The sequence below is a fragment of the Kitasatospora sp. NPDC002965 genome (assembly GCF_040611255.1).
Classification (GTDB): domain Bacteria; phylum Actinomycetota; class Actinomycetes; order Streptomycetales; family Streptomycetaceae; genus Kitasatospora.
Window position 1 is genome coordinate 11,167 of record NZ_JBEXNT010000003.1, and the last position, 55,493, is coordinate 66,659.

Consider the following 55,493-nt stretch of genomic DNA (forward strand, 5'->3'; position numbering starts at 1 on the left):
GGCCCCCCTCACGGGGAGCCCGGCCTCTCGGGCGTTCAAGGGGTGGGTCAGGCGCCGACCAGCTGCTCGCTCGGGAGTCCGTTGGGCAGCTCGACGTGGGCGCCGAGGTCGCGCAGCTTGTCCATGAAGTTCTCGTAGCCGCGGTTGATCAGGTCGATGCCGTGCACGGTCGAGGTGCCCTCGGCCGCCAGCGCCGCGATCAGGTACGAGAAGCCGCCGCGCAGGTCCGGGATGACCAGCTCGGAGCCCATCAGCTTGGACGGCCCGGAGACCACCGCGGAGTGCAGGAAGTTGCGGGCGCCGAAGCGGCACGGGGTGGCGCCCAGGCACTCGCGGTAGAGCTGGATGTGGGCACCCATCTGGTTCAACGCGCCGGTGAATCCGAGCCGCGACTCGTACACCGTCTCGTGGACGATGGACAGGCCGGCCGCCTGGGTCAGCGCGACCACCAGCGGCTGCTGCCAGTCGGTCTGGAAGCCCGGGTGCACGTCGGTCTCCAGGGCGATCGCCTTGAGCTCGCCGCCCGGGTGCCAGAACCGGATGCCCTCGTCGTCCACCTCGAAGGCGCCGCCGACCTTCCGGAAGGTGTTGAGGAAGGTCATCATCTCCAGCTGGCGGGCGCCGCGGACGTAGATGTCGCCCTTGGTGGCCAGGGCCGCGCAGGCCCAGGAGGCGGACTCCAGGCGGTCCGGCAGCGCGCGGTGGTTGTAGCCGTTCAGCTCGTCGACGCCGGTGATCAGGATGGTGCGGTCGGTGCCCATCGAGATGATCGAGCCCATCTTCTGCAGCACGCAGATCAGGTCGACGATCTCCGGCTCGATGGCGGCGTTGCGCAGCTCGGTGACGCCCTCGGCGAGGACGGCGGTGAGCAGCACCTGCTCGGTGGCGCCGACCGACGGGTAGGGCAGCTCGATCCGGGTGCCGCGCAGCCGCTGCTGGGCCACCAGGTAGGTGCCCTGCGGGTGCTTCTCGATGGTCGCGCCGAACTGGCGGAGCACCTCGAAGTGGAAGTCGACCGGCCGGCCGCCGATGTCGCAGCCGCCGAGGCCCGGGATGAAGGCGTGGCCCAGCCGGTGCAGCAGCGGGCCGCAGAAGAGGATCGGGATCCGCGAGGAGCCCGCGTGCGCGTCGATGTCGGCGACGTTGGCGCTCTCCACGTGGGACGGGTCGAGGATCAGCTCACCCTCTTCGTCGCCGGTGCGCACGGTGACCCCGTGCAGCTGGAGCAGACCGCGGACCACCTTGACGTCGCGGATGTCCGGGACGTTGCGCAGTCTGCTGGGTCCCTGGCCGAGCAGGGCGGCGACCATGGCCTTGGGGACCAGGTTCTTCGCACCGCGGACGCGGATCTCGCCTTCGAGCGGGTTTCCGCCGTGGACCAGCAGGACGTCGTCGGTCATCGTTCTCGCAATCCGGGGTGCCAGAGGAGTGGGTGGGGCTCTGCGAGGAGCCGTGCGGTGGACCGTTTCACGGACGAGTCGGGCCCCCGGCGTGACCGAGTCGGCACCGTGGAGGGGCGTCCACCATCAGTAGATGGTAGTGGTCGCGCCGACGGTTCCCGTGAGCCTCTCCCGTGATGGTGCTCTCCCCGGGCCGCGGGCCGCGCGCCGGTACGCCCGTACGGGTGTTCGCCGCGTGTTCGCCGGGTGTCGACCGGGTGTCGGCCCGGCGGACCGCCGCGTGCCCTGCGGGTCCTCGGCCGGTCCCCGGTTTCGGGTGTCCGCCCCCGGGGGTCTGCGGGATCATGTGAGGCATGACGGCGGCCCATTCGCACGGAGGCCGGTCCCACACCGGCCGCTTGCTCGTCGCGACGCCCGTGCTCACCGATCCGAACTTCGCCCGGGCAGTGGTGCTCCTCCTCGACCACGACGTCGAGGGGGCGCTCGGTGTGGTCCTCAACCGGCCGACGCCGATCGAGGTGGGCAGCGTGCTGGACGGCTGGGGCGTGCTGGTGGGGCAGCCGGCCGTGGTGTTCCAGGGCGGACCGGTGGCGCTGGACTCGGCGCTCGGGCTGGCCGTGGCGCCGGGGGAGCCGGGCACCGGCGAACCGCTCGGCTGGCGGAGGGTGCACGGCGCGATCGGCCTGGTCGACCTGGAGGCGCCGCCCGAGGTGCTGGCCGGCGAGCTCGGGGCGCTGCGGATCTTCGCCGGGTACGCGGGCTGGGCGCCCGGGCAGCTGGAGTCCGAGGTCACCAGCGGCGCCTGGTACCTGGTGGACTGCGAGCCGGGGGACATCTCCAGCCCGGAGCCGGAACGGCTCTGGCGCGCGGTGCTGCGCCGCCAGCGCGGCCCGATGGCGCTGCTCGCGACGTACCCCGACGACCCCACTCTGAACTGACCGGAGCGGCTCCCGTCGCGACACTGGCCCGGTTTTGCGGGGCGCCCATAGACTTGGCACCTATGAGCACTCTTGAGCCCGAGCGCGGCCTCGGCACCGGCACCCTGGTCGAGCCCGTCCCGCAGGTGTCCAACGGGGACGGCGACCACGAGCGCTTCGCCCACTACGTCCAGAAGGACAAGATCATGGAGAGCGCGCTCTCCGGGTCCCCCGTGGTGGCGCTGTGCGGCAAGGTGTGGGTGCCCGGGCGCGACCCGAAGAAGTACCCGGTGTGTCCGATGTGCAAGGAGATCTACGACGGCATCGGCAAGCCGCAGGGCGGCGACGACAAGTAGCGGCCCGCCCCGCATGTGAGGTCTGGACCATTTTGCAAACTGGTCTATGCCCGTGGCCGGGCCGGGGGCAGGATGGCGGAATGGACCTCATTCCCGCCCCCTTGAGCTCCGTCCGCCTCCCGGACCAGGACTTCTCCCTCGACCAGACCACCACCCTGACCGCGCCGCCGGCGCTGGCCGGGGCCGAACGGTGGCTGCGCTCCTCACTGGCCGCCGCCACCGGCCTTCCGCTGGCCCCGGGCCGGCCCGGGGAGGGAGTCGAACTGGTCCTCGACGAGACGCTGGCCGGCGAGGCGTACCGGCTCTCGGTGCGCCCCGGCCACGCCGTGATCACCGCCGGCGGGCCGGCCGGCGCGCTCTGGGGCGCCCAGACGCTGCGCCGGCTGCTCGGCCCGGACGCCTACCGGCGCGCTCCGCTGCGCTCCGCCGGCTGGGTGCTGCCCGGCACCGACATCGAGGACGCGCCGCGGTTCGGCTGGCGCGGCGTCCTGCTGGACGTCGCCCGGCACTTCCTGCCCAAGTCCGACGTGCTCCGCTTCGTGGACCAGCTCTCCGCGCACAAGCTCAACGTGCTGCACCTGCACCTGACCGACGACCAGGGCTGGCGGGTGGAGATCAAGCGCTACCCGCGGCTCACCGAGCTGGCCTCCTGGCGCGAGCGCTCGATGGTCGGCTTCCGGGCCGGCGAGCGCCGTGACGACCGCCCGCACGGCGGCTTCTACACCCAGGACGACCTCCGCGAGATCGTCGCCTACGCCGCCGAACGGGGCGTCACCGTCGTCCCGGAGATCGACCTGCCGGGCCACACCCAGGCCGTCGTGGTCGCCTACCCCGAGCTGGGCAACACCGACGTGGTGGACACCGCGGCGCTCGGGGTCTGGACCGACTGGGGCGTCAGCCAGAACGTGCTCAACCCCTCCGAGGCCACCCTCCGGTTCTTCGAGGGGGTGCTGGAGGAGGTCCTGGAGCTCTTCCCGTCCGAGTTCGTCCACCTCGGCGGCGACGAGTGCCCCAAGGAGCAGTGGAAGGAGAGCGCCGCCGCGCAGGCGCGGATCCGCGAACTCGGCCTGGCCAACGAGGACGAGCTGCAGAGCCACATCATCCGGCACTTCGACGGCTGGCTCGCCGAGCGGGGCCGCCGGCTGATCGGCTGGGACGAGATCCTGGAGGGCGGACTGGCGCCCGGCGCCGCGGTCTCCTCCTGGCGCGGCTACGGCGGCGGGATCGCCGCCGCCGAGGCCGGGCACGACGTGGTGATGTGTCCCGAGCAGCACGTCTACCTGGACCACCGGCAGGCTTCGGGGGAGGACGAGCCGATCCCGGTCGGCTTCGTCCGGACCCTGGAGGACGTCTACCGCTTCGAGCCGGTGCCGGCGCAGCTCGACGAGGTGGCGGCCCGGCGGGTGATCGGCACCCAGGCCAACCTGTGGAGCGAGTTCATGGACAGCGCCCGGGACATCGACTACCGGGCCTTCCCCCGGCTCGCGGCCTTCGCCGAGGTCGCCTGGTCCGCGCTGCCGGCCGATCCCGCGGAGCGCGACTTCGCCGGCTTCGAGCAGCGGATGGAGGCCCACCGGGAGGTGCTGGACGCGCTCGGCGTCGAGTACCGGCCGGCCGGCGGTCCGCACCCCTGGCAGAAGTGGCCCGGAGTGCTGGGACGGCCGATCGAGGGCCTTCCGCCGCTGGTCTGACGGGGCGGCCCGGACGTGGGGTCCCGCAGCCGGCGGGACCCCGCGGGCGGGCGCGGCGCGCGGGGCTTGCCGGGCGGGTGTGGCGGGCGGGAACTTCTGAGCGGTCGTCGGACGTCAAGAAGAGATGAACATCCACTCCGGTTCGTATCGAACCGGAGCAGATACCGCCCGGTATCGGTCCCAATCGGGCAGTACCGTTCGCCCGACCCGAAATGATCATCGAGCATTGTGTGCCAGAGTTGCCCAACCCGGCCCGATCGCCCGTACCCTACGGGCCAGGCCGGACTGCCGCAGCGGACACCCCGGCCGAGGGCCGCGGGCGGCAGGCGATCGATGAGCAAGTGGAGCACGGTGGGACCCAGGTGAACCGGACGATCATGCTGCCGGCCTCCCTCGACGAGGCCGTAGAAGCGCTGGCCTCCCACCCGGCCGCGGTGCCGGTGGCCGGCGCCACCGACCTGATGGAGGCCGTCAACGCCGGGCGGCTGCGCCCCGCCGCCCTGGTCGGCCTGGGCCGGATCACCGAACTCCGCGGCTGGCGCTACGAGGACGGCGGTACCGCCGTCCTGGGGGCCGGGCTCACCCACGCACGGATGGACCGCCCCGACTTCGCGGCGCTGATCCCCGCGCTCGCCGACGCCGCCCGCACCGCCGGACCACCGCAGGTCCGCAACGTCGGCACCCTCGGCGGCAACATCGCCACCGCCGCCCCGGCCGGCGACACCCTCCCGGTGCTCGCCGCGCTGGAGGCCAGCGTCACCCTCGCCCGGGCCGGCGCCACCCGCGAGGTCCCGGTCAGCCACCTGCTCACCGGCCTCGACCCGGTGCGCCCCGGCGAACTGCTCACCTGGGTGCGCGTCCCGCTGCTGCACGCCCCGCAGGTCTTCCTCAAGGCCACCGGCCGCAGCGGCCCGGCCCGCGCCACCGCCTCGGTCGCCCTCGTCCTCGACCCCGCCCGGCGCGCCGTCCGCTGCGCCGTCGGCGCCGTCGCCCCGGTGCCGCTGCGACCGCTGGAGGCCGAGGCCTGGGTCGCCGGCTGCATCGACTGGGACGGTTCGCGGGAGATCGACCCCGCCGCGACGGCCGCCTTCGGCGAGTACGTGGCCGCCGCCTGCGTGCCCGACAGCTACGGCGCCGAGGGCTCCTGGGAGGCCGTCACCGAGGGGCCGAGCGCGGCCGCGGTGCGGCTGCGGCGTACCGTATCGGTGCTGGCCCGCCGGGCACTGGGAAGGGCGCTCAAGTGACCACAGACCACCCCATCGAGACCCTCGACGCGAGCCCCCTGGACCACGCGCCGCAGGTCAGCCGCGAGCTGCGCCCCTGCACCTCGTACACCCTGCGGGTCAACGGCTTCGAACGGCCCGTCACCGACGCCTGGATCGGCGAGAGCCTGCTCTACGTGCTGCGCGAGCGGCTCGGCCTGGCCGGTGCCAAGGACGGCTGCGAGCAGGGCGAGTGCGGAGCCTGCTCGGTCCAGGTGGACGGGCAGCTGGTGGCCGGCTGCCTGGTGCCCGCCGCGCTGGCCCAGGACAGCGAGATCAACACCGTCGAGGGGCTGTCCGCCGCCGGCGGCGCCAGCGACGTCCAGCAGGCCCTGGCCGAGTCCGGCGCGGTGCAGTGCGGCTACTGCACGCCCGGCCTGGCGATGGCCGTGCACGACCTGCTCCAGCGCAACCACCGGCCCACCGAGGTCGAGGCGCGTCAGGCGCTCTGCGGAAACCTCTGCCGCTGCACCGGGTACCGGGGCGTGCTGGCCGCCGTGCAGACCGTCGCCGACGCGCGCGCCTCGGACGGCGAACCGGCGGAGGGGACGGCGCCCGCCGCGGAGGCCGCACCCGCCGCCGCGCCCGCCCCGACGGCCGCGGAGCCGGCCCCCGGACCGCCCGCAGCCGCGCCCGTCGCCGCGACGGCCGCCGGCGACCTGCCCGTGTACACCGACGACGTCTGGATCGAGCACGTCCCGCAGCCGCCGGCCGAGGAGACCCCGACCACCGCCGGGACCGGCGTCGGCGTCGGCATGCAGTACGGCGTCCCCGACGGCCAGGGCGGCTACGACACCGGCGTGTACGACACCACCGTGCTCGCCCCGATCCGCGACGTCCCCGCCCCGCCCGCCGGCGACGGCACCGGCTACTACCCGGCCCCGGGCTACCCCGAGCAGCCCTACCCGGGCACCACCCCCGCCCACGGCACCTACCTGCCCGGACCCGGCGGCTACCCCGAGGCGGGCGGCTACCCGCAGCAGCCCGGCTACGACAACGCCTCGCCGTACGACGGCCCGGTGTACGAGACCGCTCCGGTGCACGGCACCCCGGCCCACGGCACCCCGCTCCCGGGCTACGACGGCCAGGGCTTCCCGAACCCGGGCTACGACGGCACCCCCGCGCACGGCACGCCGTACGTCCCCGCGCCCCCGCACGGTGCCCCGGCCGAGGGCGCCGCCCCCGCCGGCGTCCCGTACGGCGCCACCCCCGCCCACGGCATCCGGCTCCCCGAGGACGACCACGCATCATGACGTCGCCTACCGACATCGGCGCAGCACCCCAGCAGGACGGCGACCAGGGCGGTGCGGCGGAGCCGTTCGGCCTGGGCAGTTCCCCGCTGCGCAGCGACGCCCTGCCGAAGGCGCTCGGCATCTACCCGTACGCCGCGGACCTCTGGGCCGAGGGCCTGCTCTGGGGTGCGGTCCTGCGCTCGCCGCATCCGCACGCCCGGATCCGCGGCATCGACACCTCGGCCGCGCTCGCGCTGCCCGGCGTGCACGCCGTGGTCACCGCCGCCGACCTGCCCGCCGGGCCGGACGGCAGCCCCGACGGCGCCCCGGCCGGGCCGATCGTCGCCGACCGCCCGGTGCTGGCCGCCGGGGTGGTCCGCCACCACGGCGAGCCGGTCGCCGCCGTCGCGGCCGACCACCCCGACACCGCTCGGCTCGCGGTCGGCCTGATCGCCGTCGACTACGAGCCGATGGACGCCGTCACCGACCCCGAGCAGTCCTTCACCGCCCCGCCGCTGCACCCGGACGGCAACCTCTTCCGCCACCTGCCGCTGCGCACCGGCGACCCGGAGGCGGTCGGCGAGGTCGTGGTCGAGGGCCTGTACCAGGTCGGCCGGCAGGACCCGGCGCCGCTCGGCGCGGAGGCCGGCCTGGCCGTGCCGCGTCCGGACGGCGGCGTCGAGCTGCACCTGTCCTCCACCGATCCGCACGGCGACCGCGACCGGACCGCCGCCTGCCTCGGCCTGGAGCCGGACCGGGTCCGGCTGGTGGTGACGGGCGTGCCCGGCGCCACCTCCGACCGCGAGGACCTCTCCTTCCAGGTCACCATGGCGCTGCTGGCGCTGCGCACCGGCCGCCCGGTGAAGATGACGCTCACCCGCGAGGAGTCCTTCCACACCCACACCTCGCGCCACCCGGCCCTGCTGCGCTACCGCCACCACGCCGACGCCGAGGGCCGGCTGGTCAAGGTCGAGGCGCAGATCCTGCTGGACGGCGGCGCCTACGCGGACGTCTCCGCCGAGGCGCTGGCCGCCGCCGCCGCCTTCTCGGTGGGCCCGTACAACTGCCCCAACGTCTTCGTGGACGCCTGGGCGGTGCGCACCAACAACCCGCCGGCCGGCCGGATGCGCGGCGAGGGCGCGCTCCAGACCTGCTTCGCCTACGAGTCGCAGCTGGACCAGCTGGCCGCCCGGATCGGCGTCGACCTGGTGGAGATCCGCCGCCGCAACGTGATGGCCACCGGTGATCCGCTGCCCACCGGACAGGCCGTCACCTGCCCGGCCCCGGTGAGCGCGCTGCTGGAGGCGGTCGCCGAGGAGCCGCTGCCGGCCCTGCCGGTGGACGACCCGGACGCCGAGTGGCTGCTGCCGGGCGGGCCCGGCGGCGCCGGCGACCCGGCGGCGGTGCGGCGCGGGATCGGCTACGCGCTGGGCATGGTGCACATGCTGGGCGCCGAGGGCGAGGACGAGGTCTCCACCGCGACCGTCCGGGTCAGCGGCGACCACGCGACGGTGATCTGCGCGGCGGTCGACGCGGGCCACGGCTTCGCGACGCTGGCCCGGCAGATCGTCCAGACGGTGCTCGGCGTGAGCGAGGTCTACATCGCGCCGGCCGACAGCGACCAGTCGGTGGCCGGGCCGTCCGCCCGTGGCCGGCACACCTGGGTCTCCGGCGGCGCGGTCGAGCGGGCCGCGCTGATGGTCCGCCACCAGCTGCTCCAGCCGATCGCCGCCAACTTCGGCATGTCGGTGGAGCTGCTGCAGATCGCCGACGGCAAGATCACCTCGTACGACGGGGTGCTCGGCATGCCGGTCGCGGAGGCGCTGGAGGGCAAGGAGCTCTGGGCCACGGCGCAGTGCCGCCCGCACCCGACCGAGCCCCTGAACGAGGCCGGCCAGGGCGACGCCTTCGTGTCGATCGCGTTCTGCGCGATGCGCGCGGTGGTGGACGTGGACATCGAGCTCGGCGCCGTCCGGGTGGTCGAGATGACCGTCGCCCAGGACGTCGGCCGGGCGCTGAACCCGCGCCAGATCGAGGACCGGATCGAGGCGGGCGTCGCCCAGGGCGTCGGCCTGGCGCTGCTGGAGGAGCTGCGGACCGAGGGGGGCCTGCTGCTCAACCCCTCGCTGACCGGCTACCGGCTGCCGACCGCGCTGGACACCCCGGAGATCCGGATCGCCGCACTGCTGGAGGAGCGTGACGTGGTCGCCTCGTTCGGTGCCAAGGCGGTCAGTGCCGTCCCCGCCGTGACGGCCCCGGCGGCGGTGGCCGCCGCCGTCCGCGCGGCCACCGGGCTGCCGGTCGGCCGGCTGCCGATCCGGCCCGAGGACGCCGTCACCGGCTGAGCCCCGGGGGCGGCGGAACCGGCTTCCGGGTCCGCCGCCCGGGCTCCCGGAGCCCGGGACGGCCAACGGGACCGCGAACGGGGAATGCTCGGGGCACGGTCGGGGCGCGGTCGGGGCACGACGGGAAATTCGTCGGAAAATCGGCCCGGGAAAGCCGTGAAAAAGCACGAAGAATTGCCGGTCGGCCTATCGGGCGCCGACCGGCAATTCTTTTCGCGGAGGCCATGACGGGAATCGAACCCGTGTAAACCGCTTTGCAGGCGGTTCCCTAAACCACTCGGGCACACGGCCGTGGGGTGAGACTGGACTGCGGCGGCGATCAGGCGCGGCGGCAGCAGCGACAGGCGCGACAACACCGGGGAGCGGCGGCGCAGGTGCGGGGCGCGGAGGCCACCGTCTTCCTGTCCATGTCCGACTCCTTGTCGTCGTTCGCCGTGTTGGTGAATTCAGTTTGGCGGAATGAGCAGTGGAACGTCAATATCCATTTGTAAATTCTGTGTGGCGGGGTGTGCTACGGTCGAAGACAGGTGGCCCCTTCCGGCCGCCCCGGACGAGCGCGTCGTACCCGGTGACGACAAGACGGCGCAGCACAGCGGCAACCCGGCCGCTGCTGACTGCGGAGGTACGACCGTCATGGCTTGGCTCGTTCTGATCGTTTCCGGCGTCCTGGAGACCGTGTGGGCGGTCGCCCTGGAGTCGTCGAAGGGCTTCTCCCGGCTGGTTCCGACCGTCGTCTTCGGGGTGGCGCTGGCGCTGTCCATGGGCGGACTGGCGTACGCGATGCGCTCGATCCCGATCGGTACCGGCTACGCGGTCTGGGTCGGTATCGGCGCGGTGGGGACGGCCGTGTACGGGATGGCCGTGCTGGGCGACGCGGTGACCGCGGCGCGGATCGGCTGCCTGCTCCTGATCGTCTCCGGCGTGGTGGGCCTCAAGGTGCTGCACTGAGTCGCCGGCCCGCGCATCGACAAGGGCCTCGGTCAGGACGTCGGTCCTAGGACCGACGGCGGAGGCGGGTGGCGACCACGGTCAGGTATCAACGGGGCGTACGGGGCTTACGGTAGTACGTATGACCACAGCCTCCCCCACCTCGGTCGACCCTGACCACGTCCCGATACCGACCGACCCCGGTGGAGGGGTCCTCGGCAGCCGCTACCGTGCGCTCACCCTCGGCATCGTGTCGGTGGTGCTGCTGCTGGCCTTCGAGGCGACGGCGGTCAACACCGCGATGCCGGTGGCCGCCCGTGAGCTGGACGGGATCGGGCTGTACGCCTTCGCGTTCTCCGGTTACTTCACCACGACGCTGTTCGCGCTGGTCGTCTCCGGCCAGTGGTGCGACCGGCGGGGACCGCTCCAGCCGCTCTTCACCGGCATCGCGGTGTTCGGCGCGGGCCTGGTGGTGGCCGGTGCGGCGCCCGGGATGTGGATCTTCGTGGGGGGCCGGGCGGTCCAGGGCCTGGGCGGCGGGCTGGTGATCGTCGCGCTGTACGTGGTGGTCGGCCGGGCCTACCCGGAGCGGCTGCGGCCGGCGGTGTTCGCGGCCTTCTCGTCGGCCTGGGTGCTGCCCTCGATCATCGGTCCGGTGGTCTCCGGGGCCGTCACCCAGCACCTCGGCTGGCGCTGGGTCTTCCTGGCCGTGCCGGCGCTGATCCTGCTGCCGCTGGCGGTGATGGGTCCGGCGCTGCGCCGGTCGGAGCGGGAACAGCCGCTGCCGAAGGGCGCCGCGTTCGACCGGCGCCGGACGGTGCTGGCCGCGATGGCCGCGCTCGGCGCGGCCCTGCTGCAGTACGCGGGCCAGCGGCTGGACCTGCTCGGCCTGCTGCCGGCGGCGGCCGGAGCGGCGCTGCTGCTCCCGGCCGTGCTGGGGCTGCTGCCGACCGGGACGCTGCGGGCCGGGCGCGGGCTGCCGACGGTGATCCTGCTGCGCGGGGTGGCCGCCGGGGCGTTCTTCGCGGCCGAGGCGTTCATCCCGCTGATGATGGTGACCGAGCGGGACCTCTCGCCGACCCTGGCCGGGCTCACCCTGACCAGCGGCGGGCTCTCCTGGGCGCTGGGCTCCTGGCTCCAGGGCCGGCCCCGGGCCGAGCGGTACCGCGAGGCGATGATCCGGGGCGGGTTCGTGCTGACCGCGGTGGCGATCGCGGGGGCCGCGCTGGTGCTGGTCCCGGAGGTGCCGGTCTGGGTGGCGGCGGTCGCCTGGGGCGTCGGCGGGATCGGCATGGGGCTGACGGTGGCGAGTGTCAGCGTGCTGATGATGAAGCTGTCGGCGCCGCAGGACGCCGGGGCCAACTCGGCCTCGCTGCAGATGAGCGACGCCCTCGGCAACGTGCTGCTGGTGGGGCTGTCCGGGGTGCTGTTCTCGGCGCTGGGCGGCGGCTCGGTGACCGCCGCCCACGACGGGGCCGGGGGGACCGGGACGACCACCGCGTTCGCGGTGATCTTCCTGGTCATGACCGGGGTGGCGCTGCTCGGCGCGCTCGTCTCCGGCCGGGTCCGGAAGGCCGACCCGGTCCGGATCTGACGTGCCGCCCGGCCCGGTCCGGAGGGGCCGGTTCAGCCGACGGCGGCCGGTGCCGGGGCGGGGGCCGGGGCGGGGGAGCCGAGGAAGGTCTCCCAGCCGCCGGCCGGGGCCTGGCCGACGGCGAGGCTCTGCAGCTTGCGCAGCACCGCCGGGTCCTGCGCGTCCAGCCAGTCGACCAGCTGCCGGAACGAGACCAGCCGGACCTCCGGGCGGCCGGCGATCGCCTTGAGCACGTCCTCGACGGCGTTCATGTAGATGCCGCCGTTCCACTCCTCGAAGTGGTTGCCGATGACGAACGGCGCCCGGTTGGTGGTGTACGCCCGCTCGAACCCCATCAGGTAGGCGTCCCGGGCCTGGGTCTGGTACCCGGGGTGGAGCGCCGGGTCGGCCTTGGTGTTGCTGCCGCACTGGTTGAACATGATGTTGTAGTCCATCGAGAGCACCTGGAAGGTGTGCCCGGGGAAGGGGATGGACTGCAGGGGGAGGTCCCAGAGCGCGCCGCCCTGGATCTTCTGGGGCCAGATCTGCGTCCCGTTGCCGCTGCTGTCGTAGCGCCATCCGCGCTTGACGGCGGTGGGCAGCAGGTTGCGCTGGCCCTCCAGGCAGGGGGTGCGGCTGCCGATCAGCTCCTTGCGGTAGTCGAAGGGCAGCGCCGGCAGGTCGGTGAAGCCGGTGGTGGTCCGCCAGTTGGTGACGAAGTCCATCGCCTGCTGGATCTCGTGGTCCCACTCCTCCGGCGACCACTGGCCGACGCCGGTGGCGCCGCAGAAGTGGCCGTTGAAGTGGGTGCCGATCTCGTGGCCCTCCAGCCAGGCGCCGTGCAGGTTCTCCAGCGTGTCGTGGATGTGCTGGTCGCTCAGGTAGCCGATGTCGGAGGCGCCGACCTTGTGCTGCGGGGGGCGGTAGAGGTCCTTCTTGGACTCGGGCAGCAGGTACAGGCCGCTGAGGAAGAAGGTCATCGAGGCGTTGTGCTCCGTGGCGAGCCGGCGGAACCGGGCGAACAGCCCGTTGTCGAGCTCGCCGGCGCCGTCCCAGGAGAAGACCACGAACTGGGGCGGGCGCCCGCCGAGCCCGAGCGGTTCGGCGGTGGGCTGGTTCGGCTGCGGGCCGGTGTCGGAGGTGGAGCCGTCGCCGATCACGGTGACCGGTGGCTTCGCGGCCTCGGTCGGGGGCCCGGCCTGGTCGACCCCCGGGGTGGCCGGCAGCGGCTCCGGGGTGCCCGTCAACCCGCCGGCGTCGGTCCGGCCGCAGCCGGCCGCGAGGGCGGCTGCGCCGGCGGCACCCGCGGCCAGCAGGGTGCGGCGGGAGAGAGCGTCCATGGTCACTCCGTTCGTGGGGCGTGCGCGGGGAGGCGGGGCACACCAGGCGGGGCACGGCCGGCGGCACGGCTGTCCGGAGGCGGACAGCGGGCCGGTCAGACAAGTGCGGTGATAGGCCTGTGAACGGGGTCAGCATGGCATGTGATCAAGTTCGGTCGATGGTTCACCACGAACGGTCGGAACTGATCGCCCGAACGATGCAACCAGGACGGTGTTCCTGAGTGTCCGATGAAGAGGTCGTCGCGGTAACCGGCGTCCGCCAGGTGGCGGGCCGGTGTCCTTGTGGTGACATTTCACCCGCTCGGACCAGCTAGGGCCCGCCGGACCCTGCCGAACGGGGGGAGCAAGTACGACCGTCGTATGGATGTGGCATAAGGTCCGATCCGGTTGCATTGCTCTCAGAAAACTTCCAGGAACCGGCAACCGGTTCCTCGTCAGCAGAGGGGAGCGCCGGTGGGCGCCCAGCAGAGCAGGAGCCCGTGGCCAGGCACTCTGGCCGTCGGGGCCGCGCTCGTGCTGGGTGCGTGGCTGCTGAACGACGGCGGTCACGGCGACCTCCCCCCGGCGCCCGGAGCCGGGCAGGCCCTCTCGGGCTTCGCCCCGGTCTCCGTGGTGCCGCCGCTCGGACCCTCGACCCCGACCCGGATCCGGATCCCCTCCGTCCGGCTCGACGCCCCGGTCACCGGCCTCGGCCTCGACCGGGACGGACACCTCCAGACCCCGCCGGAGTCCGACCGCAACCTCGCCGGCTGGTACCGCGGCGGGGCCTCCCCCGGACAGCGGGGCACCGCCATCCTCGCCGGACACGTCGACAACGACAGCGGGCCCGCCGTCTTCTACGACCTGGGCGCGCTCCACCGCGGCGACCGGATCGAGATCCTCCGCGAGGACGGCCGCACCGCCGTCTACCAGCTCTACGCCATCGAAGTGCACGACCGAAAGGACTTCCCGGACGACCGGGTGTACCGCCAGGCCGCCGACGCACAGCTGCGGGTGATCACCTGCGGCGGTGGGTACAGCGAGGACCGCGGCTACCAGGGAAACGTGGTCGCCTACGGTTTCCTGGCCGACACCACGCAGCCGGGAAAGAACGTATGACCTCCGTCTCCCTCGCCCTGACCTGGAACCCGATCGACTGGCCGCTGACCCGCGGCCCGATCCCGTACGCCATCCTGGCGGCCGGCTGGGGTTCCCTGCTCGTCCTCGCCCTGCTGGCGCGCAGCCGTACCTGGTGGCGCCGCCGGCTCCCGGTCGCGCTGCTCACCGCCGCCGCGGCGAGCCTGCTGCTGGACATCGTGGTCGACGGCTGGTGGCACCCCTTCCCCGAGGGGCTGCCCCGGTACATCACCTGGTGGATCGCCGTCGCCCTGCTCGGGTTGAGCCTGGCCGCCTTCCGGATGCCCGGTACGGCGCTGCGGCGCAAGCTCCTGGCGATCGGCGCCGGGTCGCTGGTGCTGCTGATGGCCTCGTCCCAGGTGAACCGGGGCTTCGACCAGTTCCCGACCGGCCGCGTCATGCTCGCGCCCTGGCTCTCCAAGACCCAGGAGCTGACCACGGCCAAGGCCGCCACGACCGTGAGCCCCCCGCCCGGCAAGGTGATGGAGGAGGTCTGGACGGCCCCGCCGGGGCTGCCGGCGAAGGGCACGGTCTCCACCGTCCCGATCCCGGGGACCAAGTCCGGCTTCAAGGCCCGCGACGCGTACGTCTACCTGCCGCCGGCCTACCAGGCCAGCCCCCGACCGCTGCTCCCGGTCGTGGTGCTCGTCTCCGGCCAGCCCGGGACCCCGGGCGACTGGGTGCTGGCCGGCCAGGTCAACGAGGCGCTCGACGCCTTCGCCGCCCAGCACCAGGGCCTGGCACCGATCGTGGTGATGCCCGACCAGCTGGGGTCGACCTGGACCAACACGCTCTGCTTCGACTCCAAGATCGCCAACACGCAGACCTACCTGGCCCAGGACGTGCCCGACTGGGTGCGCGCCAACCTCCAGGCGGCCGAGGGACGGAAGTCCTGGGTGATCGGCGGCGCCTCGATGGGCGGCACCTGCGCGCTCCAGCTCGCCGTCAACGCCCCCGAGGTCTACGGATCGTTCCTGGACATGGCCGGCCAGGACGAGCCCACCCTGGGGACCCGCGCGCAGACCGTCGCGGCGGCCTTCGACGGTGACGAGGCGAAGTTCAACGCCATCGACCCGCTCCAGGTGATGGCCGCCAAGAAGTTCCCGGACACCGCGGCCGCGATCGTGGTCGGCCGCACCGACAACGAGTTCCGTCCGCAGCAGGAGAAGGTGTACAAGGCGGCACTGGATGCGGGGATGAACGCCAAATTCGACCTGATGCCCGGCGGGCACGGCTGGATCATCTTCCGGCCGGGCATCGTCGACCAGTTGCCCTGGATGGCGCAACAGACCGGGCTGATCCGGTGATCCGGCTGGGGGCGGCCTCGGCCCTGTTCGCCGACCGGGGCGAGCCCGCGGTCTCGGCCCAGGGCGTTCCGGTGCAGCCCGCCCGGGCTCCCGGCGTCCGGGGGTCGGACGGCCCGGCACCCGAGCCGTCCGGGCCCAGGACCCCCGCGCCGAAGTCCCCGGCGCCGGACACCCGGCCCGGTCGGCGGCCCGTCCGGGCGGCCGCCGCCCGGATCGTCGCCCGGCTGCGCGCGGCGCCGCTGACCCTCACCCTGCTCGCCGTCCTCTGGGCGGTCGGCGGTGCCTCCGGCAGCCTGGCGCACGGCGCCTCCCGGGGCGTGCTGGCCAAGGCCGGGGTCGGCCTGCCGACCCTGGCCGAGGGCCACTGGTGGGCGCCGGTCACCTCGCTGTTCTGGTGCGCGAGCGCGGGCTCGTACATCTCCACCAGCCTGCTGCTGCTCCTGCTCGGCCCGGTCGCGGAGAGCAGGCTCGGCCGGCCGCGCACGCTCGCCGTCCTGGTCGTCGGGCAGCTGCTGGGCACCCTGCTCGGCAGCGGGCTGAGCGCGGTCGCCGCACGGGCCGACGACCAGTGGGCGGCCGCCGCCGAGCAGACCGCCATCGGACCGGTGACCGGCCTGTTCGCCCTGGCCGGCGTGCTCGGCTACCGGCTGACCGTGCTCTGGCGGCGCCGGCTGCACCTGCTGGTGGTGCTCGTCCCGCTGGTGATGACCCTGTACGTCGGCCACCTGCAGAGCGTCCAGCGGATCTCCGGCGCGCTGATCGGCCTGGCCGCCGGCGCGCTCCTCAGCCGGGGCCGGCCCCACCTGCGCTCGCACCGCTCCTCGCACACCGAGACCCGGGTGCTGGTCGCACTCTGCCTGGTCGCCGCCGCGCTCGGGCCGATGATCGCCTCGCTGTACGACAACGCGGCCGGGCCGTTCAACACCTTCTCCGAGATCTACCTCTCGCACCGCCTCACCCCGGACGAGGTCGCCGAATTCTGCGCCCGCTCGGCCCACGACTGCGCCCGCGCACACGCCGTCGAGCGGATCTTCGACACCCCCGCCCGGCTGATGGCCACGCTGTTCCCGGCCCTGTTGCTGGTGCTCGCCGAGGGCCTGCGCCGCGGTCTGCGGCTCGCCTGGCGGATCACGATCGCCACCGAGCTGCTCTGGACCGCCCTGCTGGTCTGGCTGTTCACCGAGACCGGCACCGGCTCGGGCGACGTCCTCCAGTACTTCGTCGAGGCGCTGCTGCTGCCGCTGATCACCACCGCGCTGCTGCTGGCCACCCGGAAGCGGTTCCCGTTGCGGGTGCCGCGCGCCGTCCTCGGCCGGCTGGCCCTGGTGGTCGGCGGCGCGCTGGCCGTCGCCTCCGCGGCGTACGCGGGCCTGGGCGTGCTGACGGCGGGCCAGTTCGAACCGGGGGCCACCCTCCGCGGACTGGTCGCCGGGCTGCCGGCCCAGTTCCTGCCGCCCGCGTACAACGACCTGATGCCGCACTACCCGATCGCGGTCGGGCCGTTCGCGCGGTTCCTGGAGACGTACTGCGGACTCGCCTTCTGGGCGGTCGCGCTGACCGCGCTGCTGCTGGCCTTCCGGCGGCCGGTGCTGCACGTGGACGCCGAGGACGCCACCCGGGCCCGGGCGCTGCTCACCGAGCACGGCGGCGGGTCGCTCTCCTTCCTCACCACCTGGGACGGCAACCACTACTGGTTCGACGAGGACGGCCGGGCCGCCGTCGCCTACCGGGTGCTGAACACCGTCGCGCTGACCACCGGCGACCCGTTCGGCGCACCGGACGCGCGCCGCCGGGCGGTGGCCGGCTTCGCCCGGTACTGCGACGCCCGGGGCTGGACGCCGTGCTTCTACAGCGTCACCCCGGAGACGCGCTCCGCCGCCGAGCAACTCGGCTGGCGCTCGCTGCAGGTCGCCGAGGACACCGTGGTCGCCCTCCCCGAGCTGGCCTTCACCGGCCGCAAGTGGCAGGACATCAGGACCGCGCTGAACAAGGCCGGCAAGCAGGGCATCACCGCCGAGTGGTGGTCGTACCACGAGGCGCCGATCGCCCTGAAGGAGCAGATCCGGGCCATCTCGGAGGAGTGGGTCTCGGAGAAGGGGCTGCCCGAGATGGGCTTCACCCTTGGCGGGCTGGAGGAGCTGGACGACCCGGCGGTCCGGCTGCTGATCGCCGTCGACCATGACCGCACCGTGCACGGGCTGACCAGCTGGATGCCGGTCTACGAGAACGGCGAGCCGGTCGGCTGGACGCTGGACTTCATGCGCCGGCGCTCCGACGGGTTCCGCGGCGTGACCGAGTTCCTGATCGCCTCCGCCGCGCTCGGCTTCAAGCAGGAGGGCGCGAGCTTCCTCTCGCTCTCCGGCGCACCGCTGGCCCGCTCGGAGAAGGAACCGCCCACCGGGCTGCAGAAGACCCTGGACTGGCTGGGCCGGGTGCTGGAGCCGGTCTACGGCTTCCGCTCGCTGCTCGCGTTCAAGGCGAAGTTCCAGCCGGAGTACCGGCCGATGTACATGGCCTACCCGGACCCGGCGGCGCTGCCCAGCATCACCCGGGCGATCGGCAAGGCGTACCTGCCGCACCTGACGCCGGCGCAGGGCGTCCGGTTGATGCGCAAGCTCTCGTCGTAGCCGGTCGGGACCGGTCGCCCGGAGCGTGACCGGGAAGGGCCCGGGGCGGCCGCCGTCGCCCCGGGCCCTTCGCCGTCCGGGTCCTGCCGGTCCGGGCCCTGCTGTTCGAGGGCCCGCGGCTCAGCCGAGCAGCTCGGCGAGCGCGCGGTCGGCGTCCAGGTGCAGGTGCTCCTCGCCCTCCGGGACGACCAGCCGGCTGCGCCACAGGAACTTCCGCAGGTCGTCGGAGTCGAACCCGACCAGCGCGGTGCCCTCGGGCGCGCGCAGCTCGACCATGGTGCGCCGGCCGGGCGCGGGCCGGACGTGGACGTCGCCGGCCCCGGAGGGCAGCTCCAGGCCGTCGGCGAGCAGCCCGCGGGCGAAGACCCAGACGATGTCGTCGCCGTGGTCGGGGCCGGCCTCCTCGGCCCGGTCGTCCAGCGAGAACTCGGCGGGGAAGGCCATGCGGACGGCGAGCGGATCCTCCGGCACGTAGGCCAGCGTCACCCGGAGCCGGGCGGAACGGTGGGGGGAGAGGATCAGACGGGCCTGGACGGTCTCTTCGACGACGGTGTGCACGGCGGGGTCCCTTCGCTGGTGTGAGGCCTGTGACGGCTGTGGAGGGTGGGGTGGCCTCACCCGGATGAGAGACGGTCCGGGGGGTTCCGATTACCTGCCTTTCCCGGGTTTTCCGATGTGATGCGCGTCACGTCGCTTTCCGGCCGTGCGGGCCGCGCGCGGGCCACGCGCGGACCCGCCCCGGCCGCCCGTTCGGCGCCGGGCCCGGTAGGCTGGGTGGGTTGCCCGATCGCCGCCCGACCGCGGGACGGGGCTGCCAAACCGCCTCTGACCTGCGATGATCCCCCCTCGGAGACCGTGAGTACTGCCGCCGCCTCCTCGATGCCGCTCTTCTCCGACGCGGACGAGCCGCACGCGCCCGTCCGGCCGAGCGGCCATGCCGCGCCGACCTCCTCGCACCACCTGTCGCCGGCGTTCCCCGGCCGCGCCCCCTGGGGCACCGCCGGCAAGCTCCGGGCCTGGCAGCAGGGGGCGCTGGACAAGTACATCGAGAGCCAGCCCCGCGACTTCCTCGCCGTCGCCACCCCGGGCGCCGGTAAGACCACCTTCGCGCTGACGCTGGCCTCGTACCTGCTCCACAACCACCTGATCCAGCAGATCACCGTGGTCGCACCGACCGAGCACCTGAAGAAGCAGTGGGCCGAGGCCGCCGCGCGGATAGGCATCAAGCTGGACCCGGCCTACTCCTCCGGTCCGCTCTCCCGGGAGTACCACGGCATCGTGGTCACCTACGCGGGCATCGGCGTGAACCCGATGCTGCACCGCAACCGGACCGAGGCCCGCAAGACGCTGGTCATCATGGACGAGATCCACCACGCCGGTGACTCGAAGTCCTGGGGCGAGGCCTGCTTCGAGGCCTTCGAGCCGGCCGCCCGCCGGCTCGCGCTCACCGGGACGCCGTTCCGCTCGGACACCAACCCGATCCCGTTCGTCCAGTACGAGGCGGGCGGTGACGGCATCCGCAAGTCGGTCGCCGACTACACCTACGGCTACGGGCACGCGCTCGCCGACCACGTCGTCCGTCCGGTGATCTTCCTGTCGTACAGCGGCAACATGCGGTGGCGCACGAAGTCCGGCGACGAGCTGGAGGCCCGGCTCGGCGAGCCGATGACCAAGGACCTGATCGCCCAGGCGTGGCGGACCGCGCTGGCCCCGCAGGGCGAGTGGATCCCGGCCGTGCTCCAGGCCGCCGACCGGCGGCTGAGCGAGGTCCGCAAGGCGATCCCGGACGCCGGCGGCCTGGTGATCGCCACCGACCAGAACACCGCCCGCTCCTACGCCAAGATGCTGCGCGAGATCACCGGGGAGAAGGCCACCGTGGTGCTCTCCGACGAGGTGGAGGCGTCCAAGCGGATCTCCGACTACGCGGACGGTGACTCGCGCTGGATGGTCGCCGTCCGGATGGTGTCCGAGGGCGTCGACGTGCCGCGCCTGGCGGTCGGCGTCTACGCCACCTCGATCTCCACCCCGCTCTTCTTCGCGCAGGCCGTCGGACGTTTCGTGCGCGCCCGCAAGCGGGGCGAGACGGCCTCCGTCTTCCTGCCGACCATCCCGACGCTGCTGGGCTTCGCCAACGAGATGGAGCTCCAGCGCGACCACGTGCTGGACCGGCCGAAGAAGGAGGGCGAGGGCCTCTTCGACGAGGAGGACCGGCTGCTCGCCGAGGCCGAGCGGGCCAACGACGGTCCGGACGGCGCCGGTGGCGACGAGTTCTCGTACGAGGCGCTGGGCTCCGACGCGGTCTTCGACCGGGTGCTGTACAACGCCATGGAGTTCGGCATGCAGGCGCACCCGGGCAGCGAGGAGGAGGAGGACTACCTCGGTATCCCGGGCCTGCTGGAGCCGGACCAGGTGCAGATGCTGCTGCAGAAGCGCCAGCACCGGCAGATCCAGCGGAGCAAGAGCAAGCCGGCCGAGGAGGCCGACCTGCTGGAGCTGCCGGCCGAGCAGCGGCCCGTGGTGACGCACCAGGAACTCCGGGAACTGCGCAAGGAGTTGAACGCCCTCGTGGCGGCCTGGCACCACCGCACCAGTCAGCCGCACGGCACCATCCACAACGAGCTGCGCCGCCAGTGCGGTGGGCCGCTGACCGCGCAGGCGACCGTCAATCAGTTGAATGCGCGGATCGCCCAGATCCGGGAATGGGCCAAGTAGCCGCCCGTCAGGGACGTTCGGGGGCCGTCGGTACTCCGGCAGTGCTTCCTCGTCGCCTGCTCGGCGTCGAGGGAGTGCTGTGACCATAAGGTCATGTGACGTTCAGGTAGTCGCGAAGGATTCGTGGAGACAGTCGGTGTGATGATCGGCTAATGTTCCGCGTGCCGAACCGCCGTCGAGCTGTCGAAGCCGTGCGCCCACCCGTCCGTGGTCGCCGCCGAAGCCTCGGTGACATCGGTTCGCCGCACCTCACCGACCCGGCCCGCGACCCACCGTCGCGCCCGGGACTGCCTGTCTTCAAGGAGCACACCGAACGTGTCGTACCCCCCGCACCAGCAGCCCGAGCTCTCCGACAAGTCGAAGATCGTCGCCGGCATCCTGACGATCCTGCTCGGCAGCCTGGGCATCGGCCGCTTCTACACCGGTCACATCGGCATGGGCATCGCCCAGCTGCTGACCTGCGGCGGCCTCGGCGTCTGGTCGCTGATCGACGGCATCCTGTTCCTCACCAGCAACGACCGGACCGACGCCCAGGGCCGGCTGCTGCGCAGCTGACCCTTGCGCCCGTTCGCGAAGGTGCGTCGCCGCCCCGGCTCAGGCCGGGGCGGCTTCGCCGTTCCCGGAACCGCCGGCCGGGGGCGGGCCCGGCTGCGCACCGCCTGGCCGCCGGTCGCGGTGCTCGCCGGCGGTCTGGCCGGCGCCGCGTACCTCTGGTCGCGCAACCCCCACCTGCCGGGACAGGTCCTGCCGTTCTGCCCCTGGCGCAAGGTCACCGGCCTGGACTGCCCCGGCTGCGGCGGCACCCGGATGGCCTACGACCTGTTGCACGGTGACCTCGCCGCGGCCTGGCAGGACAACGCGGCGCTGCTGCTGTCGCTCCCGCTGGTCGCCGCGCTCTACCTGGTCTGGCTGCGGCACGGCCTGGCGGGGCGGCGCTGGCAGCCGCCGCTCGGCCGGCGCGGGACGGCGGTGCTGATCGGCGTGGCGACGGCCTGGACGGTCCTGCGCAACCTGTTCTGACCGGACGGCCGGACGGCCCGCCCCGTGGCGTCCGAGTGTCCGGACTTCGGAGTGTGGTCGAACTTGCGTCCCGGCGGGGTGGGCAAAATATGACCCTTTGTCCACGTTCGTCAAGGCCCGAACAATCGATCTTGACCGAATTTTGGACAACCACTTCCGCCGCCGCAATTCCTTCACTACCTTTCCCACACGCTCTCCCGCCGGGTGACCCCCGCGAGACGGGCGCGCAGGGCCCCAGGACGTCAAGGACGACACACCGCGGCCCGAGCGCGGCCACCCACCCTGCGCGCGACATTCGAGTCCCGGACCGGTCAGCCGATCCGCGACCCGCCGCGGAAAGGAATGCGCGTCGTGACTGCAGAGACCTCCCAAACCCTGGACCGAGGCGTCCGGGTCCTCAAACTCCTCGCCGACTCGGAACGCGGGCTCACCGTCACCGAGCTGGCGGCCCGGCTCGCCGTCAACCGGACCGTCGTCTACCGGCTGCTGGCCACCCTGGAACAGCACGGGCTGGTCCGCCGGGACATCGGAGGCCGGGCCCGGGTCGGGCTGGGCGTCCTGCGGCTCGCCCACCGCGTCCATCCGCTGCTGCGCGAGGCCGCGCTGCCCGCCCTGCGCAGCCTCGCCGAGGACCTCGGTGCCACCGCGCACCTCACCCTGGTGGACGGCAACGAGGCGCTGGCCGTGGCCGTGGTCGAGCCCAGCTGGACCGACTTCCACGTCGCCTACCGGACCGGACTGCGCCACCCGCTGGGCGAGAGCGCGGCCGGCCGGGCGATCCTGGAGGCGCGGGCCTTCCCGAGCCAGCGCCGGCCCGAGCAGGGGTTCGTCATCACCCGGGCGGAGGAGCAGTCCGGGGCTTCCGGCGCCGCCGCCGCGCTGCTGGGACTGAGCGGGATCGAGGGCAGCGTCGGCGTGGTGATGCTCAACGGACTCGTCCCGGAACGGGTCGGCCCGCGGGTGGTGGAGGCGGCCACCGAGGTCGCCGACGCACTGCGGTAGCGGACGCACGGCCGGGGAACGGGCCCGCCGGTCGTACCGCGCCCCGGGCCGGGCGGTCCGGCGGGCCGGCCGGGGGACCGTGTACGTGCCCGCCCGGCGGCCCCGGTGTGTTTGGATGCCTCTGTGTCCGACTCCAAGCTGCCCAAGGCCCTGACCGCCCCCCGGACCCGAGCGCTCGCGCTCTGCGGGGCGCTGGTCGCCGCACTGTTCGGCGTGGCCGCCTTCGTTCCGCTGCCGTACACGCTGACCTGGCCGGGCGTGACCGCGGACACCCTCGGCAGCTATCAGGACCGGCCGGTGCTGACCGTCACCGGGGCGCCGGTCCGGAACACCCGGGGGCAGCTGCGGATGGTGACCATCTCGGCGACCAACCCGGGGGAGCGGGCCACCCTCTGGCGTTCGCTCCAGGCCTGGTTCGACCAGGAGGAGGCCGTCCGGCCGACCGACACCGTCTACCCGCAGGGCGACCCGGCCAAGGCGGAGGAGGTGACGGCCCAGCAGATGGCGCAGTCGCAGGACAGCGCCACCGCGGCCGCCCTCTCCTACCTCCACCTCTCACCCGACCAGGTGAAGGTGAAGGTCGACCTCGGCGACATCGGCGGCCCGAGCGCGGGCCAGATGCTGGCGCTCGGGATCGTCGACAAGCTCGCGGGGGACGGCAAGGGCGGCGACCTCACGGGCGGGCTGACCGTCGCGGGCACGGGGACCATCGACGACCAGGGGACGATCGGGGCCGTGGGCGGTGTCCCGCTCAAGACGCAGGCGGCCGCGCGGGACGGCGCGACGGTGTTCCTGCTGCCCAAGGACGAGTGCGCGGACGCGAAGGTGAACACGCCCGACGGGCTGCGGCTGGTGCCGGTGGGGACGCTGGCGGAGGCGGTCTCGGCGCTGGACGCGCTGCGGACGGGCGGGACCGTCCCCGGCTGCTGAGGGCGGGCGCGTCCGGTCGGTGGTGTGTCCGGCGGGCGGTGCGTCCGGTCGGCGGTGCGTCCGGCGGGCAGTGCGTCCGGCGGGAATCCCGGCGCCCGGTGATCGGCGCCCCCGGCTCCGGGCCGGGGCCGATCACTCCGCCGCGGCCTGGTCGACCAGCGGGAGGATCCGGTACGGCACCGGGTTCTCCAGCGCGATCGCCGTCGAGGACCGGACGATCCCGTCGAACCCCACCACCCGGTCGATCACCCGCTGCAGATCGGCGTTGGACCGGGCCACGATCCGCACCATCATGTCGCCGTGGCCGGTGATGGTGTGCAGTTCCAGGACCTCCGGCACCGACGCCAGGTGCCTGCGCACGTCGGCGCCCTGGCCCTGGGAGATCTCCAGGGTCGCGAAGGCCGTCACCGGGTAGCCCAGGGCCGCCGGGTCCACCTCGGGACCGAACCCGCCGATCACGCCCCGCGCCTGGAGCCGGTCCAGTCGTGCCTGCACCGTGCCGCGCGCGACCTGGAGCCGGCGCGAGCACTCCAGCACCCCGATCCGGGGTTCCTCGGCGAGCAGCCGGATCAGCCGGCCGTCCAGCGCGTCGATCGCGTCGTTGGTGCTCCCGGCCGTACCACCGGGCAGGGCGCCCGAGGGGCCGCCGGTCGGATTGCCGAGGACACTGCCGCCGGGGGCGCCGGGCGGGCCGCCGGCCGGGCTGCCCGCAGGGGCGCCGGAGGGGGCGCCGGTCGGGCCGGAATGTCCTTGACCGACGGGCGAGTTGGACGATCCGGGGGAGCCGGGCGCATGGGCGGGGGGCATCGCGGGCTCCGTCCTCCGGTGGGCATTCTGTACAGCGGTCCGGTCGATTCTCCCGCCCCGGAGCACACCTTGACCAGGAGGAAACGGAACAGTTGCGTGGAGGTCGACTCGGCGCCACCCTCCAGCCACAACCCCGTGAGCCGGTCCCCGTACCGGCGGACGGGACCGTCAACCGTGGTCCGTACACCTACCGGGAGGGCCGACATGACCGACACCGCCATCGAACCCGTGCTGCTCACCGCCGGCCTGGGAGAGCCCGAGCTCCTCCCCATGGGCCATGCCGACGCGGTGGTCTTCGCGGTCGGCGACGCCGAGCGGGCGGCCCGCCGGTACGCCGTCGCGCTCGGCCTCCGCTGTACGGCCTACGCAGGACCCGAGACCGGCGAGCCGGAGACCGTCTCCTACGTCCTGCGGGCACCCGGGACGCGGTTCGTGCTCACCTCCCTCGTCCAGGTGATCGGCCCGCGCGGCCGGGAACTGGCCGGGTACCTGGCCCGGCACGGCGACGGCGTCGTCGACCTCGCGGTCTCCGTGCCGGACGTCTGTTACGCGTACGACTTCGCCGTCGACCGGGGCGCGGCCTCGCTGGCCGAGCCCTACGAGGTGCGGGACGCGTACGGCACGGTGGTGCTCGCCGCGATCGGTGTGCCCGGCGGAACCCGGCACACCCTGGTCGACCGGTCCCGGTACGCCGGCCCGTACCTGCCCGGCTACGTCCCCTTCGACCGGTGGTGACGGCCGCCGGGGCACCCGCGGTCAGCGGGTGACGGTGTCGACCACCGGCGGGTGGCCGTTCCAGTAGACGAACACCGAATTGGCCTGGTCGTCCTTGGTGAAGTCCACCCGGATCCACTGCGGGCCGTTCCAGACCTGCATCTTCCACCCCTGGTCCGGCGCGGCGGAGATCAGCGAGGCGTTGTCCGTCTTGAGGTCCAGGGCGACCTTGCCGCCCGGGACGAGATAGCTGCGCACGGAGGACGTGGTGGAGGTGACCGGCGAGGGTCGGTGCGGGGACGGAGCGGCGGCGGAGGGGGCCGCGGGCGTCGCCGGGGGCGACGGCGCCACGGGGGCGGTGGGCCGCGGGGAGCTCGCCGACGCGGTCGGCGGCGCCGCGGGCGACTCCGACCGGGTCGCCGACTGCTGCTGCGTCACCGTGAGCGTCGGCGTGGGTCTCGCCCCGTCGGCCGACGCCGGGGACGGCAACGGCAGTGCGGTGGGCTGTTCGAAGGCGGCGCCGGTCAGCACCGCGTGCACGCCGAACCAGGACAGCGCCACCGCCGCCCCGGTGGCCGCCGCCCAGGCGCCGAGCTGTACCAGTCCGTTCCGCATCGTGCGCACATCCTGCCGTACTCGCGGGCCGGGCAGACGGGCGCCCCGGTACTTAGGCAGGGAACTTGCACAAACCCCCGGCGGCCCGGCCGAACCGGTGCCGACCTGGCCGGCGGTCCCGTCCGGAGCCACCCCGAGGTACAGACCATTCGGGGGCGATGGCGTACCGTGCAGCCCCATGGCAACAGTGCTCGTGGTCGAGGACGACCCCTTCGTGCGATCCGCCCTCATCCGCCACCTGTCCGACACCGGCCACGCGGTTCGCAGCGTGGGCACGGCACTTGAGGCATTGCGCGAGGTCGCCCAGGTCGGCTGTGACCTGGTGATCCTCGATCTCGGACTGCCGGACCTGGACGGCAGCGAGGCCCTCAAGATGATCCGTGGACTGACCAACGTCCCGGTGATCATCTCCACCGCCCGCGACGACGAGGCCGAGATCGTCCGGCTGCTCAACGACGGCGCCGACGACTACCTGGTGAAGCCGTTCTCCGGGGAACACCTCAGCGCCCGGATGGCCGCCGTGCTGCGCCGGCTCGGCGGCGGCGCGGCGCCGGTCAGCCAGGTGCTGCGGGTCGGCGGGCTGGCCATCGACCTCCAGCGCCGGGAGGCCTCGCTGGACGGCAGACCGCTCGACCTGACCCGCCGGGAGTTCGACCTGCTGGCCTTCCTCGCCGCCAGGCCCGGCGTGGTCGTGCCGCGCAAGGAGATCCTGGCCGAGGTGTGGCGGCAGACCTACGGCGGGGACCAGACCATCGACGTGCACCTCTCGTGGCTGCGGCGCAAGCTCGGCGAGACCGCGTCCAGTCCCCGTTACCTGCACACCGTGCGCGGCGTCGGGGTCCGGCTGGAGGCCGCCGGGCACCCCGCCGGGCCCGGGCCCGTCCCCGGGGAGCGCCGGACATGAGGAGGTTCGGACACTCGCTGCGCTGGGCCCTGATCAAGGCCGCCGTGGCCGGGACCACCATGGTCGCGCTGGCCTTCCTCATCCCGCTCGGCCTGATGGTCCAGCAGACCGCCCGGGACCGGGCGTTCACCGCGGCCGAGCGGCAGGCGGCGGCGCTCGGTCCGGCGCTCGCCATCACCACCGACCAGGACGCCATAGCCCGGGCGGTGGCCTCCACCGACGCGGGTGCGCAGGGGCGGATGGCCGTGCACCTGCCGCCGCCCGAGGGGTCGGGGACCAAGGCGTCCACGGGGTCGGGTGCGACCGCCGGTTCGACGGGCGGTCCGTCAGGCGGAGTTTCGGGCCCGGCGTCCGCCGGTGCGGGCAGCGGCGGCCCGGGCGCGGTCGCGAGCGGGTCGGCTGCGAGCGGGGTGGCCGCGAGCGGGGTGGCCGCGGCGCAGGCCGGGCCGGGTCCCGCGCCGGTGGGGTCCGGGGCGGTGGGCTCCGGGGCGGCCGGGCCCGGGCCGTCGGCCGGTGCGACCATCGGCGAGGTCCGCGCCCTGGACGCCGACGTGACCACCGCGGGCGTCCAGGGACGTTCGTTCACCGTCGAGGTCCCGGGCGGGTACGCGCTGCTCCAGCCGGTCGCGGTGGACACCGTTCGGACCGCCGTGGTCGAGGTGTTCGTGGCCGACGGCGACCTCACCCGGGGTGTCTCGACCGCCTGGCAGGTGCTCTCCGGGGTCGCGCTGGCCCTGGTCGCCATCTCGGTCCTGGTCGCCGACCGGATGGGTGCGCGGATCGTCGCCTCCGCCCGCCGGCTGGCCGCCGCCGCCCGCTCGTTGGGCTCCGGGAACCTCACCGTCCGGGTGCCGGTGGAGGGCAAGCAGGCCGCGGGCAGCCCCGAGGAGCTGCGCGAGGCCGCCCACGCGTTCAACGCGATGGCCGACCGTGTCGTGCAACTCCTGGCAGCCGAGCGCGAGTTGGCCGCAGACCTGTCGCACCGGCTGCGTACCCCGCTGACCGTGCTGCGGCTCAACGCGGCCTCGCTCGGCGAAGGGGACGCGGCGGACGCCACCCGGCACGCCGTCTCCCAGCTGGAGCGCGAGGTCGACCAGATCATCCGGTCGGCCCGGCGGGCGCCGGAGGACGCGCCCGTCGTCCTGGTCGGCTGCGACGCCGCCGAGGTGATCCGGGAGCGGGTCGGCTTCTGGTCCGCACTCGCCGAGGACGAGGGCCGCCGCTGGCAGCTGGCGGGCGCCGAGCGGGAGACGCCCGTCCCGGTCCAGCGCGGGGACCTCGCCGCCGCCGTCGACGCGCTGCTCGGCAACGTCTTCCGGCACACGGCGATCGGCACCGCCTTCTCGGTGGACGTGCTGGCCACCGAGAGCTCGGTGATCGTGCTGGTCGGCGACGCCGGTCCCGGTTTCACCGACCCGGCCGCCGCCCTGAAGCGCGGTGAGGGCCACGGTGGCGAGGGCTCCACGGGTCTGGGCCTGGACATCGTCCGCAAGCTCGCCGAGGCCACCGGGGGCGACCTCGCGCTCGGCAGCTCGTCGGTGCTCGGCGGCGCCGAGATCCGGCTCAGGCTGCAGAGCCGGCAGGACGGCACCGTGCCGGCACGGACCGGGCGGACCAGCCGGCGTCGCAGCCGCGGGGCGCTGTTCTCGCGCTGATCGCCCGCGCGATGACTTGGCGAAAGGTTTCGGCACCGGTGCGGTGAGACGTCCGCTCCTCTTTCTTAAGCGCACCGTAAGAGAGCTCTACCCCTGGCTCAGCAGGCGGGTTTCGGCCATCCGGCGCCGCTAGCGTCGTCCGCGCCGGTCATCCGACCGTGCCGGTCACCCTCGACCGAGCCGGGTCACGCTCGCCCGCGACGGGTCCACGCACCCACGCGTCCGGCGGACACCCGTGACCCCACCCGGTCCCCACCTGCCTGCCGCGGAGGTACGCCCCCATGACGACCCAGCAGCCCGACCGCCGTCCAGGACGCCGCCGTCGCAGCCGCAAGGGAGCGGTCCTCGCCGCCTCGGCGGTCGCCGCGGCCCTGGTCGCCGGGGGCGTCGTCGTCCTCGCCTCCTCGGCCAGCGCCGCCTCGCTCGGCGCCGTCTACAGCCGCACCAGCAGCTGGGACGCCGGCTACACCGGCCAGTACCTGGTCACCAACCCGGACAGCAGCGCCATCGAGGACTGGACGCTCACCTTCGACCTGCCGGCCGGGGCGAAGATCGACTCGCTCTGGAACGCCGCGTTCACGGTCGAGGGCCAGCACGTCACCGTCAAGCCGGAGTCGTGGAGCAAGCGGCTGGATCCGGGCAAGAGCATCGTGATCGGCTTCGTCGCCCAGGGCGCCGGCGCCGCGCAGGGCGAACCGGGCAACTGCCTGATCAACAAGGTCTCCTGCAAGGCCGGTGACGGGACGGCGCCCACTCCGTCGGGGCGCCCGACCTCCACCGCCTCCGCCACGGCGTCGGCCACCCCGTCGGCCACCGCGTCTGCGTCGGCGTCCGCCTCTGCCTCGGCTTCGGCGAGCGCCTCGGCCTCGGCCACCGCGACCAAGCCCGGCACGCCGAGCCCGACCGCCACCACGACCAGGCCCACCACCCCGGCGCCGACGCCCACCGCGACCGCGACCACGCCGGTCCCGACGCCCACCGCCACCGCGACGGACACCCCCGTCCCGGTCACCGGCGCCGGCTTCGCCCCGTACGTGGACACCTCGCTGTACCCGCCCTACGACCTGGTCGCCACCGCCAAGGCCACCGGCGTCAAGAACTTCAACCTGGCCTTCGTGGTCTCCGGCGGCGGCTGCACCCCGAAGTGGGGCGGCGTCAGCGACCTCGCCGCCGACGCCGTGGCCGCCCAGATCGGCGCCCTGCGCGCCCTCGGCGGCGACGTCCGGGTCTCCTTCGGCGGTGCCAACGGCAGCGAGCTGGCCCTCGCCTGCTCCTCCACGGCCGACCTGACCGCCGTCTACCAGAAGACCGTGGACACCTTCGGCCTCACCAAGGTCGACTTCGACGTCGAGGGCGGCGCGATCGCCAACGCCGCCGCCAACACCCGCCGCGCCCAGGCCATCGCCCAGCTGCAGAAGAACGCCGCCGCCAAGGGCAAGGCCCTGGACGTCTCCTTCACCCTGCCCGCACTCCCCTCCGGCCTGACCCAGGAGGGCGTCAACCTGGTCGCCGACGCCAAGAACAACGGCGTGGCGATCGGCGCGGTCAACATCATGGCGATGGACTTCGGTGACGGCGTCGCCCCGAACCCGCAGGGCCAGATGGGCAAGTACGCCATCGCCGCGGCCACCGCCACCCAGGCCCAGGTCAAGAGCGTGCTCGGCCTCGACGACGCCGCCGCCTGGCGCAAGGTCGCGGTCACCCCGATGATCGGCGTCAACGACGTGGCCAGCGAGATCTTCACCGTCGCCGACGCCAAGCAGCTCGCCGAGTTCGCCAAGTCCAAGCACCTCGCCTGGCTGGCGATGTGGTCCGGCACTCGCGACAAGGCCTGCGAGGGCGGGGCCAAGGCCTACGCCGACGCCAGCTGCAGCTCGATCGTCCAGCAGCCGCTGGACTTCACCCGGGCCCTCGGCGCCTACACCGGCTGACCTCGCCGGGTACCGGTCCGGTACCCGCCCCCCGGCTCCGGCCGGCCGCGCCCCGACCGCAACAGGGCACGGCCGGCCGGCACCATCGTCACTCCCCGTCACCGTTCGCGGCCGGGTCCGGTCGACGGGCATCGGGTATCGTCGCTGGTTGGCCGAACGGTGGACGGAGCGAACAGTGACAGCGGTGCAAGACGAGCGCAGCGCGGTGCGAACCGTACCGGAGCAGGCGCCCGCCCCCCTGTCGGATCGGCTGCGGACCGCCCTCGGCGCGCCCGCCCGCGCCCTGCGCGAGGCCCCGCGCCGGCCGCTGCTGGCCGTCTCCGCACTGGCGCTGTTCTCCCTGATGGCCTACGCGGTCGTCCGGCACTTCGCCCACACCTCGATGGTGGACATGATCGTCTACCGGGCCGAGGGCGCGGCCGTCGCCAACGGCGACGACCTCTACGGGCTGCGCGTCACCCAGTGGAACCTGCCGGCCACCTACCCGCCGTTCGCCGCGATGCTCTTCGTGCCGACGACCTGGTTCCCGGTGCCGTTCCTGCGGGTCGCGATCACGCTCGGCAACCTCGGACTGCTCGCCCTGTTCACCCACCTGTCCTTCAAACTGGTGGGCTGGCCGCGCCGCGAGCTGCGCGCGATCGGCGTGATCCTGGTCACCGGCGCCGGCGTCTGGCTCGAACCCGTCTACACCACGCTGCGCTACGGCCAGATCAACCTCGCCCTCGCCTGCCTGATCCTCTGGGACCTCACCCGGCCCGACGGGCGGCGCAGCAAGGGCATCGCCATCGGCATCGCCGCAGGGATCAAGCTCACCCCCGGGCTGTTCGCCGTCTACCTGCTGATCACCGGCCGGGTCCGCGCCGCCTTCGTCGCCGGCGCGACCTTCCTCGGCACCTTCCTGATCGGTGCCCTGTTCCTGCCCGACGCGACCTGGGGCTTCTGGACCAAGTACCTCTACGACTCCTCGCGGGTCGGCAAGACCGAGATCGTCGACAACCAGGCGCTGAGCGGCGCCGTCGCCCGTCTCCTGCACACCGCCGAGCCGGGTGCGGTGGGCACGCTGGCCTCAGCCGCCGTCGCGGTGGCCGGTCTCGGGATCGCCGCCTGGGCCGCGAACAGCACCCGCTGGCTGCCGCGCGCCGAGGCGTGGGGCGTCTGCTGCGCCGCCGTCACCGCGGTACTGATCTCGCCGATCAGCTGGACCCACCACTGGGTCTGGTGCGTGCCGATGATCGTCCTGCTCGGCTGCGAGGCGGCGGTCGAACACGGCCGTCCGGCCGCCGTCCGGAAGGTTCGCTGGCGGGCCGCCTTCTGGGCCACGCTGGTCGCCTTCGTGTCCTTCGCGATGTGGGCCGCCAAACCGCAGGGCGCGCTGGTGCTGGAGCTCTCGCCGCTCCGCCAGATCCCGACCTCGGTCTACCCGCTGGTCGGGATCTGCTTCCTGCTGGCCGCCGCGCTACGCATAAGGGCCCGGCGGCTGGCCGCCGGCGCGCCGCTCGTGGCGCTGCCCGGCCAGCGGGGCGGCGACCGGCCGGATCCCGCGCGCGAACGTCAGCAGGCCCCCGCGGCCAGCTGAGTCGCCGGCTGCCGCCGGTCCGCCGGGGGCGACCGGGCCGCTGCGCGCGGTCGGGCTGTCCGGGGCGGTCCGGGTGTCCGGGGCGGTCGAGGTGTTCGGGGCGGTCGAGGTGTTCGGGGTCGTCGGGGTGCTCGGGGTCGTCGCGCTGTTCGGGGCGGGCCCGGGCCGGTGCGCGCGGGCCGTGCGGCTCACGCGAGCAGCTCGGCCAGTGAACCGTCCATGTCGAGCGCGGCCATCTCGCTGCCCGGCGGCACCAGCCGGTGCGCCCGCTCCAGCCAGGCGGCCACCGCCGGCAGCGGCGCCTCCAGCAGTGCGTCCCCGGCCGGCGAGCTCAGCGCCATGCAGAGCACGCTGCGCCGGCCCGAGCGGGTCGGCCAGATCCGGACGTCCCCCTGCCCGCAGGGCCGGAAGGTGCCCTCCACCAGCAGCTCCCGCGCGAACACCCAGGTGACCGGCGAGCCGGTGTCCAGGTGGAAGGTGATGTAGACGGCGTACGGGTCGTGGCTGCCGTAGGAAAGCCGGGCCGGGACGGGGACGCTGTGCTCGGGGGAGAGCACCAGGTTGAGTTCCAGTTCGTGCTCGACCACGCTCGTCGGGCGCTCCATGATCGGTTTCCTCTCTGCCTGCGCTTCATGCCCGGTATCGGGCCCTGTGACCTTGGAGAGCGCGGTCCGGGAGCGCTCTTACACGTGTTTTCGAGATTTCTTGACGGGGGCCCTCGGTGAGGGTTCGGAGCCGCGACCGGGGTGGGGGGTTCGGGGCGGGCGTCGGGGAGTGGTGAACGCGGAGAGAGCGGGCGCGCGCTCCGGCGTTCGCGCCGTCTTCCTTACCGCGGGCGGGCCGGGGCTGTCCGGTGAACGGCCAACTTCACACCCCGGGTCCGCCGAGGCACTACCCTTGGTGACTGTCCGGCGACTGTCCGCCCACCCGCCGACGCCCCCTCGCGCGCGCCGCCACCGCCGCCACCCGGTGCCGCCCGAGCCACCGTCGCGCGCACCCCTCGCCGGGCGAGCCGCATCGGCCCTGCCAGGAAAGAAGACCCCCATGACGGACCGGCCTCTCGCGGGCGGCAGCACGGAGACGGCCGCGGGCCCCGCGCCGGGCTACTACCCCGACCCCTCCGTGCCCGGTTTCGTCCGCTACTGGGGCGGCACCTCCTGGGTGCCCGGCACGACTCGGCCCGCCCCGGCGGCGGGCGAGGTGCTGGAACCGCCCCGGTACGCGACCCGGCGGTCCGGTGCGGCGGCCGGGGTGGGCGCGCGGTACATGCCGCCGCCGACGGCCGTCGAACCGGCCGCCGACCCGGTCGGGGAGGCTGCGGCGGACTCGGTTTCGGTGCCGACGTCGGAGCCGGTGTTGATTTCGGAGTCGGCGCCGGTCTCGCCCGGGGACACCGGGCCCGTGTACCTGGACGAGACGTCGGGCGGCGCCTCGTTCACCTTCTCGGTGCCGGAGGGCGGGCCGGTGTTCCGGACCGGCGTCGGGTCGGCCCACGCGGCGGCGGCAGACGTGGGGCCGGACCCGATCGTGGAGCCGGCCAGCGAGGGCATGCTCGGGGCGGTCCCGGAACCCCGGCCGCAGGGGGCGGTCCCCGTCGCGGCGCCCGGTTCCGTCGCGGCGGTGGAGCCGCCCGACCGGCAGCCGGCCCCCCGGGCACCGCGCGGCCCGATGGAGCAGGGCGCCGCACCGCGCTGGGTCTCCTGGGGGGTGGTTCCCGGAGTGGAGGCGCCTGCCGGGGCGGCCGTTCCGGCGCCGGTGGAGAAGCCGGTGCCGCTCCGGGCCTCGGCCCCGGCGGGCGCTCCGGTGGCCGCCCAGGTGGCCGCCCCGACGTCCGCCCCGGTGGAGGGGGAGGCGGTGACGGCGACGGCGTCGGCCGGGCCGGAGGAGGCGCCGCTGACCGGGCCCACGCGGTCCGCCCGGCCTGCCGCTCCCGTTCCCGCTGCTCCTGTGCCGGTCGCCACCCGTCCGTCCGCGTCCCGCTCCTCGGGGAGTGCGTCGGCCCCGCCCCGATCGTCCGCGCCCCGATCGTCCGGGACCCGGGCGGCGGGGACCCGGCGCCGGACGATCAGGCCCGCGCCGCAGCCGGCCGGGCCCGGCCGGCGGCTCGCCGCCCGGCTGGTGGACACCGCCGTCCTGGCCGTCGTCGCCACCGCCGCCGGGATCCCGCTCGGCACGTCCGTCGCGGACCACCTCCAGGAGAAGCTCGCCCAGGCGAGGATGGCCAGCCGGCTCACGCGCCGTCAGGTCGACGTCTGGATGCTGGACGGCGTGGTGGTCGGCAAGGTCGCCGTCCTGATCGGCATCCTCCTCTTCGTCGGCCTGCTCTACGAGGTCCTGCCGACCGCCCGCACCGGCCAGACCTTCGGCAAACGGCTGGCCCGGATCCGGGTGATCGACGCTGCCGCGGCCGTTCCTGCCGCCGCTCCGTCCGCCGCCTCGTCCGCCGCCCGCGCCCGGTTGGGCCTCGGCCGGTCGCTGGTGCGATGGCTCGTCAGGCAGGTTTCGACGCTGCTGCTGGTCGGCCTGGTCTGGCCGCTGTTCGACCGCCCCGCCCGGCGCGGCTGGCACGACCGGGCGGCCCGTACCCGCGTGGTCCGGCTCTGACCCGGGTCCGCCCGAGAGTCAGGTCGGACAAAACCGACCAAATATCCCAAGTTCATAGAATGTGTGATGTTCTACTCGGGGGATGAGCACCCACGACCCCTCAGGCCCCGAGCCGGAGGGGGGCGGCCAGCCCTCCTTCGACAAGAAGCCCCCGCAGCAGGGCGGCGGCACGCCGGAAGGTACGCCGTCGGACCCGTACGGCACCCCGCCGCCGTCCGGCACCCCCTCCGACCGCCCCGGCGCGTACGGCGGCACCTACGGCGGCTCGCCGTACGGACAGGGACAGCCCCCGCCCGGCCGGTCGCCCTACGACCAGCCCCCGCCCGGCCACGGTCCCGCCGGCCACGGCACACCCGGCGCCGGCCCCGTCCCGGGGATGCCGCCGCTCGGCAGCTGGCCCAACCGGATCCTCGCCCAGCTGATCGACTACCTGCTGGTGCAGGCCGTGGCCGTCCTGCTGGTGCTGCCCTTCGCCAGCCTCTCCGACAGCTCCGGCTCCGCCGGTGCCTTCTGGGTCGCCTGCGCCATCTACCTCGTCTACGACGGGGTGATGCTCGGCCGGGACGGCCAGACCCTCGGCAAGAAGGCCATGAAGATCCGGGTCGCCATGCTGATCGACGGCAGCCCGCCGACCCAGTCCGCCGCCTGGACCCGGGCCGCGGTCTTCATCCTGCCCGCCGTCCTCTGCTGCGCCTGGCTCTGGTGGCTGATCGACGGCATGTTCGGCGTCTTCGACAAGCCCTACCGCCAGTGCATCCACGACAAGGCCGCCAAGACCGTGGTGGTCTCCACCGTCTGAGCCCCGCACCCGTCTGAGCCCCGCCGCGCGACCGCCCGGCCGCTCGAACCCGCACCTCGCACCCCGGAACGCCCGGTACGCCCGGAACGCCCGGTACGCCCGGTGGCGCCGCCTCAGCGCTGCCGGGCGTAGCCGTGCCCGGCAGCCGCCCGGTCCGCACGACCGGCGGCGGCCCGCAGCGACAGCACCGTCACCAACGTGCCGAGGGCGAGCGAGAAGACCACCACCACCGCCACCTCCGGCACCTCCTCGGCACCGGTGGCGGCCAGCAGCGCCACGGTGGCGGCGACGACGGTGAACACACCGAGGACGAACTGGGCCGGAGTCGGGCGGCGCGGCATGGCGGAGTCCTTCGCACGTCGGGGGGAACGAGCGGGTCGCACCGGAAGCCAGAAGGCCCGCCCGGAAGGGGAGTTCGGGAGGGCCGGCCGATCCTCCGGCATTCCGACCAGGCTAACCCGCCCCACCCGGGGCACAGGGGGCGCACGGGCTCACCCCGGGGTCGTCCGCCCCGCTGGATACGGTGGGCCCGTCCCGCTCGCTCCGTGCGACCGACCGATCCGCTCCGTACTCCCAGGGGGAACCGCCGTGCCCATCCCCGCCGACTGGCCGACCACCGAGGCCCAGGCGCTCGCCGAACAGGAGCGGCTGCGCCCGCTCGTCCAGCCCTACGGTGCCGCCGACGCCCCTGGCCCGGCCGGCGCCGACGACCGGCTCATCGCGGGCGTCGACGTCGCCTACGACGACGAGCGCGACCTCGTCGTCGCAGCCGCCGTCGTCCTCGACCGCACCACCCTCGACGTCGTCGAGGAGACCACCGCCACCGGCCGGATCGCCTTCCCCTACATCCCCGGCCTGCTCGCCTTCCGCGAACTCCCCGCCGTCCTCGACGCCCTCACCGCCCTCACCCACCGACCCGGCACCGTCGTCTGCGACGGCTACGGCCTCGCGCACCCGCGCCGCCTCGGCCTCGCCAGCCACCTCGGCGTCCTCACCGGCCTGCGCACCCTCGGCGTCGCCAAGACCCCGTTCACCTTCGACCACCGGGACCCCGGCCCCGCCCGCGGCGACTCGACCCCGCTCACCGATCCGGCCACCGGCGAGGAGGTCGGGCGGGCCCTCCGCACCCGCCCCGGCGTCAAACCCGTCTTCGTCTCCGTCGGCCACCGCATCGGCCTCGCCGAAGCCGTCGACACCACCCTCGCGCTGGCCCCCCGCTACCGGCTCCCCGAGACCACCCGCCACGCCGACTCGCTCTGCCGCCGCGCCCTCACCGCAAGGCAGCAGGCGCACGTCAGTTGACGGACCGCCAGACGCGTCCGGACGTTCCGCCGAGGACCGTTCTGCTCGCCCGGACCGTGTGTTAGACATGACCCACCGGCCGCCACCCCACGGCGCCGCCGCACCAGCACCGCGCACGACACACCGGACGGACGCACGGGGGAGGCGCCGCACGTGGCAACGGGAACCGGAACGGGCACCGGGTCGACAGGCGGGGGCGGACGCGGCTACCGCGTCGAGGTCGAACAGCTGCGCGCCTTCGCCGCCCAGGTGCGGCTGCTGCTGGCCGAGTTCCAGCACCACGCCGACGGCACCACGACACACGGACGCAGCGGCATCGGCCGGAACGCCCTCGGCACCTTCGCCGAGGCCACCGACCTGCACGGCCGCTACCAGACCATGCGGGACGGCCTGCGCGACGTGCTCGACCAGCTCCAGGACGCGGTCGACGAGGCCCAGAAGAAGGCCGAACTCACCGCCACCAACTACGAGGAGCAGGAACGCCGCACCCGGAACAAGCTGAAGCTCGGCGACGACGGCTGGTCCGTCGCCAACCCCTCCGCCACCAGCGCCGCCGCCTACGCCCGGACCGTGGCCCCCGCCCGGCACGACGACGGAAAGGGCGTCCGGTGAAGTACACGGACTTCAGGCACTACAGCCACGCCGAACTCCGCACGATGGCCCAGGCCCTCAACCCGGGCGAGGTCATGGCCGCCGCCGACCCCTGGCGCCGCGCCGCCGACACCCTCAAAGCCATCCGCACCACCCTCACCCGCGCCAGCACCGAGGCCGCCACCTCCTGGGAAGGCACCACCAGCGACGCCTTCCACGCCCGCATGCTCCACCTCGCCGCCACCATCAACAACGCCGCCTCCTACGCCAACGACGCCGCCATCACCCTCAAGGCCGTCTCCGAGGCCATCGCCAAGGCCAAACGCGACATGCCGGAGGAACCCGGCGGCTGGGACCAGCTGACCGACGGCGTCGGCGACACCTTCTCCGCCCTCTTCGGCGCCGACGACGAGGACAGCCGCACCGCCCTCGCCGACCAGCGGAAACTCGAAGCCGCCACCGTCATGCAGACCCTCGCCATGCACTACCGCACAGCCGCCCCGATGCTGAAGCCCCCACAGCCGATGGGCGCGCCGACGAAGGGCAAGAGTAATGAGCGTGACGACGCCACAGGGATCGTTTCCGATGAATCGAGTGGGTTTACGGCGCTGGGAGGGGTATTCGGCGGCACCGGGCTGGGTGGGGCGACTATCGGCAGCCGTCCGGTCGGAAGCGCAGAGTTCGGGAATCGCTATGCTCGGGTGAACCCAGGTCAGGGACCGGACCCAGGATCGATGGCAGGTTCGCAGGTGGTCTCTGGGGCAGTAGCAAGACCCCTAACAGGGCCAGAGGTCGTGCCGGCGCCGTCGGATCCTGGAGTCAAGGGTGGAGTGCCAATTCCGCCACCTACCGCTACAGGCTCGCCCAACTTTGGGGCTGGAACCGCTATTGACGGTGTCAGCCTCCCCCAATCGCGGCCAGCCACGCACTCCAGCGACGCGACGGGGCCATTGAGCACCAGCCAGCCAAACTCTGGCTTTTCTGTAGGTGCAGGGAGTACCGCTTCGCCCGGCGGAGTCGGCAGATCGGTTCATCAGCCCGAAGTTCCGGGGTCGGGTCGCATGTCAGGCCCTATCGGCGACCGGGGCACGCCGATCCGGCCCGAAGAGCACGGAGCCGGCAGCGGGCGTGGTCCCGCCGGTGCTCGCGGTGTCGCCGCCTTCGGTGCTGACGGCTTTCCGGGGGGCCGTGTGGTTTCAGAAGGCCGGGGTTCTTCGGCTGCTGATGCACGAGGGGCCGGGACGGTCGTAGGGGTGGGGGATCGATCCGGTCCTGGATCCGCTGGCAAGAAGGCTCTACCAGAGGGGGGCTCAGGGGTGGGAGTCTCCTTCAATCGGGTTCGGACCGAGCCTGTGGCGGGCCTGTCGATGCCTTCAGGCCCGATGGTTCCGCTGGGTAGCGCACAACGGCGGAGGAAAGACGAGGCGGCGGGGTCTGGGCGTCCCGCGTACCTGGTCGAAGATGGCGAAACCTGGGCACCGGAGGAATACGTCAACCCGCCCGTGGTGAAGTGACCGTCGACCTTCAGGCTGACTAGCCGACAGTGCTTCTTGTAGCTGGCAGAACCGTGGACAACCGCTGAGAGTGGAGTGACTGGGCTTGAGGACTTGGCGGCTCAGGTGCGGCACGGTTGGGCTGCTGGCAACGGGGCTCCTCGCGGCCTCGAACGGCGGACCGGCTATGGCGGACAACATCAGGGATTCACAGTGGACGCTTGTCGGCTACCAGGCCGATTCAGCGGTCTGGCCGGTCTCGCAGGGCGAGGGCGTAATCGTCGCAGTCATCGACAGCGGTGTGCTGAAAGAGCACGTCGATCTGATCGGGCAGGTTTTGCCTGGGGCCGATTTCTCAGGAGAGAACACCGACGGCACGGTGGACGGCAGTGGCCATGGAACGGGAATGGCAAGCCTCATTGCCGGACATGGCCATGGCAGCAAGGCCGGGGTCATGGGGCTGGCGCCGAAGGCGAAGGTTCTTCCGATTCGACTCAAGTGGGACGAGGGTGACCCGGCCTTGACCCAGGGAGTGGCCAAAGCCATCAGGTTTGCGGTAGACCACGGCGCCAAGGTTGTGAATATGTCGATTGGCGGCTTCGAGGGAGACGATCCGGACACGCGCGCGGCCGTGAAGTATGCCATCGACAAGGACGTGGTTCTGGTGGCGGCCACAGGAAACGGTGGTGATCGGGTTGAGCCGGTTGAATACCCGGCGGCCTTTCCCGGCGTCGTGGCGGTCGGCGCAGTGGACCGCAACGGTCTTCTCTGGGGGAAATCGACGTACGGGCCAGAAACCACGCTGGTTGCACCGGGTGCCGAGGTCCCGCGAGCGAGTGCGACCTCCTCGGCGGGATATGCGATCGCCAATGGCACGTCCGACTCCACCGCCTACGTGTCCGCCACAGCCGCGCTCATTCGCGCGAAGTACCCCAGCCTCTCGGCCGGCCAGGTCATCAACCGGATGATCCGGAGCGCCACTAGGCCGGCGGATGCCTCGAACCTGCCGAACGAGCGCTACGGGTACGGGATATTGGCCCCGAGCAAAGCGCTGGAACCGAATCCGGTCGTGGACGACGGCCCACGGGCCAATCCCCTGGTCGGGCGACCCGAGTCCCAACGGAGCGCTCCTCCCGCGGTTCCTGCTGCGGAGGAACCGTGGGAGGAGCCTGTGGCGGGGCAGGGGGGCGGGGGGAATGCGGGGGTTGCGTACACGGTGACGGGGGCGGCGGGGCTGGTGGTGGCCGGGGGGGCGGTCGGGGCGGTGCTGGTGGTGCGGGGGCGGCGTCGGCGGCTGGGGTAGTGGCCGTCCGGGCTACAGGGTGCGGTGCATGAGGTGGAGGCCGACGGGGCCCTCGGTGGGGTGGTCGAAGGCGGCGGGGACGGTGGCGAGGACGTCGAAGCCGAACGACTGCCAGAGGGCGACGGCGCGGTGGTTGGTCTCGACGACGGCGTTGAACTGCATGGCGCGGTAGCCGTCGGCGCGGGCCCGGTCGAGGACGTGGGCGCAGAGGGCGCGGGCGACGCCGCGGCCGGCGTGGCGGGGGTCGACCATGAAACCGGCGTTGGCGACGTGGGCGCCGGCGCCGGCCTGGTTGGGGTGGATCTCCGCGGTGCCGAGGACGGTCCCGGCCGGGTCCTCGTCGACGGCGACGAGGACACGGCCGCCGGGCTTGAACCAGGTGGCGCGGGCGCGGTCCTCGGGGGTGTCGCGGTCCCAGCAGTAGGTCTCGCCGGCGGCGACGATGTCGCGCAGGAACGGCCAGATGGCGGGCCAGTCGTCGGGGGTGGCGTCGCGGATGTGCATGGTGTCCAGCATGGACCGGAGTGCCCCGTTCCGACCAGGGGCGATGTCCCGGTGCGAGGTCTCCCCGGGCGGTCCGGACGGCGGCCGGACCGCCCGGGCTACTCGGCGACGGCGATCTGCTCGCGGTGGCGGGCGGCCGGTCCGGTGAGCTGGTCGGCGACGGCGACGGCGAGGTCGGCCTGGGCGATCCGCCGGCCGAGGACCTGCGGGCCGCCGAGCCGGTAGCGGCCGGTGCCGGGGGCGGTGCGGTCGAGGTCCAGGGGCGGGGTGACGGTGACCCAGTCGAGCGTGGCGGGGGAGGCCCGGAGCAGGTCGAGGGCGGCGGCGTGGCCGAGCGAGAAGGCGCGGTGGGCCTCGGGGAAGGCGGGGTCGTCGTGGACGGCCACGCCGGGGGCGGTCTCCAGGGTGGTGGCCACTCCGACGTGGACCAGCCGGCGGACCCCGGCCGCGGGGAGGCCGGCGACGAGGGCGCGGGCGGCGGCGGGGTAGAACTCGGCGGAGGGCACGTCGGGGGTGTAGACGGTGCTCACGGCGGCGCTGTGGCCGCGGGCCGCGCCGGTGACGGCGGCGGGGTCGGTGATGTCGCAGGACACCAGGGTGACGCCGGGGCCGGTGAGGTCGGCGTGGCGTCCGGGGTCGCGGACGGCGGCGGTGACGGTCAGCCCGCGGCGCCGGGCCTCGGCGACCACGGCGCGGCCGACCTGGCCGCCGGCGCCGAAGACGATGACGTCCACGGGTGTTTCGATCGGGCTGTCGGTGCTGCTCATCGCGGTCTCCGTCCGTCGGGGGCGTCGTCGCCCGCCGTTGCCGTGACGGTAGACCGGGGGGTGCCGGTTACTTCAACGGTACCGGCGGCCGACGGGGCCTGGCCGGCCGACGGGGGCCTGTCCGGCGGACGGGGCCGTACTGCCGGCCCGGACCGCGCGGGCGCCGGGTCCGTTACCGTCGGGGCATGACGCAGACCGGGGGAACGACGCGGACCGTGCCCGTACCGCTGCCGGCGGACTTCTTCGACCCGGACTGCCCGGTGCAGACGGTTCCGGTGCTGGGTGGCCGCAAGTGGGCGTGGAAGATCATGCGCTGCCTGGAGGGCGGCCCGCGCCGCTTCTCCGAGCTGCGGGTCCCGCTGGCGGGGATCACCGCGAAGGTGCTCGCCGAGTCGCTGCGCGCGATGGAGTACGAGGGCGTGGTCGTCCGGACCGAGTACGACGAGAACCCGCCGCGGGTCGAGTACGCGCTGACGCCGCTCGGGCGGACGCTGCTGGGGCCGATGGACGCGGTCTGCGACTGGAGCCGCGCGAACCTGGCGGAGCTGCTGGCGGCGCGCGAGGCGTACGAGCGGGAGCCCTCCGCGTAGGGGTCCGCCGTAGCGGCGCCCGGTGGCGCCCGGTGGCCACGGGCGGACGGCGTGGCAGCATTTCGGCGACCGCTGGCGCGGACGCCGCTGGTGGGGCGGGCGCGGGCCCGGCCATGCTGGGGGCATGACCACTTCTGAGCAGGCCGAGGCCGCCGCCGACGGGATCGTTCCGGACTCCAAGGACTGGACCTGGGTCCTGGAGCGCCCCTGCCCGGACTGCGGGCTGGATTCCGGGGCGGTGGACCGGGAGGACGTCGCCGGAATGATCCGGGCCAACGCGGAGGGCTGGACGGCCGTGCTGGCGGGGGACCCGGGGGCGCTGCGCCGTCGGCCGCGTCCGGAGATCTGGTCGGACGTCGAGTACGCGTGCCACGTCCGGGACGTGTTCCGGCTGTTCCGCGTGCGGCTGGACCTGATGCTGGACCGGGAGGACCCGCTGTTCCCGAACTGGGACCAGGACGGGACGGCTGTCGCCGAGCGGTACGGGGAGCAGGAGCCGGCGGTGGTGGCGGTGGAGCTGGCGGAGGCCGCGGAGCTGCTGGCGGTGGCCTTCGAGGGGGTGGTGGGCGCGCAGTGGGCGCGGACCGGAAACCGCAGCGACGGGGCGCGTTTCACGGTGGAGTCGTTCTCCCGCTACCTGATCCACGATCCGGTCCACCACCTGTACGACGTGACGGGCGAGCGGGTCTGAACGGGATCCGGCCGGTCCCTCGGACGGGTCCTTCGGGCGGGTCCTTCCGACGGGTCGCTCCGGCCGGGCCGCCGGGCGGTCGGGCCGGTCGGGCCGGTGGTTCGGGTCGGGGTGCGGCGGTGACGGGGGGGCGCGACGGGCAGGGCGACGCGCCCCGGGTCACCAGCCGGAGGCCTCGCGCAGCATGGTGCGGCGCAGTCGACCGGCCACGCTGGCGGTGTCGGTGCCGATGACGTCGGCGATCTCGGGTGCGGCGAGTCCGACGACGTAGTGCAGGATGGCGAGGTCGTCATCGGCGGCGTGGCCGGGGCGGTCCGGTGGCGGGCCGCTCTGCCGGGTGTGCTCGCCGACGGTGTTGCGCAGGATCTGCCAGGCGCGCGCGGTGGGGTTGGAGCTTCCCAGTAATTCGCGCCAGTGGACGGCGATTTCGGCGAACGCCTGCTGGACGGCGCCGACCGCCTGGGTGTGGTCGGGCAGCCAGACGTGGGCGTAGCTGAGGTACCGCGGTCGGTGGAGTTCGCAGAACGCCGCGAACTCCAGCGGTACGGCGGGAGGTGCGCCGGGCCCCGGGGGTGGCTCGGCCGTGCTGTCCTGACGATTGGTCATCTCGGCTTCTCGGCAAGTGAGATGGGCATCTGACGGTCGATCATCTGTGCTCACTCTACGGTAGGCGCTCGGTGCGCTGGGTTACCAATCGGATGGAATGCCCGGAAGGCGCCGACGCGCGGCCGGTTCCGGCGGTGGCCGGGTGAGGGCCGGCGGGTGGCGCGGCGGTGGTGAGCGGGGGGTGAGCGGTGCGCAGTGATGTCAGAGGCGGTGCTGCTGGTGCGTCGTGGCCGGTCAGCGGGGTGGCACGGCCGGGGCGGCGGGCCGGTCGGCGCGCCGTCGCGGACGGTGTGATGTGCCACCGTAAGCGGTTCGGCGGCTCTCGTCCACGCCTGCGGCGCGAAGCTGATTCCGCACCACCGTCCGCACCACCGTTCATGCGCTCGGCGGGCCCGGTGGACTGGGGTGCGGGGCCGGGGGCAGTGGCTCCCCGGGTGGGTTGATCGGTGGGCCGGCCCCGTCGCGCGCGTTCCGCGCGCCCGGCCCGTTGTCGGCCTGTAGCCGCGTACCAGAAGGAAATTGACTGAGCGTCAGTAAGGTCGGCGGGTCTCGGTGGCGGCGACCCTGGCGTCCGCCGCGGTGCTCCGTTCGAGTTGGGCGGGGAACGTCTCGACGACCCGTCGGCGGGCCAGTCGGGCGGCCGAGGCCGCGGCGGCCTCGGCGGCGGCCGCAGCGGCGCCGGCGGCCTCCAGCCGGCCGCGGTCGGCGCGGCCGATCGCGTTGCCGTGGCCGCCGTGGCCGCCACTGACGTCGACGGCTTCGACGGCGCCGGCGGCGGCGTCGTGGGCGGGTCCGGGTGCCTCGCAGGCGGCTCCACCGGGTTCGTGGACGGCTTCGTGGTCCGTTTCGTCGGTGCCGCGCCGGCCGCGTCCGTGGACGGCGCGGGCGGCGTGTTCCTCGGCCGCCTGTCTAGCGGCGAGGTAGGCCTGGACGGCGGCCATCCCGTAGACGGGTTGGATCAGCTGGTGGCCCTTGAAGAAGGGTCTGGCGGGGGCGAACCCGGCGGCGACCACCAGATCGCGGATCTCCGCTATCTCCGCCTCGCTGCGGGCGGTGAAGCGGACCTCCCAGCCCTTCTTGTAGGTATGGCCCTGTTCACCGCTGCGGCGGGCCGGGTCTGGCCGGCGGACGTATCCGGGCAGGCGGCCGAGGCGGAGCTGGGCCGCGCGGAGGCCGGCGGTCTCGTCACGTGACATGCACTAAGGGTAGGCAATGCGGAGGGCGGGAGTGACGCCCGGAGGTGACTTCGGCGTATGTGCTTGGTCACGCACGGTCAGACATACTGGTGACTCGTCGACGAGGACCGGTTCTGACAAGCATATGATCACCCATTCCTCCGAATGGGTGAGGGTATGAGGACTTTAGTGCGGGCTGGTCCCGGTTTCGCGACGGTTGGGTAACAGTGCGTCAGGCGGCCGGTCGACGTTCCGGGCGGTTGGGGATGGTGTCGGCATGAGCTACCGGATTCCCACGCCGCCGCCTTCCCTGGAGGAGCTGGCGCGCCGTCAGCAGAACGTCGTCACCGCAGGCCAGCTGCGCGCCCGGGGCGTGCCGAGCCGGGTCGTCAGTGAACACTGCCGCCGCGGCGGTTCCTGGCAGCGGCTGCTGCCCCGGGTCTACCTGCTGCAGTCCGGCGAGCCCTCGCCGGAGCAGCGGATGTGGGCGGCCCTGCTCTACGCGGCGCAGAACGGCCGCGAGGAGGGGCGCCGCGAGGGGGCGGTGATCACCGGCGCCGCCGCGCTGGCGCTGTACGGCTTCACCGCGGTGCCCCGACTGCCCGCCGTCACCGGTGTGGACGTGCTGGTGCCCCGCCAGCGCCGACTGAAGGACGCGGGCGAGGTCCGGATCCGGCGCACCGAACGGGAGCTGGTGGCCCGCTCGGTGCACGGCCTGGCCTGCGCGCCGGTGGCCCGGGCGGTCGCGGACGCGCTGCGGGAGTGGACGTCCGGTGCGGGCCCGGCCGGTCCGGTGCCGGTCCGGGAGGTGCTGGGCGAGGCCGTCGGCCGCCCCGAGCTCCGCTGCACCGTGCGGGAGTTGACCGCCGAGCTGGTCGAGTCCGGGCTGGTCGACGACCCCCGGGTGCGGGCGGTGCTGGACGGCTTGCTGGCCGCCGAACGGGACGCGGTGCTGCGCCGGGTCGGCGAGCTGGTCGACGAGTGGCTGCTGCCCGCCCCGCTGACCGGCCCGGAGCTGCGGATGCGCGGCGGCACCTACATCGCCGTACCCGACCTGTACTGGCCCGCGGCGGGCGTGGCCGTGGAGGTGGACTCCGAACTGCGCTGCGTCAGCGAGGGGGAGGCGGCCTGGGTGCGCGGCGGCCAGCACCGGATGGAGTACCTCGGGGTCCGGGTGGTCTACGTCTCCGGCACGCGCCTGGCGGACGACGCGGACGCCGTCGGCGCCGAGTTGCGCGAGGCGTTCCGGCTGGGCGGCACCGACGTGGTGGAGCTGCTGATCACCGAGCGCTGAACCCGCAGGGCGGGACGCTCAGCCCCCGACCACGGGCGTTCCGATCAGCTCCACCCCGGCCGCCCGCAGCTCCGCCAGCGCGGCGGTGGTGGTCGGCTCGGAGACCCCGGCCGTCAGGTCGAGCAGGATCCGGGTGGTGAACCCGGCCCGCACCGCGTCCAGGGCGGTGGCCTTGACGCAGTGGTCGGTGGCGAGGCCGACCACGTCCACCTCGGTGACCTGCCGTTCGCGCAGCCACTCGGCCGGCCCGCGGTTGTTCTCGTCCACACCCTCGAAACCGCTGTACGCGGCCGCGTACGCGCCCTTGTCGAAGACCGCCTCGATCGCGCCGGAGGTGACGGACGGGGCGAAGTTGGGGTGGAAACCCACCCCCTCCGTGCCCGCCACGCAGTGCACCGGCCAGCTGCGCACGTAGTCGGGCCGGTCGGAGAAGTGGTCACCCGGGTCGATGTGGTTGTCGCGGGTGGCGAGGATGTGCCGGTAGCCGGGGGCGGACTCGGCGATGAGGTCGGTGATCGCGGCGGCCACCTCGGCCCCGCCCGTGACGGCCAGACTGCCGCCCTCGCAGAAGTCGTTCTGCACGTCGACGACGATCAGTGCCCGGTGCATGGCTCGCATTCCTCGGTCTGGTGGGGGCGGCGCGCCGGTTCGGGGCGCGTCCGACAGGTTCGGTGGGTTTCGGCGGGGCTTCGGCCGGGCGCCGGTGGAGCTTCTCCGGTGCGGGGACTCGGCGGTGGTCGGCGGGGACCGGGCGGGGCTCCGTGCGGGCCCGGCGGTGGGGACTTGAGGGGAACTCTACGGTCGACTGTAGGCAGTGGCATCCGGGGGCGGAAGGCCCGGTGCGGGCCCGACCGTCCGCCCCGTGTGCGAACGGTCGTCAGACCTGCAGTTCGGTCGCCAGCACCGGGTCGCCCTTGGAGAGCTGGGTGGCCGACAGCGGCAGCGCGGCCCGGGCCCGGACGTGCCGTTCCCGCGCGGCGGTGAGCGGCTCGCGGCCGACCACCTCGCCGCCCTTGACCAGCGGCACCTGGACGAGGTGCGGCTCCAGTTCGGCCGGGATCCGCCCGGTGCCGACCACCTCGGCCTCGGCGACGCCGTCCGCGTCGGGCCGCCGGGCCGCCCACTTGCGCCCGCCGGTGCTGGTCTTGCCGCCGGCCGCCCGCTTGGCGACCGGGAGCAGCGGGCCGTCCGGTTCGGTGGCCCGGGCGACCAGCTTGTAGACCATCGCGCAGGTCGGGTGGCCGCTGCCGGTGACCAGGCTGGTGCCGACGCCGTAGCCGTCCACCGGGGCGGCGGCCAGCGCGGCGATCGCGTACTCGTCGAGGTCGGAGGTGACGATGATCCGGGTCTCGGTGGCGCCGAGCTCGTCGAGCTGGCGGCGGACCCGGTGGGCGAGCAGCGTGAGGTCGCCGGAGTCGATCCGGACCGCGCCCAGCTCGGGGCCGGCCACCTCGACGGCGGTGCGGACGGCCTCGCGCAGGTCGTAGGTGTCGACCAGCAGGGTGGTGCCCCGGCCCATCGAGGCGATCTGGGCCCGGAAGGCGTCCCGCTCGCTGTCGTGGACGAGGGTGAAGGCGTGCGCGGCCGTTCCGGTGGTCGGGATGCCGTAGGTGAAGCCGGCCTCCAGGTCGGAGGTGGCCGAGAAGCCGGCCACGTACGCGGCGCGGGCGGCGGCGACGGCGGCCTGCTCGTGGGCGCGCCGGGCGCCCATCTCGATCACCGGGCGTCCGCCGGCGGCGGAGGCCATCCGGGAGGCCGCGGCCGCGATGGCCGAGTCGTGGTTGAGGATCGAGAGGATCACCGTCTCCAGGATCACCCCCTCGGCGAAGCTGCCCTCGACGGTGAGCAGCGGCGATCCGGGGAAGTAGACCTCGCCCTCGGGGTAGCCGTGGATGTCCCCGGTGAACCGGTAGTCGGCGAGGAAGCGCAGGGTCTCCTCGTCGACCACGTGCTGGTCCGACAGCCAGTCGAGCTGGGCGGAGGTGAAGCGGAAGTTCTCGACGGCGTCCAGGACCCGGCCGGTGCCGGCCACCACGCCGTAGCGTCGGCCGCCGGGCAGTCGGCGGGTGAACACCTCGAAGACGGAGCGGCGGTGCGCGGCTCCGCTGCGCAGGGCGGCCTGCAGCATGGTGAGCTCGTAGCGGTCGGTGAGCAGCGCGGTCGAGCCGGCCGCGGGCACGGAAGTGGCGTCCATGAGGATGATGCTACTACCCCTTAGCGTCAGATTGACGATTTCTCGTCGGGGGAGATCGTCCGGCGCGTTGCGAGCGCCGGGGCGGAATCGCCCGCCGGTCCCCCGGATGGCAGCATGGGGGCTGAAGGGGCCCGTGGCGGCCCTGTGGGATCAGAGTCGTGAGGAGGGACCCGTCGGTGAGTGTCGCGCCCGTGGAGATCGAGCGCCCGGAGGTCGAAGGCCTGCCGGTGGTGGAACCCGACACCCCCTGGGTCACCATCGTCCACAACGACCCGGTCAACCTGATGAGCTACGTCCAGTACGTCTTCCAGGCCTACTTCGGCTACCCGAAGGACAAGGCCCGGAAGCTGATGATGGAGGTGCACACCAAGGGCCGGACGGTGGTCTCCAGCGGATCCCGCGAGGAGATGGAACGCGACGTGCAGGCGATGCACGGCTACGGCCTGTGGGCCACGCTGCAGCACGACTGACACCGCCCGACCGCAGTACACCACCAGAGACGACGAAGACGGGCTGACCGATACCGATGGCTGGGTTGTTCGAGAGTGCCGGCGGCGGGAGCGCGGCGATCGCGCTGGACGAGCTGGAGGCCTCCATCCTGCGCTCGCTGGAAGTGCAGATGCTGGAGCTGATCGGCCCCGGCCCGGGCGGGGAGAACGACGACCCGCTGGCCGCCCTGTTCGCCGAGGGGCCGAGCGAGGCGCCCGACGACCCGGCGCTGGCCCGGCTCTTCCCGGACGCCTACGGCGATCCGGCGAAGCCCGCGGACGACGAGTCCCGGGAGGCCGCCGCCGAGTTCCGCCGCTACACCGAGCTGGACCTGCGGGCCCGCAAGCGCGAGGACGCGCTGCACGTCGTCCGGGCGCTGGACGGGCTCGACGGCGAGGGCGGGGTGCTGAAGCTGGCCGCCGCCGAGTGCCTGCGCTGGCTGGGCGCGCTCAACGACCTGCGGCTCACCCTGGGGGTGCGGCTGGAGATCACCGACGAGGACGAGCAGGGACTCTACGACCTGCCGGACAGCGACGAGCGCAAGCCGCTGGTGATGGCCTACCTCTGGCTCGGCGCCCTCCAGGAGTCGCTGCTGGAGTCGATCTCCGACTGATCCGCGCGACGGCCGGGCGCTCCGGCCGGGTGCTCCTGCCGCGTACGTCGGCCGGGTGCCCAGGCCCGGCCTCCGGGCCGCCCGCGCGCCCTTCCGAAAGGCCCCGACCACCCGTCCAGCATGCGGACGACCGGTCGGGGCCTTTCCGGTTAAAACGGGCGAAACCCTATCGGGACATGCTCAAATATCGCTCAGATGGACACCGCTCTCCGGATCCCGCGTGGTACGACTTCTCCCCACCCCACGAGACCACCCATCCAGGACGGTGCCAACATGGCCGAGCAGGTTTACGACGAAGTCGTCGACGCCAAACCGGACGAGGAGGGCTATCAGCGGGGGCTCGGCAGCCGCCAGATCCAGATGATCGCGATCGGCGGCGCGATCGGCACCGGCCTCTTCCTCGGCGCCGGCACCGCGATCTCCAAGTCCGGCCCCAGCCTGATCCTGTCCTACGCCGTCGCCGGCGTGGTGATCTTCGCGATCATGCGGGCACTCGGCGAACTGCTCACCTACCGCCCGGTGTCCGGGAGTTTCGCCGAGTACGCGCGGGAGTTCCTCGGCCCGTTCGCGGGTTACGTGACCGGCTGGACGTACTGGCTCTTCTGGGTTGTCACGGGCATGGCGGAAACCACCGCCGCCGCCGTCTACGTGAAGTTCTGGGCGCCAGGCATCCCGCAGTGGCTCAGCGCGCTCACGTTCCTGGTCATCCTCTACGGGGCCAACCTGATCTCGGTGAAGCTCTTCGGCGAGATCGAGTTCTGGTTCTCCATGATCAAGGTGACCGCCATCATCGGCATGATCCTGATCGGCATCGGGGTGCTCACCCTCGGCTTCAGCGACGCCGGTGACACCGCGTCGATCACCCACCTCTGGGAGAACGGCGGTTTCTTCCCCAAGGGCATCGGCGCCACCGTGATGACCCTGCAGATCGTCATGTTCGCCTACCTCGGCGTCGAACTCGTCGGCGTCACCGCCGGCGAGAGCGAGAACCCGAAGAAGACCCTGCCGCGCGCCATCAACACCCTGCCGTGGCGTATCGCGCTCTTCTACATCGGCGCCCTGGTGGTCATCCTCTCGCTGGTCCCGTGGACCGAGTTCCAGCCCGGCGTCAGCCCGTTCGTCGCCGCCTTCGGCAAGATCGGCATCCCCGCCGCCGCCGGCATCATCAACTTCGTGGTGCTCACCGCCGCGCTCTCCTCCTGCAATTCCGGCATGTACTCCACGGGCCGGATGCTCCGCGACCTCGCCCTGCGCGGCCAGGCCCCCGGCCGGCTCACCAAGCTCAACTCCAGCCGCACCCCGGCCGCCGCGATCACCCTCTCCTGCCTGCTGATGGGCGCCGGCGTGGTGCTCAACTACCTCGTCCCGGCCAAGGCGTTCGAGTACATCACCTCGGTCGCCACCGTCTGCGGCCTCTGGACCTGGGCGATGATCCTGATCTGCCAGATCCGCTACCGGAAGGCCTGGAGGGGCGGCCACCTGCCGCCGCCGAGCTTCAAGGCCCCCGGCGGCACCTGGACCAGCTGGGCCGCGCTCGCCTTCCTCGTCCTCGTGGTCGTGCTGATCGCCCTGGACGAGAGCAACCGGATCTCGCTGTACGTCTTCCCGGGCTGGGCCGTGCTCCTGGTGATCGGCTACCAGGTGCTCAAGCGCCGCCGCCCGGAGGCCGTCCACGCCGTCGCGCACGACCACCTGCACGCCCGCAACGGCTCCGGGGGCGGGTCCGGCGACCCGCACTGACCGGCCCGCGAGACCCCGGCGGCCCAGGCCGTGGACACCACGGCCGACGGCCGCCGGGGCGTGGCTATCCTGGCCGCATGTTGACCATCACCCGAGAACTGCGCGACGCGATCCTCGCCCACGCCCGCGCCGACCACCCGGACGAGGCCTGCGGCGTCGTCGCCGGCCCGGAGGGCAGCGACCGCCCCGAGCGGTTCATCCCGATGCTCAACGCGGCCCGCTCGCCGACCTTCTACGAGTTCGACTCGGGTGACCTGCTGAAGCTCTACCGCGAGATGGACGACCGGGACGAGGTGCCCGTGATCGTCTACCACTCGCACACCGCCACCGAGGCCTACCCGTCGCGCACCGACGTGACCTACGCCTCCGAGCCGAACGCCCACTACGTCCTCGTCTCCACCGCCGACGGCAACGGCCCGGAGGACCCTTACCAGTTCCGCTCGTTCCGCATCGTGGACGGTGAGATCACAGAGGAAGACGTCCAGGTCGTCGAGGCCCACCAGGCCTGACCCGCACCCACCTGGGCGAGGCCCGCCGACTGCCCGTGCGTCGTCGGCGGGCCTTTGCCGTTCCCCGGTAGTCTCAGCATGGGAAACGGAAGCATCCGGATCCCGAGACGGGCATGGATGAGCGGGCCCGGGAATCTATACGATGAGCCCATGCGTTCCGTCGATGTGAGCACCCAGGCCCCGGGCACCCGCCTCGTGGCGCGCCTGCACGTCGACCTGTGCCGGCTCGCCAGTGCGATCTGTCCCGGCACGCCGGCGCGCTCGCGCTGAGCCGCCCGCCCAGGCCCGCCGCAGGTTCCACGCTCCGGGCCCACCACGCCCTGCCGCGCCCGCTGCGGCGTCCACCCCACCTCACGACTCGCACAGGAGCGCACCCATGGCCATCGAGGTCCGCATCCCGACCATCCTCCGCACCTACACCGACGGCGCCAAGGCCGTCGAGGGCACCGGCAGCAACCTCGCGGAGCTCTTCAACGACCTCGACGCCCGTCACCCGGGCATCGCCGCCCGCCTGCTGGACGGCGGCGAACTGCGCCGCTTCGTCAACGTCTACCTGAACGACGAGGACGTCCGCTTCCTGGAGGGCATCTCCACCAACGTCGCCGACGGTGACAGTGTCACCATCCTGCCCGCCGTGGCCGGCGGCGCCCGCTGACCTCCCGCTCGCCCCGCTCCGCCCCGCCACCGCGGTCGGCCGGAGCGGGGCGAGCCGCCCGACCCGACCCTCACCGCCGTTGCCGGAGGCACCCCTTGCGTTACGACAGCCCGCTCGAAGCCGTCGGCAACACCCCGCTGGTCCGCCTGCCCCGGCTCTCCGCCGAGATCCCCGGCAACACCGAGGGCCTGGTCACCCTCTGGGCCAAGCTGGAGGACCGCAACCCCACCGGCTCCATCAAGGACCGCCCGGCGCTGCACATGATCGAGCGCGCCGAGGCCGACGGCCGGCTCACCCCGGGCTGCACCGTCCTGGAGCCCACCAGCGGCAACACCGGCATCGCGCTCGCCATGGCAGCCAAGCTCAAGGGCTACCGGATGGTCTGCGTGATGCCCGAGAACACCAGCGAGGAACGGCGCGAACTGCTCCGCATGTGGGGCGCCGAGATCATCCCCTCGCCGGCCGCCGGCGGCTCCAACACCGCGGTGCGCATCGCCAAGGAGATCGCCGCCGAGCATCCCGACTGGGTCATGCTCTACCAGTACGGAAACCCCGACAACGCCGGCGCCCACTACGCCACCACCGGGCCCGAGATCCTCGCCGACCTGCCCGCCGTCACCCACTTCGTGGCCGGCCTCGGCACCACCGGCACCCTGATGGGCGTCGGCCGGTTCCTGCGCGAGAAGGTCCCCGGCGTGCGGATCGTCGCGGCCGAACCGCGCTACGACGACCTGGTCTACGGCCTGCGCAACCTCGACGAGGGCTTCGTCCCCGAGCTGTACGACGCCGAGGTGCTCACCACCCGCTTCTCGGTCGGCTCCGCCGACGCCGTGCAGCGCACCCGCGAACTCCTCCAGCGGGAGGGCATCTTCGCGGGCGTCTCCACCGGTGCGATCCTGCACGCGGCGATCGGCGTCGGCCGCAAGGCCGCCAAGGCCGGCGAGCGCGCCGACATCGTCTTCGTGGTCGCCGACGGCGGCTGGAAGTACCTCTCCACCGGCATCTACACCGCCGAGTCCACCGAGGCGGCCGTCGAGGCGCTGCAGGGTCAGCTCTGGGCCTGAGGCCGTCCGGCCCGGGTGGCCGGCCGGCCGTGGCGCCCTCCGCGCAGCGCCCGTCCGCGCGGCCGTTCGCCGGACGGACGACCGTTCGTCCCCGTGACGATCGGGGATTTGTCCGTACCGTGCTCCCGGTCTGTCACGGTACGACCACGGTGTCCGTTCTGCGCTAAAGGTGCCGCCGGGCCCGGAAAAGCTGATCACGCACGTCCCCCCACGCACAGCCGGAGGTGACCCGTGAGCCGCAGCACCGACCTGTGGTCGTACGCCGAGATCGCCCGCCACATCAACGTCCAGCCCGAGACCGTCCGCAACTACCGACGGCACGGCCTGATCCCCGAACCGGACGTGACCGACGGCAGCGGCCACCCCCGCTGGTACCCCGAGACCATCCGCGCCTGGGCCCGCCGGCGTCCCGGCCACCGCTGAACCCGCCGCCGGACCCACCGCCGAACCAGCGCTGAACGACCGTCCGACCGCCCGCCGACCGAGGCACGCCCCCGGCTCCCCGGCGTTCTGGTGATTCCAGCCACAGCACGGCACGGAGACGGGGGCAAAGTGCCCCTCCGCCCTTACCCTCGACACACGCGAAGGGCAGCGCTACCGGCCGGTCGACCCGGCCCGCTCTGTCATGACCAGCGGCTGCCAGGACGTGTCGGGGCGGAGGGGCTCGGATGAAACTGACCGTGGTGGGGTGCTCGGGGAGCTTCCCGTCCGCCGACTCGCCGTGCTCCAGCTACCTCGTGGAGGCCGACGGCTACCGCGTCGTGCTCGACCTCGGCAACGGCGCACTCGGCGCCCTGCAGAAGTACGTGTCGATCTACGAGGTCGACGCCGTCCTGCTCAGCCACCTGCACGCCGACCACTGCGTCGACCTCTGCGCCTACTGGGTCGCCCGCAACTACCGCGCCGAGGGCTGTCCGGACCCGATGCCCGTCTACGGCCCGGCCGGGACCGCCGAACGGATGGCCCGCGCCTACGACATGCCCGAGAACCCGGGCATGAAGGAGGTGTTCGAGTTCCGCACCCTCACCCCCGGCCGCTTCGACCTCGGCCCGTTCCGCGTCGAGGTCGCCCAGGTCAACCACCCCGTCGACGCCTTCGCCTTCCGGCTGGAACACGACGGTCGCAGCCTCGTCTACTCCGGCGACACCGGCGAGAGCCCCGAACTCGTCGAACTCGCCCGCGACGCCGACCTCTTCCTCTGCGAGGCCGCCTACATCGACGGCCGCGACACCTACCGGGCCGTCCACCTCAACGGCCGGGAGGCCGGCGAGCACGCCACCGCCGCCCGCGCCCGCCGGCTCGTCCTCACCCACATCCCGCCGTGGACCGACGCCGAGCACAACCTCCGGGACGCCACCGCCGCGTTCGCCGGCCCCGTCGAGATCGCCCGGGCCGGCGCGGTCTACCCGATCTGACCCCGGCCCGCGCGCCCCACGCCGGGCCCGCGCCCCCGCACGCCCCGCGCCCCCACACCCCTCACGCGCCCATACGCGCAGGCGCCTACGCGCCCACCGGCGTCAGCCAGTGCCGGTACCGCGGATCCGCGCCCGAGACCGCCGCCTCGTACGCCTCCCGCAACCGCACCGTCAGCGGGCCCGGCGCACAAGGCAACGCGCGGTCGTCCAGCGAACCCACCGCCACCACCCCCGCCGCCGTACCGCACAGGAACACCTCGTCCGCCGCGTACAGGTCCGACCGCAGCAGCGCCTCCACCCGCACCTCCACCCCCAGGTCCCGGGCCAGCGTCAGCACCGTGTCCTGGGTGATCCCCTCCAGCGCGCCCGCGCTCGCCGGCGGCGTGCGCAACACCCCGCCGCGCACCGCGAACACGTTCTCGCCGGTGCACTCGCTCACCGTGCCGTCCGGCCCCAGCAGCAGCGCCTCGTCGTACCCCGCGTCGGTCGCCTCCCGGCGCGCCAGCACCGCGTTCAGGTACGGGCCCGTCGCCTTCGCGGCCGGCGGCACCGAGTTCGGATCGGTCCGCCGCCAACTGCTCGTCTTCAGCCTGATCCCCGCAGCGGCGTCCGGGAGCTGCCCGTGCCACTCCCAGCTCGCGATCGCCGTCGTGGTCGGCGAGAACCGCATGTCCAGGCCCATCGCGCCGTACCCCAGGAAGGCGAAGTGCCGCAGGTAGCAGGAGCGATGGCCGTTGGCCCGCACCAGGTCCACCGTCGCCACGGCCAAGTCGTCCACGCTGAAAGGGAGTTCCATCCGCAGCATGCGCGCACTGCGGTCCAGCCGGTGCAGGTGCTCGGACAGCCGGAAGACCGCCGGGCCGTCCGCCGTGGCGAACGCCCGGGTGCCCTCCAACACCCCCGTGCCGTAGTGCAGGCCGTGCGTCAGGACGTGCGTCCGCGCCTGCTGCCAGGGCACCAGCGCGCCGTCCAACCAGATCGTCGAAGCTTCGGGAAGAGCTGCCATGCCGCCCATCCTGACCACCCGCCCGCCGCCGGTCAGCCGCTCCGGCACTGCCGGAACCGGCCATGACCGGGAGCGGAAGCGAGCCGTCTCGCCCCTCGGAAACCCCCCGCCCGACCCGCACCCCCTTCAC

General features: G+C 73.5%; 52 protein-coding genes, 1 tRNA gene, 1 pseudogene and 1 riboswitch. Of the genes and pseudogenes, 39 read left to right on the plus strand and 15 right to left on the minus strand.

All coding sequences use genetic code 11. The annotated features are described in order from the left end of the window. Positions 1 to 47: 47 nt before the first annotated feature. Positions 48 to 1,400, minus strand: a complete 1,353-nt coding sequence (murA, locus tag ABZY91_RS02015; RefSeq protein WP_329883583.1) for a UDP-N-acetylglucosamine 1-carboxyvinyltransferase — start codon at positions 1,398 to 1,400, stop codon at positions 48 to 50. A 353-nt stretch (positions 1,401 to 1,753) separates the two neighbouring features. On the opposite strand from murA, the gene ABZY91_RS02020 reads away from it, so the two are divergent. The 6 genes and pseudogenes from ABZY91_RS02020 to ABZY91_RS02045 all read left to right on the plus strand — a co-directional run bounded on the left by ABZY91_RS02020 (position 1,754) and on the right by ABZY91_RS02045 (position 9,203). Continuing rightward, entirely contained in the window at positions 1,754 to 2,338 is a 585-nt protein-coding gene (locus tag ABZY91_RS02020) for a YqgE/AlgH family protein (RefSeq protein WP_329883584.1), read from the plus strand. A 62-nt stretch (positions 2,339 to 2,400) separates the two neighbouring features. Further along, complete coding sequence (locus tag ABZY91_RS02025) at positions 2,401 to 2,673, plus strand: DUF3039 domain-containing protein (protein ID WP_327677380.1); 273 nt, start codon at positions 2,401 to 2,403, stop codon at positions 2,671 to 2,673. A gap of 80 nt (positions 2,674 to 2,753) precedes the next feature. After that, on the plus strand, positions 2,754 to 4,364 hold the full coding sequence (locus ABZY91_RS02030; protein WP_355399119.1) for a beta-N-acetylhexosaminidase: 1,611 nt from the start codon (positions 2,754 to 2,756) through the stop codon (positions 4,362 to 4,364). 377 nt (positions 4,365 to 4,741) lie between these two features. Continuing rightward, positions 4,742 to 5,608, plus strand: a complete 867-nt coding sequence (locus ABZY91_RS02035) for an FAD binding domain-containing protein (RefSeq protein WP_355399304.1) — start codon at positions 4,742 to 4,744, stop codon at positions 5,606 to 5,608. 83 nt (positions 5,609 to 5,691) lie between these two features. After that, positions 5,692 to 6,147, plus strand: a pseudogene (locus ABZY91_RS02040) ((2Fe-2S)-binding protein); the annotation flags it as partial. A 728-nt stretch (positions 6,148 to 6,875) separates the two neighbouring features. Beyond that, positions 6,876 to 9,203: a xanthine dehydrogenase family protein molybdopterin-binding subunit gene (locus ABZY91_RS02045; protein ID WP_355399121.1), complete on the plus strand. Its 2,328-nt coding sequence runs from the start codon at positions 6,876 to 6,878 to the stop codon at positions 9,201 to 9,203. 219 nt (positions 9,204 to 9,422) lie between these two features. On the opposite strand, the gene ABZY91_RS02050 is transcribed toward ABZY91_RS02045, so the two are convergent. Further along, a tRNA-Cys gene (locus tag ABZY91_RS02050) sits at positions 9,423 to 9,494 on the minus strand. 233 nt (positions 9,495 to 9,727) lie between these two features. Further along, positions 9,728 to 9,792: riboswitch (guanidine-III (ykkC-III) riboswitch) on the plus strand. Between the two features lie 44 nt (positions 9,793 to 9,836). On the opposite strand from ABZY91_RS02050, the gene ABZY91_RS02055 reads away from it, so the two are divergent. Further along, positions 9,837 to 10,151 (plus strand): SMR family transporter, encoded by a 315-nt coding sequence (locus ABZY91_RS02055; protein ID WP_329883587.1) that lies wholly within the window; start codon positions 9,837 to 9,839, stop codon positions 10,149 to 10,151. A gap of 121 nt (positions 10,152 to 10,272) precedes the next feature. Continuing rightward, a complete protein-coding gene (locus tag ABZY91_RS02060; protein WP_329952507.1) occupies positions 10,273 to 11,724 on the plus strand; it encodes an MFS transporter in 1,452 nt (483 codons plus the stop codon). 32 nt (positions 11,725 to 11,756) lie between these two features. On the opposite strand, the gene ABZY91_RS02065 is transcribed toward ABZY91_RS02060, so the two are convergent. Then, the gene (locus ABZY91_RS02065) at positions 11,757 to 13,043 is read right to left on the minus strand and encodes a hypothetical protein (RefSeq protein WP_355399123.1); all 1,287 of its coding nucleotides are present in this window, start codon (positions 13,041 to 13,043) and stop codon (positions 11,757 to 11,759) included. A 453-nt stretch (positions 13,044 to 13,496) separates the two neighbouring features. Here ABZY91_RS02065 and ABZY91_RS02070 point away from each other — a divergent pair, with 453 nt between their 5' ends. From ABZY91_RS02070 to ABZY91_RS02080, 3 genes are read left to right on the plus strand one after another with little or no spacing between them, the layout of a single operon-like run. Next, complete coding sequence (locus ABZY91_RS02070) at positions 13,497 to 14,141, plus strand: class F sortase (protein ID WP_355399125.1); 645 nt, start codon at positions 13,497 to 13,499, stop codon at positions 14,139 to 14,141. After that, a complete protein-coding gene (locus ABZY91_RS02075; RefSeq protein ID WP_355399127.1) occupies positions 14,138 to 15,466 on the plus strand; it encodes an alpha/beta hydrolase-fold protein in 1,329 nt (442 codons plus the stop codon). Before ABZY91_RS02070 ends, ABZY91_RS02075 begins: the two co-directional genes overlap by 4 nt. Continuing rightward, positions 15,463 to 18,093 (plus strand): DUF2156 domain-containing protein, encoded by a 2,631-nt coding sequence (locus ABZY91_RS02080; protein ID WP_355399129.1) that lies wholly within the window; start codon positions 15,463 to 15,465, stop codon positions 18,091 to 18,093. The genes ABZY91_RS02075 and ABZY91_RS02080 overlap by 4 nt, the downstream gene beginning before the upstream one ends. Positions 18,094 to 18,213: 120 nt before the next feature. Here the strand turns inward: ABZY91_RS02080 and ABZY91_RS02085 are convergent, their stop codons facing one another. Beyond that, positions 18,214 to 18,651 (minus strand): SsgA family sporulation/cell division regulator, encoded by a 438-nt coding sequence (locus ABZY91_RS02085; RefSeq protein WP_355399131.1) that lies wholly within the window; start codon positions 18,649 to 18,651, stop codon positions 18,214 to 18,216. A 321-nt stretch (positions 18,652 to 18,972) separates the two neighbouring features. Here ABZY91_RS02085 and ABZY91_RS02090 point away from each other — a divergent pair, with 321 nt between their 5' ends. The 5 genes from ABZY91_RS02090 to ABZY91_RS02110 all read left to right on the plus strand — a co-directional run bounded on the left by ABZY91_RS02090 (position 18,973) and on the right by ABZY91_RS02110 (position 23,757). After that, positions 18,973 to 20,805, plus strand: coding sequence for a DEAD/DEAH box helicase (locus ABZY91_RS02090; RefSeq protein ID WP_329883746.1), 1,833 nt, complete (start codon positions 18,973 to 18,975; stop codon positions 20,803 to 20,805). 315 nt (positions 20,806 to 21,120) lie between these two features. Next, positions 21,121 to 21,360 carry a TM2 domain-containing protein gene (locus tag ABZY91_RS02095; RefSeq protein ID WP_329883594.1) on the plus strand — a complete coding sequence of 80 codons (240 nt, stop codon included), beginning with the start codon at positions 21,121 to 21,123 and terminating at the stop codon, positions 21,358 to 21,360. 21 nt (positions 21,361 to 21,381) lie between these two features. Then, complete coding sequence (locus tag ABZY91_RS02100) at positions 21,382 to 21,825, plus strand: DUF2752 domain-containing protein (protein ID WP_355399133.1); 444 nt, start codon at positions 21,382 to 21,384, stop codon at positions 21,823 to 21,825. Between the two features lie 351 nt (positions 21,826 to 22,176). Then, entirely contained in the window at positions 22,177 to 22,827 is a 651-nt protein-coding gene (locus ABZY91_RS02105) for a helix-turn-helix domain-containing protein (RefSeq protein ID WP_270146684.1), read from the plus strand. Positions 22,828 to 22,950: 123 nt separating this feature from the next. Continuing rightward, complete coding sequence (locus ABZY91_RS02110) at positions 22,951 to 23,757, plus strand: S16 family serine protease (RefSeq protein ID WP_329952502.1); 807 nt, start codon at positions 22,951 to 22,953, stop codon at positions 23,755 to 23,757. A 132-nt stretch (positions 23,758 to 23,889) separates the two neighbouring features. On the opposite strand, the gene ABZY91_RS02115 is transcribed toward ABZY91_RS02110, so the two are convergent. Continuing rightward, complete coding sequence (locus tag ABZY91_RS02115) at positions 23,890 to 24,387, minus strand: Lrp/AsnC family transcriptional regulator (protein ID WP_329883747.1); 498 nt, start codon at positions 24,385 to 24,387, stop codon at positions 23,890 to 23,892. 381 nt (positions 24,388 to 24,768) lie between these two features. Between ABZY91_RS02115 and ABZY91_RS02120 the strand changes: the two genes are divergently transcribed. Beyond that, positions 24,769 to 25,299 carry a VOC family protein gene (locus tag ABZY91_RS02120; protein WP_355399135.1) on the plus strand — a complete coding sequence of 177 codons (531 nt, stop codon included), beginning with the start codon at positions 24,769 to 24,771 and terminating at the stop codon, positions 25,297 to 25,299. A 21-nt stretch (positions 25,300 to 25,320) separates the two neighbouring features. On the opposite strand, the gene ABZY91_RS02125 is transcribed toward ABZY91_RS02120, so the two are convergent. Continuing rightward, positions 25,321 to 25,893, minus strand: a complete 573-nt coding sequence (locus ABZY91_RS02125) for a hypothetical protein (protein WP_355399137.1) — start codon at positions 25,891 to 25,893, stop codon at positions 25,321 to 25,323. Between the two features lie 178 nt (positions 25,894 to 26,071). Between ABZY91_RS02125 and ABZY91_RS02130 the strand changes: the two genes are divergently transcribed. The 4 genes from ABZY91_RS02130 (at position 26,072) to ABZY91_RS02145 (ending at position 31,959) form a co-directional block, all read left to right on the plus strand. After that, the gene (locus ABZY91_RS02130) at positions 26,072 to 26,797 is read left to right on the plus strand and encodes a response regulator transcription factor (protein ID WP_329883598.1); all 726 of its coding nucleotides are present in this window, start codon (positions 26,072 to 26,074) and stop codon (positions 26,795 to 26,797) included. Continuing rightward, the gene (locus tag ABZY91_RS02135; protein ID WP_355399139.1) at positions 26,794 to 28,452 is read left to right on the plus strand and encodes an ATP-binding protein; all 1,659 of its coding nucleotides are present in this window, start codon (positions 26,794 to 26,796) and stop codon (positions 28,450 to 28,452) included. Before ABZY91_RS02130 ends, ABZY91_RS02135 begins: the two co-directional genes overlap by 4 nt. A 281-nt stretch (positions 28,453 to 28,733) precedes the next feature. Next, positions 28,734 to 30,383, plus strand: coding sequence for a cellulose binding domain-containing protein (locus tag ABZY91_RS02140; RefSeq protein ID WP_355399141.1), 1,650 nt, complete (start codon positions 28,734 to 28,736; stop codon positions 30,381 to 30,383). Positions 30,384 to 30,558: 175 nt separating this feature from the next. Further along, positions 30,559 to 31,959: a glycosyltransferase 87 family protein gene (locus tag ABZY91_RS02145; RefSeq protein ID WP_355399143.1), complete on the plus strand. Its 1,401-nt coding sequence runs from the start codon at positions 30,559 to 30,561 to the stop codon at positions 31,957 to 31,959. Positions 31,960 to 32,147: 188 nt separating this feature from the next. Here ABZY91_RS02145 and ABZY91_RS02150 read toward each other — a convergent pair whose 3' ends face one another. Then, the gene (locus ABZY91_RS02150) at positions 32,148 to 32,564 is read right to left on the minus strand and encodes an SsgA family sporulation/cell division regulator (protein ID WP_329883603.1); all 417 of its coding nucleotides are present in this window, start codon (positions 32,562 to 32,564) and stop codon (positions 32,148 to 32,150) included. A gap of 439 nt (positions 32,565 to 33,003) precedes the next feature. Here ABZY91_RS02150 and ABZY91_RS02155 point away from each other — a divergent pair, with 439 nt between their 5' ends. Continuing rightward, positions 33,004 to 34,563, plus strand: coding sequence for an RDD family protein (locus tag ABZY91_RS02155; RefSeq protein ID WP_355399146.1), 1,560 nt, complete (start codon positions 33,004 to 33,006; stop codon positions 34,561 to 34,563). A gap of 82 nt (positions 34,564 to 34,645) precedes the next feature. Continuing rightward, positions 34,646 to 35,362, plus strand: a complete 717-nt coding sequence (locus tag ABZY91_RS02160; protein WP_329952496.1) for an RDD family protein — start codon at positions 34,646 to 34,648, stop codon at positions 35,360 to 35,362. A 113-nt stretch (positions 35,363 to 35,475) separates the two neighbouring features. Here ABZY91_RS02160 and ABZY91_RS02165 read toward each other — a convergent pair whose 3' ends face one another. Next, on the minus strand, positions 35,476 to 35,703 hold the full coding sequence (locus ABZY91_RS02165; protein WP_329883605.1) for a hypothetical protein: 228 nt from the start codon (positions 35,701 to 35,703) through the stop codon (positions 35,476 to 35,478). A gap of 247 nt (positions 35,704 to 35,950) precedes the next feature. Between ABZY91_RS02165 and ABZY91_RS02170 the strand changes: the two genes are divergently transcribed. From ABZY91_RS02170 to ABZY91_RS02185, 4 genes are all read left to right on the plus strand, one after another. Continuing rightward, entirely contained in the window at positions 35,951 to 36,664 is a 714-nt protein-coding gene (locus ABZY91_RS02170; protein ID WP_355399148.1) for an endonuclease V, read from the plus strand. A 153-nt stretch (positions 36,665 to 36,817) separates the two neighbouring features. Beyond that, entirely contained in the window at positions 36,818 to 37,276 is a 459-nt protein-coding gene (locus ABZY91_RS02175; RefSeq protein WP_329883607.1) for a hypothetical protein, read from the plus strand. After that, on the plus strand, positions 37,273 to 38,769 hold the full coding sequence (locus ABZY91_RS02180) for a hypothetical protein (protein WP_355399150.1): 1,497 nt from the start codon (positions 37,273 to 37,275) through the stop codon (positions 38,767 to 38,769). Before ABZY91_RS02175 ends, ABZY91_RS02180 begins: the two co-directional genes overlap by 4 nt. Before the next feature lie 166 nt (positions 38,770 to 38,935). Beyond that, positions 38,936 to 40,051, plus strand: a complete 1,116-nt coding sequence (locus tag ABZY91_RS02185; RefSeq protein WP_355399152.1) for a S8 family serine peptidase — start codon at positions 38,936 to 38,938, stop codon at positions 40,049 to 40,051. Between the two features lie 12 nt (positions 40,052 to 40,063). On the opposite strand, the gene ABZY91_RS02190 is transcribed toward ABZY91_RS02185, so the two are convergent. Together ABZY91_RS02190 and ABZY91_RS02195 are read right to left on the minus strand one after the other, a co-directional pair. Next, a complete protein-coding gene (locus ABZY91_RS02190; protein WP_355399307.1) occupies positions 40,064 to 40,555 on the minus strand; it encodes a GNAT family N-acetyltransferase in 492 nt (163 codons plus the stop codon). Positions 40,556 to 40,653: 98 nt separating this feature from the next. Then, positions 40,654 to 41,322: an NAD(P)H-binding protein gene (locus tag ABZY91_RS02195; protein WP_355399154.1), complete on the minus strand. Its 669-nt coding sequence runs from the start codon at positions 41,320 to 41,322 to the stop codon at positions 40,654 to 40,656. 185 nt (positions 41,323 to 41,507) lie between these two features. Here ABZY91_RS02195 and ABZY91_RS02200 point away from each other — a divergent pair, with 185 nt between their 5' ends. Further along, on the plus strand, positions 41,508 to 41,912 hold the full coding sequence (locus ABZY91_RS02200) for a helix-turn-helix domain-containing protein (RefSeq protein ID WP_329952490.1): 405 nt from the start codon (positions 41,508 to 41,510) through the stop codon (positions 41,910 to 41,912). A 124-nt stretch (positions 41,913 to 42,036) separates the two neighbouring features. Continuing rightward, positions 42,037 to 42,603: a DinB family protein gene (locus ABZY91_RS02205; RefSeq protein ID WP_329952489.1), complete on the plus strand. Its 567-nt coding sequence runs from the start codon at positions 42,037 to 42,039 to the stop codon at positions 42,601 to 42,603. Positions 42,604 to 42,762: 159 nt separating this feature from the next. On the opposite strand, the gene ABZY91_RS02210 is transcribed toward ABZY91_RS02205, so the two are convergent. Together ABZY91_RS02210 and ABZY91_RS02215 are read right to left on the minus strand one after the other, a co-directional pair. After that, positions 42,763 to 43,209 carry a hypothetical protein gene (locus ABZY91_RS02210; protein WP_329952488.1) on the minus strand — a complete coding sequence of 149 codons (447 nt, stop codon included), beginning with the start codon at positions 43,207 to 43,209 and terminating at the stop codon, positions 42,763 to 42,765. 530 nt (positions 43,210 to 43,739) lie between these two features. Next, positions 43,740 to 44,405, minus strand: a complete 666-nt coding sequence (locus ABZY91_RS02215) for a hypothetical protein (RefSeq protein WP_355399156.1) — start codon at positions 44,403 to 44,405, stop codon at positions 43,740 to 43,742. Positions 44,406 to 44,661: 256 nt separating this feature from the next. On the opposite strand from ABZY91_RS02215, the gene ABZY91_RS02220 reads away from it, so the two are divergent. Then, complete coding sequence (locus ABZY91_RS02220) at positions 44,662 to 45,678, plus strand: hypothetical protein (protein ID WP_329883615.1); 1,017 nt, start codon at positions 44,662 to 44,664, stop codon at positions 45,676 to 45,678. Between the two features lie 18 nt (positions 45,679 to 45,696). On the opposite strand, the gene ABZY91_RS02225 is transcribed toward ABZY91_RS02220, so the two are convergent. Both ABZY91_RS02225 and ABZY91_RS02230 read right to left on the minus strand, forming a co-directional pair. Beyond that, positions 45,697 to 46,287 carry an isochorismatase family protein gene (locus ABZY91_RS02225; RefSeq protein ID WP_355399158.1) on the minus strand — a complete coding sequence of 197 codons (591 nt, stop codon included), beginning with the start codon at positions 46,285 to 46,287 and terminating at the stop codon, positions 45,697 to 45,699. Between the two features lie 268 nt (positions 46,288 to 46,555). Continuing rightward, positions 46,556 to 47,872: a nicotinate phosphoribosyltransferase gene (locus ABZY91_RS02230; protein ID WP_329952485.1), complete on the minus strand. Its 1,317-nt coding sequence runs from the start codon at positions 47,870 to 47,872 to the stop codon at positions 46,556 to 46,558. A 176-nt stretch (positions 47,873 to 48,048) separates the two neighbouring features. Between ABZY91_RS02230 and clpS the strand changes: the two genes are divergently transcribed. From clpS to ABZY91_RS02275, 9 genes are all read left to right on the plus strand, one after another. After that, positions 48,049 to 48,342, plus strand: a complete 294-nt coding sequence (clpS, locus tag ABZY91_RS02235; RefSeq protein ID WP_063351371.1) for an ATP-dependent Clp protease adapter ClpS — start codon at positions 48,049 to 48,051, stop codon at positions 48,340 to 48,342. A gap of 56 nt (positions 48,343 to 48,398) precedes the next feature. Further along, on the plus strand, positions 48,399 to 48,974 hold the full coding sequence (locus tag ABZY91_RS02240; RefSeq protein ID WP_355399161.1) for a DUF2017 domain-containing protein: 576 nt from the start codon (positions 48,399 to 48,401) through the stop codon (positions 48,972 to 48,974). Positions 48,975 to 49,247: 273 nt separating this feature from the next. After that, positions 49,248 to 50,714, plus strand: coding sequence for an amino acid permease (locus ABZY91_RS02245; RefSeq protein ID WP_355399163.1), 1,467 nt, complete (start codon positions 49,248 to 49,250; stop codon positions 50,712 to 50,714). A 77-nt stretch (positions 50,715 to 50,791) separates the two neighbouring features. Then, positions 50,792 to 51,223: a M67 family metallopeptidase gene (locus tag ABZY91_RS02250; protein WP_355399165.1), complete on the plus strand. Its 432-nt coding sequence runs from the start codon at positions 50,792 to 50,794 to the stop codon at positions 51,221 to 51,223. Positions 51,224 to 51,373: 150 nt separating this feature from the next. Next, positions 51,374 to 51,493 (plus strand): putative leader peptide, encoded by a 120-nt coding sequence (locus ABZY91_RS02255; RefSeq protein WP_327677307.1) that lies wholly within the window; start codon positions 51,374 to 51,376, stop codon positions 51,491 to 51,493. A gap of 106 nt (positions 51,494 to 51,599) precedes the next feature. Beyond that, complete coding sequence (locus ABZY91_RS02260) at positions 51,600 to 51,878, plus strand: MoaD/ThiS family protein (protein ID WP_329883622.1); 279 nt, start codon at positions 51,600 to 51,602, stop codon at positions 51,876 to 51,878. A gap of 95 nt (positions 51,879 to 51,973) precedes the next feature. After that, on the plus strand, positions 51,974 to 52,942 hold the full coding sequence (locus ABZY91_RS02265; protein ID WP_329883624.1) for a cysteine synthase: 969 nt from the start codon (positions 51,974 to 51,976) through the stop codon (positions 52,940 to 52,942). Between the two features lie 231 nt (positions 52,943 to 53,173). Further along, the gene (locus ABZY91_RS02270; protein ID WP_329883625.1) at positions 53,174 to 53,365 is read left to right on the plus strand and encodes a MerR family transcriptional regulator; all 192 of its coding nucleotides are present in this window, start codon (positions 53,174 to 53,176) and stop codon (positions 53,363 to 53,365) included. Between the two features lie 245 nt (positions 53,366 to 53,610). Beyond that, complete coding sequence (locus ABZY91_RS02275; protein WP_329883626.1) at positions 53,611 to 54,357, plus strand: MBL fold metallo-hydrolase; 747 nt, start codon at positions 53,611 to 53,613, stop codon at positions 54,355 to 54,357. Positions 54,358 to 54,442: 85 nt separating this feature from the next. Here ABZY91_RS02275 and ABZY91_RS02280 read toward each other — a convergent pair whose 3' ends face one another. After that, positions 54,443 to 55,363, minus strand: coding sequence for a branched-chain amino acid transaminase (locus tag ABZY91_RS02280; protein WP_329952483.1), 921 nt, complete (start codon positions 55,361 to 55,363; stop codon positions 54,443 to 54,445). Positions 55,364 to 55,493: the final 130 nt, after the last annotated feature.

Excerpts from the sequence above, each read along its gene's own strand:
- ABZY91_RS02230 (WP_329952485.1), bottom strand. The coding sequence starts at position 47,872 with ATGGACGCCACTTCCGTGCCCGCGGCCGGCTCGACCGCGCTGCTCACC.
- ABZY91_RS02205 (WP_329952489.1), top strand. The coding sequence starts at position 42,037 with ATGACCACTTCTGAGCAGGCCGAGGCCGCCGCCGACGGGATCGTTCCG.
- ABZY91_RS02055 (WP_329883587.1), top strand. The coding sequence starts at position 9,837 with ATGGCTTGGCTCGTTCTGATCGTTTCCGGCGTCCTGGAGACCGTGTGG.
- ABZY91_RS02035 (WP_355399304.1), top strand. The coding sequence starts at position 4,742 with ATGCTGCCGGCCTCCCTCGACGAGGCCGTAGAAGCGCTGGCCTCCCAC.
- ABZY91_RS02225 (WP_355399158.1), bottom strand. The coding sequence starts at position 46,287 with ATGCACCGGGCACTGATCGTCGTCGACGTGCAGAACGACTTCTGCGAG.
- ABZY91_RS02190 (WP_355399307.1), bottom strand. The coding sequence starts at position 40,555 with ATGCACATCCGCGACGCCACCCCCGACGACTGGCCCGCCATCTGGCCG.
- ABZY91_RS02065 (WP_355399123.1), bottom strand. The coding sequence starts at position 13,043 with ATGGACGCTCTCTCCCGCCGCACCCTGCTGGCCGCGGGTGCCGCCGGC.
- ABZY91_RS02250 (WP_355399165.1), top strand. The coding sequence starts at position 50,792 with ATGTTGACCATCACCCGAGAACTGCGCGACGCGATCCTCGCCCACGCC.
- ABZY91_RS02025 (WP_327677380.1), top strand. The coding sequence starts at position 2,401 with ATGAGCACTCTTGAGCCCGAGCGCGGCCTCGGCACCGGCACCCTGGTC.
- ABZY91_RS02185 (WP_355399152.1), top strand. The coding sequence starts at position 38,936 with ATGGCGGACAACATCAGGGATTCACAGTGGACGCTTGTCGGCTACCAG.
- ABZY91_RS02210 (WP_329952488.1), bottom strand. The coding sequence starts at position 43,209 with ATGACCAATCGTCAGGACAGCACGGCCGAGCCACCCCCGGGGCCCGGC.
- ABZY91_RS02045 (WP_355399121.1), top strand. The coding sequence starts at position 6,876 with ATGACGTCGCCTACCGACATCGGCGCAGCACCCCAGCAGGACGGCGAC.
- ABZY91_RS02215 (WP_355399156.1), bottom strand. The coding sequence starts at position 44,405 with ATGTCACGTGACGAGACCGCCGGCCTCCGCGCGGCCCAGCTCCGCCTC.
- ABZY91_RS02280 (WP_329952483.1), bottom strand. The coding sequence starts at position 55,363 with ATGGCAGCTCTTCCCGAAGCTTCGACGATCTGGTTGGACGGCGCGCTG.
- ABZY91_RS02060 (WP_329952507.1), top strand. The coding sequence starts at position 10,273 with ATGACCACAGCCTCCCCCACCTCGGTCGACCCTGACCACGTCCCGATA.
- ABZY91_RS02120 (WP_355399135.1), top strand. The coding sequence starts at position 24,769 with ATGACCGACACCGCCATCGAACCCGTGCTGCTCACCGCCGGCCTGGGA.
- ABZY91_RS02125 (WP_355399137.1), bottom strand. The coding sequence starts at position 25,893 with ATGCGGAACGGACTGGTACAGCTCGGCGCCTGGGCGGCGGCCACCGGG.
- ABZY91_RS02260 (WP_329883622.1), top strand. The coding sequence starts at position 51,600 with ATGGCCATCGAGGTCCGCATCCCGACCATCCTCCGCACCTACACCGAC.
- ABZY91_RS02030 (WP_355399119.1), top strand. The coding sequence starts at position 2,754 with ATGGACCTCATTCCCGCCCCCTTGAGCTCCGTCCGCCTCCCGGACCAG.
- ABZY91_RS02130 (WP_329883598.1), top strand. The coding sequence starts at position 26,072 with ATGGCAACAGTGCTCGTGGTCGAGGACGACCCCTTCGTGCGATCCGCC.
- ABZY91_RS02240 (WP_355399161.1), top strand. The coding sequence starts at position 48,399 with ATGGCTGGGTTGTTCGAGAGTGCCGGCGGCGGGAGCGCGGCGATCGCG.
- ABZY91_RS02155 (WP_355399146.1), top strand. The coding sequence starts at position 33,004 with ATGACGGACCGGCCTCTCGCGGGCGGCAGCACGGAGACGGCCGCGGGC.
- ABZY91_RS02195 (WP_355399154.1), bottom strand. The coding sequence starts at position 41,322 with ATGAGCAGCACCGACAGCCCGATCGAAACACCCGTGGACGTCATCGTC.
- ABZY91_RS02090 (WP_329883746.1), top strand. The coding sequence starts at position 18,973 with ATGCCGCTCTTCTCCGACGCGGACGAGCCGCACGCGCCCGTCCGGCCG.
- ABZY91_RS02020 (WP_329883584.1), top strand. The coding sequence starts at position 1,754 with ATGACGGCGGCCCATTCGCACGGAGGCCGGTCCCACACCGGCCGCTTG.
- murA (WP_329883583.1), bottom strand. The coding sequence starts at position 1,400 with ATGACCGACGACGTCCTGCTGGTCCACGGCGGAAACCCGCTCGAAGGC.
- ABZY91_RS02275 (WP_329883626.1), top strand. The coding sequence starts at position 53,611 with ATGAAACTGACCGTGGTGGGGTGCTCGGGGAGCTTCCCGTCCGCCGAC.
- ABZY91_RS02160 (WP_329952496.1), top strand. The coding sequence starts at position 34,646 with ATGAGCACCCACGACCCCTCAGGCCCCGAGCCGGAGGGGGGCGGCCAG.
- ABZY91_RS02075 (WP_355399127.1), top strand. The coding sequence starts at position 14,138 with ATGACCTCCGTCTCCCTCGCCCTGACCTGGAACCCGATCGACTGGCCG.
- ABZY91_RS02220 (WP_329883615.1), top strand. The coding sequence starts at position 44,662 with ATGAGCTACCGGATTCCCACGCCGCCGCCTTCCCTGGAGGAGCTGGCG.
- ABZY91_RS02140 (WP_355399141.1), top strand. The coding sequence starts at position 28,734 with ATGACGACCCAGCAGCCCGACCGCCGTCCAGGACGCCGCCGTCGCAGC.
- ABZY91_RS02135 (WP_355399139.1), top strand. The coding sequence starts at position 26,794 with ATGAGGAGGTTCGGACACTCGCTGCGCTGGGCCCTGATCAAGGCCGCC.
- ABZY91_RS02245 (WP_355399163.1), top strand. The coding sequence starts at position 49,248 with ATGGCCGAGCAGGTTTACGACGAAGTCGTCGACGCCAAACCGGACGAG.
- ABZY91_RS02200 (WP_329952490.1), top strand. The coding sequence starts at position 41,508 with ATGACGCAGACCGGGGGAACGACGCGGACCGTGCCCGTACCGCTGCCG.
- ABZY91_RS02255 (WP_327677307.1), top strand. The coding sequence starts at position 51,374 with ATGCGTTCCGTCGATGTGAGCACCCAGGCCCCGGGCACCCGCCTCGTG.
- ABZY91_RS02165 (WP_329883605.1), bottom strand. The coding sequence starts at position 35,703 with ATGCCGCGCCGCCCGACTCCGGCCCAGTTCGTCCTCGGTGTGTTCACC.
- ABZY91_RS02150 (WP_329883603.1), bottom strand. The coding sequence starts at position 32,564 with ATGGAGCGCCCGACGAGCGTGGTCGAGCACGAACTGGAACTCAACCTG.